Annotated in this window: 53 protein-coding genes and 9 tRNA genes; 25 read left to right on the top strand and 37 right to left on the bottom strand. The window is 46.4% G+C overall.

Annotation, left to right across the window (positions count from 1 at the left end; all coding sequences use genetic code 11):
* A partial coding sequence (tig, locus tag WC259_RS00640) for a trigger factor (RefSeq protein WP_372642774.1) occupies positions 1-914 on the top strand: 914 nt, incomplete at its 5' end.
* Positions 911-1513, top strand: coding sequence for an ATP-dependent Clp protease proteolytic subunit (locus tag WC259_RS00635; protein ID WP_011309183.1), 603 nt, complete (start codon positions 911-913; stop codon positions 1511-1513). The genes tig and WC259_RS00635, both read left to right, overlap by 4 nt.
* 80 nt (positions 1514-1593) lie before the next feature.
* Here the strand turns inward: WC259_RS00635 and WC259_RS00630 are convergent, their stop codons facing one another.
* The 10 genes from WC259_RS00630 to WC259_RS00585 form a co-directional block, all read right to left on the bottom strand.
* The gene (locus WC259_RS00630; protein WP_011309184.1) at positions 1594-2580 is read right to left on the bottom strand and encodes a carbohydrate kinase family protein; all 987 of its coding nucleotides are present in this window, start codon (positions 2578-2580) and stop codon (positions 1594-1596) included.
* A 1-nt stretch (position 2581) separates the two neighbouring features.
* Positions 2582-3403, bottom strand: coding sequence for a phosphoribosylglycinamide formyltransferase (locus tag WC259_RS00625; protein WP_078986834.1), 822 nt, complete (start codon positions 3401-3403; stop codon positions 2582-2584).
* A gap of 2 nt (positions 3404-3405) precedes the next feature.
* Positions 3406-4065 carry a PHP domain-containing protein gene (locus tag WC259_RS00620; RefSeq protein ID WP_011309186.1) on the bottom strand — a complete coding sequence of 220 codons (660 nt, stop codon included), beginning with the start codon at positions 4063-4065 and terminating at the stop codon, positions 3406-3408.
* A gap of 2 nt (positions 4066-4067) precedes the next feature.
* Positions 4068-4628: an elongation factor P gene (gene efp / locus WC259_RS00615; protein ID WP_372642770.1), complete on the bottom strand. Its 561-nt coding sequence runs from the start codon at positions 4626-4628 to the stop codon at positions 4068-4070.
* 15 nt (positions 4629-4643) lie between these two features.
* A complete protein-coding gene (locus tag WC259_RS00610; protein ID WP_011309188.1) occupies positions 4644-5735 on the bottom strand; it encodes a Xaa-Pro peptidase family protein in 1092 nt (363 codons plus the stop codon).
* The gene (gene xerC, locus WC259_RS00605; protein WP_011309189.1) at positions 5732-6655 is read right to left on the bottom strand and encodes a tyrosine recombinase XerC; all 924 of its coding nucleotides are present in this window, start codon (positions 6653-6655) and stop codon (positions 5732-5734) included. The genes WC259_RS00610 and xerC overlap by 4 nt, the downstream gene beginning before the upstream one ends.
* Positions 6656-8767 (bottom strand): type I DNA topoisomerase, encoded by a 2112-nt coding sequence (gene topA, locus WC259_RS00600; RefSeq protein ID WP_372642766.1) that lies wholly within the window; start codon positions 8765-8767, stop codon positions 6656-6658.
* Positions 8768-8773: 6 nt separating this feature from the next.
* Positions 8774-9895 (bottom strand): DNA-processing protein DprA, encoded by a 1122-nt coding sequence (gene dprA, locus WC259_RS00595; protein WP_015407026.1) that lies wholly within the window; start codon positions 9893-9895, stop codon positions 8774-8776.
* Positions 9896-10023: 128 nt separating this feature from the next.
* A tRNA-Ser gene (locus WC259_RS00590) sits at positions 10024-10113 on the bottom strand.
* Between the two features lie 36 nt (positions 10114-10149).
* A tRNA-Ser gene (locus WC259_RS00585) sits at positions 10150-10239 on the bottom strand.
* A 435-nt stretch (positions 10240-10674) separates the two neighbouring features.
* On the opposite strand from WC259_RS00585, the gene WC259_RS00580 reads away from it, so the two are divergent.
* From WC259_RS00580 to WC259_RS00525, 12 genes are all read left to right on the top strand, one after another.
* On the top strand, positions 10675-11949 hold the full coding sequence (locus tag WC259_RS00580) for a cation:proton antiporter (RefSeq protein ID WP_011928999.1): 1275 nt from the start codon (positions 10675-10677) through the stop codon (positions 11947-11949).
* Between the two features lie 35 nt (positions 11950-11984).
* A tRNA-Arg gene (locus WC259_RS00575) sits at positions 11985-12056 on the top strand.
* Between the two features lie 34 nt (positions 12057-12090).
* Positions 12091-12663, top strand: coding sequence for a 2-oxoacid:acceptor oxidoreductase family protein (locus WC259_RS00570; RefSeq protein ID WP_011309194.1), 573 nt, complete (start codon positions 12091-12093; stop codon positions 12661-12663).
* Positions 12656-12952, top strand: a complete 297-nt coding sequence (locus WC259_RS00565) for a 4Fe-4S binding protein (RefSeq protein WP_011929000.1) — start codon at positions 12656-12658, stop codon at positions 12950-12952. The genes WC259_RS00570 and WC259_RS00565 overlap by 8 nt, the downstream gene beginning before the upstream one ends.
* Positions 12952-14124, top strand: coding sequence for a transketolase C-terminal domain-containing protein (locus WC259_RS00560; RefSeq protein WP_015407028.1), 1173 nt, complete (start codon positions 12952-12954; stop codon positions 14122-14124). Before WC259_RS00565 ends, WC259_RS00560 begins: the two co-directional genes overlap by 1 nt.
* Positions 14124-15065 (top strand): pyruvate synthase subunit PorB, encoded by a 942-nt coding sequence (gene porB / locus WC259_RS00555; protein WP_015407029.1) that lies wholly within the window; start codon positions 14124-14126, stop codon positions 15063-15065. The genes WC259_RS00560 and porB overlap by 1 nt, the downstream gene beginning before the upstream one ends.
* A complete protein-coding gene (locus WC259_RS00550; RefSeq protein WP_015407030.1) occupies positions 15041-15514 on the top strand; it encodes an NAD(P)H-dependent oxidoreductase subunit E in 474 nt (157 codons plus the stop codon). Before porB ends, WC259_RS00550 begins: the two co-directional genes overlap by 25 nt.
* Positions 15514-17385, top strand: coding sequence for an NADH-quinone oxidoreductase subunit NuoF (locus WC259_RS00545; RefSeq protein ID WP_012984284.1), 1872 nt, complete (start codon positions 15514-15516; stop codon positions 17383-17385). The genes WC259_RS00550 and WC259_RS00545 overlap by 1 nt, the downstream gene beginning before the upstream one ends.
* Positions 17386-17397: 12 nt before the next feature.
* The gene (locus tag WC259_RS00540) at positions 17398-18120 is read left to right on the top strand and encodes a 2Fe-2S iron-sulfur cluster-binding protein (RefSeq protein WP_011309200.1); all 723 of its coding nucleotides are present in this window, start codon (positions 17398-17400) and stop codon (positions 18118-18120) included.
* A 55-nt stretch (positions 18121-18175) separates the two neighbouring features.
* Positions 18176-18253, top strand: a tRNA-Pro gene (locus WC259_RS00535).
* A gap of 90 nt (positions 18254-18343) precedes the next feature.
* Entirely contained in the window at positions 18344-19033 is a 690-nt protein-coding gene (locus WC259_RS00530; RefSeq protein ID WP_372642759.1) for a molybdopterin-dependent oxidoreductase, read from the top strand.
* 161 nt (positions 19034-19194) lie between these two features.
* Positions 19195-20664 (top strand): NAD(P)/FAD-dependent oxidoreductase, encoded by a 1470-nt coding sequence (locus tag WC259_RS00525; RefSeq protein WP_303677403.1) that lies wholly within the window; start codon positions 19195-19197, stop codon positions 20662-20664.
* 36 nt (positions 20665-20700) lie between these two features.
* Here WC259_RS00525 and WC259_RS00520 read toward each other — a convergent pair.
* Positions 20701-20775, bottom strand: a tRNA-Gly gene (locus tag WC259_RS00520).
* A 148-nt stretch (positions 20776-20923) separates the two neighbouring features.
* Here WC259_RS00520 and WC259_RS00515 point away from each other — a divergent pair.
* Together WC259_RS00515 and WC259_RS00510 are read left to right on the top strand one after the other, a co-directional pair.
* On the top strand, positions 20924-21310 hold the full coding sequence (locus WC259_RS00515) for a zinc ribbon domain-containing protein (protein WP_011309203.1): 387 nt from the start codon (positions 20924-20926) through the stop codon (positions 21308-21310).
* Positions 21311-21326: 16 nt separating this feature from the next.
* Positions 21327-21401: transfer RNA gene (locus WC259_RS00510), tRNA-Ile, on the top strand.
* A gap of 88 nt (positions 21402-21489) precedes the next feature.
* On the opposite strand, the gene WC259_RS00505 is transcribed toward WC259_RS00510, so the two are convergent.
* On the bottom strand, positions 21490-22287 hold the full coding sequence (locus WC259_RS00505; RefSeq protein WP_078983075.1) for an SDR family NAD(P)-dependent oxidoreductase: 798 nt from the start codon (positions 22285-22287) through the stop codon (positions 21490-21492).
* Positions 22288-22431: 144 nt separating this feature from the next.
* Here WC259_RS00505 and hflX point away from each other — a divergent pair, with 144 nt between their 5' ends.
* Positions 22432-23643, top strand: a complete 1212-nt coding sequence (gene hflX / locus WC259_RS00500) for a GTPase HflX (RefSeq protein ID WP_078986842.1) — start codon at positions 22432-22434, stop codon at positions 23641-23643.
* Positions 23644-23646: 3 nt separating this feature from the next.
* On the top strand, positions 23647-23859 hold the full coding sequence (locus WC259_RS00495) for a hypothetical protein (RefSeq protein ID WP_011309206.1): 213 nt from the start codon (positions 23647-23649) through the stop codon (positions 23857-23859).
* Between the two features lie 627 nt (positions 23860-24486).
* On the opposite strand, the gene WC259_RS00490 is transcribed toward WC259_RS00495, so the two are convergent.
* The 7 genes from WC259_RS00490 to dxs all read right to left on the bottom strand — a co-directional run bounded on the left by WC259_RS00490 (position 24487) and on the right by dxs (position 32693).
* Complete coding sequence (locus WC259_RS00490) at positions 24487-25653, bottom strand: LL-diaminopimelate aminotransferase (protein WP_015407033.1); 1167 nt, start codon at positions 25651-25653, stop codon at positions 24487-24489.
* The gene (gene dapF / locus WC259_RS00485; protein WP_011929008.1) at positions 25640-26494 is read right to left on the bottom strand and encodes a diaminopimelate epimerase; all 855 of its coding nucleotides are present in this window, start codon (positions 26492-26494) and stop codon (positions 25640-25642) included. The genes WC259_RS00490 and dapF overlap by 14 nt, the downstream gene beginning before the upstream one ends.
* Complete coding sequence (miaA, locus tag WC259_RS00480) at positions 26481-27467, bottom strand: tRNA (adenosine(37)-N6)-dimethylallyltransferase MiaA (RefSeq protein WP_015407681.1); 987 nt, start codon at positions 27465-27467, stop codon at positions 26481-26483. The genes dapF and miaA overlap by 14 nt, the downstream gene beginning before the upstream one ends.
* A gap of 60 nt (positions 27468-27527) precedes the next feature.
* Positions 27528-28289 carry a triose-phosphate isomerase gene (gene tpiA / locus WC259_RS00475; RefSeq protein WP_011309229.1) on the bottom strand — a complete coding sequence of 254 codons (762 nt, stop codon included), beginning with the start codon at positions 28287-28289 and terminating at the stop codon, positions 27528-27530.
* Between the two features lie 11 nt (positions 28290-28300).
* Complete coding sequence (locus WC259_RS00470) at positions 28301-29506, bottom strand: 2,3-bisphosphoglycerate-independent phosphoglycerate mutase (RefSeq protein ID WP_011309230.1); 1206 nt, start codon at positions 29504-29506, stop codon at positions 28301-28303.
* Entirely contained in the window at positions 29499-30692 is a 1194-nt protein-coding gene (gene pgk, locus WC259_RS00465; protein WP_011309231.1) for a phosphoglycerate kinase, read from the bottom strand. Before pgk ends, WC259_RS00470 begins: the two co-directional genes overlap by 8 nt.
* A gap of 99 nt (positions 30693-30791) precedes the next feature.
* A complete protein-coding gene (gene dxs, locus WC259_RS00460) occupies positions 30792-32693 on the bottom strand; it encodes a 1-deoxy-D-xylulose-5-phosphate synthase (protein WP_061977618.1) in 1902 nt (633 codons plus the stop codon).
* A gap of 163 nt (positions 32694-32856) precedes the next feature.
* Between dxs and WC259_RS00455 the strand changes: the two genes are divergently transcribed.
* A complete protein-coding gene (locus WC259_RS00455) occupies positions 32857-33408 on the top strand; it encodes a small multi-drug export protein (RefSeq protein ID WP_012984289.1) in 552 nt (183 codons plus the stop codon).
* Between the two features lie 39 nt (positions 33409-33447).
* Positions 33448-33524 (top strand) — tRNA-Arg (locus WC259_RS00450).
* Between the two features lie 393 nt (positions 33525-33917).
* Here the strand turns inward: WC259_RS00450 and hpt are convergent.
* The 8 genes from hpt to WC259_RS00410 all read right to left on the bottom strand — a co-directional run bounded on the left by hpt (position 33918) and on the right by WC259_RS00410 (position 43170).
* Positions 33918-35318, bottom strand: a complete 1401-nt coding sequence (gene hpt / locus WC259_RS00445) for a hypoxanthine phosphoribosyltransferase (protein ID WP_372642752.1) — start codon at positions 35316-35318, stop codon at positions 33918-33920.
* A gap of 112 nt (positions 35319-35430) precedes the next feature.
* Entirely contained in the window at positions 35431-35790 is a 360-nt protein-coding gene (gene rplT, locus WC259_RS00440) for a 50S ribosomal protein L20 (RefSeq protein ID WP_011309236.1), read from the bottom strand.
* Positions 35791-35808: 18 nt separating this feature from the next.
* On the bottom strand, positions 35809-36012 hold the full coding sequence (gene rpmI, locus WC259_RS00435) for a 50S ribosomal protein L35 (protein ID WP_372642748.1): 204 nt from the start codon (positions 36010-36012) through the stop codon (positions 35809-35811).
* Positions 36005-36544 (bottom strand): translation initiation factor IF-3, encoded by a 540-nt coding sequence (gene infC, locus WC259_RS00430; RefSeq protein WP_326923831.1) that lies wholly within the window; start codon positions 36542-36544, stop codon positions 36005-36007. Before infC ends, rpmI begins: the two co-directional genes overlap by 8 nt.
* An 84-nt stretch (positions 36545-36628) precedes the next feature.
* The gene (thrS, locus tag WC259_RS00425; protein WP_061977229.1) at positions 36629-38377 is read right to left on the bottom strand and encodes a threonine--tRNA ligase; all 1749 of its coding nucleotides are present in this window, start codon (positions 38375-38377) and stop codon (positions 36629-36631) included.
* Between the two features lie 126 nt (positions 38378-38503).
* Positions 38504-41035 (bottom strand): hypothetical protein, encoded by a 2532-nt coding sequence (locus WC259_RS00420; RefSeq protein ID WP_015407038.1) that lies wholly within the window; start codon positions 41033-41035, stop codon positions 38504-38506.
* A gap of 141 nt (positions 41036-41176) precedes the next feature.
* Positions 41177-42583, bottom strand: a complete 1407-nt coding sequence (locus tag WC259_RS00415; protein ID WP_015407039.1) for a hypothetical protein — start codon at positions 42581-42583, stop codon at positions 41177-41179.
* Positions 42584-43085: 502 nt separating this feature from the next.
* Positions 43086-43170: transfer RNA gene (locus WC259_RS00410), tRNA-Leu, on the bottom strand.
* A gap of 145 nt (positions 43171-43315) precedes the next feature.
* On the opposite strand from WC259_RS00410, the gene WC259_RS00405 reads away from it, so the two are divergent.
* Together WC259_RS00405 and WC259_RS00400 are read left to right on the top strand one after the other, a co-directional pair.
* The gene (locus WC259_RS00405; protein WP_226988266.1) at positions 43316-43636 is read left to right on the top strand and encodes a zinc ribbon domain-containing protein; all 321 of its coding nucleotides are present in this window, start codon (positions 43316-43318) and stop codon (positions 43634-43636) included.
* Positions 43637-43646: 10 nt separating this feature from the next.
* Positions 43647-44309, top strand: coding sequence for a YggS family pyridoxal phosphate-dependent enzyme (locus tag WC259_RS00400; protein WP_015407040.1), 663 nt, complete (start codon positions 43647-43649; stop codon positions 44307-44309).
* On the opposite strand, the gene WC259_RS00395 is transcribed toward WC259_RS00400, so the two are convergent.
* Both WC259_RS00395 and def read right to left on the bottom strand, forming a co-directional pair.
* The gene (locus WC259_RS00395) at positions 44306-44965 is read right to left on the bottom strand and encodes an MtnX-like HAD-IB family phosphatase (protein ID WP_011309244.1); all 660 of its coding nucleotides are present in this window, start codon (positions 44963-44965) and stop codon (positions 44306-44308) included. The genes WC259_RS00400 and WC259_RS00395 overlap by 4 nt on opposite strands.
* Before the next feature lie 23 nt (positions 44966-44988).
* A complete protein-coding gene (gene def, locus WC259_RS00390; protein WP_011309245.1) occupies positions 44989-45492 on the bottom strand; it encodes a peptide deformylase in 504 nt (167 codons plus the stop codon).
* Positions 45493-45617: 125 nt separating this feature from the next.
* Between def and WC259_RS00385 the strand changes: the two genes are divergently transcribed.
* A tRNA-Pro gene (locus WC259_RS00385) sits at positions 45618-45694 on the top strand.
* 83 nt (positions 45695-45777) lie between these two features.
* Here WC259_RS00385 and heR read toward each other — a convergent pair.
* The 3 genes from heR to WC259_RS00370 are packed head-to-tail and all read right to left on the bottom strand — an operon-like array spanning position 45778 to position 47709.
* Complete coding sequence (gene heR / locus WC259_RS00380) at positions 45778-46581, bottom strand: heliorhodopsin HeR (protein ID WP_011309246.1); 804 nt, start codon at positions 46579-46581, stop codon at positions 45778-45780.
* Between the two features lie 57 nt (positions 46582-46638).
* Positions 46639-47040 (bottom strand): DUF2177 family protein, encoded by a 402-nt coding sequence (locus WC259_RS00375; RefSeq protein ID WP_011309247.1) that lies wholly within the window; start codon positions 47038-47040, stop codon positions 46639-46641.
* 9 nt (positions 47041-47049) lie between these two features.
* A complete protein-coding gene (locus WC259_RS00370) occupies positions 47050-47709 on the bottom strand; it encodes a dienelactone hydrolase family protein (protein WP_011309248.1) in 660 nt (219 codons plus the stop codon).
* Between the two features lie 212 nt (positions 47710-47921).
* Here WC259_RS00370 and WC259_RS00365 point away from each other — a divergent pair, with 212 nt between their 5' ends.
* A complete protein-coding gene (locus WC259_RS00365; RefSeq protein WP_011309249.1) occupies positions 47922-48086 on the top strand; it encodes a hypothetical protein in 165 nt (54 codons plus the stop codon).
* Positions 48087-48157: 71 nt separating this feature from the next.
* Here the strand turns inward: WC259_RS00365 and WC259_RS00360 are convergent, their stop codons facing one another.
* Complete coding sequence (locus tag WC259_RS00360; RefSeq protein WP_011929022.1) at positions 48158-50284, bottom strand: sodium-translocating pyrophosphatase; 2127 nt, start codon at positions 50282-50284, stop codon at positions 48158-48160.
* A 189-nt stretch (positions 50285-50473) separates the two neighbouring features.
* Between WC259_RS00360 and WC259_RS00355 the strand changes: the two genes are divergently transcribed.
* The gene (locus WC259_RS00355) at positions 50474-50704 is read left to right on the top strand and encodes a hypothetical protein (RefSeq protein WP_011309251.1); all 231 of its coding nucleotides are present in this window, start codon (positions 50474-50476) and stop codon (positions 50702-50704) included.
* 67 nt (positions 50705-50771) lie between these two features.
* On the opposite strand, the gene WC259_RS00350 is transcribed toward WC259_RS00355, so the two are convergent.
* The 4 genes from WC259_RS00350 to WC259_RS00335 all read right to left on the bottom strand — a co-directional run.
* On the bottom strand, positions 50772-51101 hold the full coding sequence (locus WC259_RS00350; RefSeq protein ID WP_011309252.1) for a DUF4870 domain-containing protein: 330 nt from the start codon (positions 51099-51101) through the stop codon (positions 50772-50774).
* Positions 51102-51172: 71 nt separating this feature from the next.
* On the bottom strand, positions 51173-52312 hold the full coding sequence (locus WC259_RS00345) for a site-2 protease family protein (RefSeq protein WP_372642739.1): 1140 nt from the start codon (positions 52310-52312) through the stop codon (positions 51173-51175).
* A 26-nt stretch (positions 52313-52338) separates the two neighbouring features.
* Complete coding sequence (gene greA / locus WC259_RS00340; RefSeq protein ID WP_012984291.1) at positions 52339-53139, bottom strand: transcription elongation factor GreA; 801 nt, start codon at positions 53137-53139, stop codon at positions 52339-52341.
* Between the two features lie 30 nt (positions 53140-53169).
* Positions 53170-53867, bottom strand: a 698-nt coding sequence (locus WC259_RS00335) for an NAD(P)/FAD-dependent oxidoreductase (RefSeq protein ID WP_372642736.1), incomplete at its 5' end; no start/stop codon positions are given.

Here is a 53867-nt window from a genome sequence, read left to right as displayed (position 1 = left end):
ATCAGCGAGCTACTTGGGAAACAGCGGAACGTCCTGTCAAAATGGGTGACATGCTACTTATGCAGGTTGAAAGCACCCTTAATGGCGAACCCTATCTGAACCGTGAGGATATGCAGTATTCAGTTCGGGAAGAGGCCATTTATCCTGCTCCCGGTTTTGGCGACTGCCTGGTAGATATGGTTGCGGGTGAACCCAAAGAATTTTCAATAGTTTTCCCCGAAGACCATGCACGGGCTGAACTGGCCGGTAAAACAGCCGCTTTTAAGGTAACTGTCCGTGAAATTAAAGAAGAAAAACTGCCTGAACTAAATGATGCATTTGCCCACGAATTAAACCCTGAGTTTAACACTCTGTCTGAGCTTCGCCAGCGTATTCGGGAAAATATGCAGGACAGACAGGATGACAAGGCTCAGGCCAAGTTTGAAGACCAGATTGTTGAAGCCCTGATAAAAATGAGTAAAATAGATTATCCGGAAGTTATGGTGGAAGCAGAGCTGGACCAGATAATTGAACAGCAGCTGCAACGTCTGCAGAGTAATGTAAAAAGCCCCGAAGAATTCCGGGCTATGCTTTCCCAAATGACACCGGAGGATATGCAGCAGCGGTATCGCCCTCTGGCGGAACAACGGGTAGCATCTTCGCTGGCGTTGGGTAAACTGGCCACCACCGAAAATCTGGTACCCAATGATGAAGAAGTAGATGCTGAAATTGAAAAACTGATTACAGATGCCGGTGATAAAAAAGAAGAAGAAAAAGCCCTTTACAATCAATCGGAAACCAGAGACCGTCTTATTCAGCTTCTGACTGCCCGTAAAACTATGGCTTTTATAGATGAAATAGCCCTTCAGCCAGCTCTTGAGGCTGTCGAACCTAAAGCTGATGAAGATGAAAAAACAGAGGAGGCAGATAAATGATAAGCCCTGAAAACGTAGTACCTATGGTTATTGAGAGTAGTGCCAGAGGAGAACGTGCCTTTGACATTTATTCTCTATTGCTGAAGGAAAGAATTATCTTTCTGGGTTCGCAAATAAACGATCAGGTAGCCAATCTGGTTATTGCCCAGTTACTGTTTCTTGACAGGGAAGACCCGGACAAGGATATCAGTCTATATATACACAGCCCCGGCGGGGTAATATCTGCCGGTCTTGCCATGTACGATACCATGCAGCTTATACGCCCCAAGGTATCCACCATTTGCGTAGGCGTGGCTGCTTCCATGGCAACTGTACTCCTGTGTGCCGGTGCTAAAGGCAAACGCTATGCCTTGCCTAATGCTACCATTCATATGCATCAGGCTATGGGTGGTGCTCAGGGACAGGCTTCGGATATTGAAATTGCCGCCCGCGAGATTATGCGCCAGCAGGATATTTTGCGGAATATTCTGGTAAAACATACCGGCCAGACCATGGAGAAAATAGTCCATGACAGTGACCGTGACTATTATTTGAGTGCCCAGCAGGCGGTGGAATACGGTTTAATAGACGAAATTTTGCAGAAACCTGAAAACAAATAATTTAACAGTTGGTGGTTTTACATCTAAAGACAAAACGCCCTTCGCAAGAGGGGCGTTTTTATTCTTCAAGCGGTAAGAAATCAGTTAGTAAAATAGTGCATGCCGAAACGTTCTTTTAGCCCTTCCAGATTGGGCAAACCTGAACGGGCACCCAGCTTGCTTATGCAGAAACGGGCAGAAATATCCCCCAGCAAGCCGCACTCTTCAATGGGTTTATCCCCCATAAGCCCGAAAAGGAAACCGGTGGTAAAGGCATCTGCCGCACCTATTGTATCCACTACGGTACGGATATCTTTCCTGAGGCTGACGGTTGACTCCATATGGCACTCGTGGTCTTTGTCCCGTATATAGGTCTGGAGGGTTATTTTGCCTTTTCGTTGAAAACGGCGGCTCTCTCCCAGAGTAACTACCACATGTTCACATCCGCTGCGGATACACATATCCGTAGCCCGCTGATAATTCTTTTGGGTCATTTTCTCTATATCCAGTTGGTTGGTGAAAAGGGCATTTGTGCGTGAAAGAATGGGAGCAAGCCTTTTCAGCCCCTGGGCGGCAAAGAGGGCTCCGGGTGAAAAGCTGAAAAGTACATCCGGTGCCAGCCGTTCCGCTATTTCATGGCAAAGGGCAAATTCATTCTGGCTGAAGAAAGTTGACATATGAACCAGCTTGGCTTGGCTTAAGTACTCTAGATTGATATCAGAAAGGTTAAGGTAATTGTTGGCACCGGGATTTACATATGTTGAGCGGCGCCCGGAAGATTCACTTAGTGAAACCACTGAGCCCGTTTGGGCTTCGTCCGTTACCATCAGGTACTGGTTATCTATACCTGCGTTTTCAAAGTCTTTAATCAACAGGTTGCCGTCAGAGTCATTCCCCACTGCTCCTATGAAGCCGCATTTTAATCCCAGCCGGGATAACCCATGTATAGTATTTGCACCTGAACCGCCGGGGAATGAGGCAGATTCGGTGACTACACATTCGCCGTCATGGAGTATTTGCTCCACAGTATATATATGATCTACATGCACCGCCCCCAAGCCGATAGCCTCAAGACTACAAGTAGTCATGTCATTCTCTCCCTTGGATTAGGTGGTCAATCTCGGCGCTCAGGTCATAACCCGGTATAGTTTGTCCGCAGTTATCAGTTACCTGACCCTTGCGGATATTTACCCGCCCTTCGCTTATGGCCTTTATACTGCGGACTATAAGCGGCAGTTCGCGGATAGTTCCCTGGTGGCGGATAGCTTTGAAAAGGGAGTTGTCTTCACCCTCGGCGGTTTTAATATCATTTACCGTCCGCTTTGCAATACTATCCCAAAGAGGCTTTAAGGAATCTGTCTGGATTGGGAAACGGCAGTAACTTACCACTGGTCCCCTGTCCAGTTCAGGTGTTACCAGATGTATCATAGCCCCGGTTTCGGCGGCTTTTTGCTGCATAAGCTCCCAGATAACCTCTTTCCAAGTGCCTTTGGGTCCCCATGGAGTGGCTGGGTGCAGATTTATAATGTTATAACGGCTACACATTTCCGGTCCCATTATCAGCATGTAGCCAGCCAGTACGCATAACTGAGGGTTATATTCCTTGAGGCGGTTTATGACCTCGCGGTCATAGTCCAGTCTCCACTGCGGTAGGATGCTGCCGGGTATTTCATCATTACCGTTTACCCGTGTTTTATATTTCTGGTAGGAAAAGGTAACCAGCGGTATCTTGTAGTTTTTTACCAGTTCAAAAAAAGCGTCTGTCTCGGCTGATTCACCGGGTTCGCGGCTGCAAAAGACAAAACTTATCCTTGCCTTAAGCTCTCCCTTTTGGATGCTGTCCAGCACTGCAGTCAAAAGGGAGAGGGATCCTTTGCCTCTGGCAGTTGAAAACCAGCCCAGTTCAAACATGCTTATTTCTCCGGTTTGATATATTTGGAAAGTTTGCGTATGAGTGCCCGTATCCGAACCATGCGGTTCTGGCGGCCGGTTATCCGTCCCTGCCGGAGGGCGGCTATGAATTCCTTGGGGGTATTGAAATCAGGCATGGTTACGTAGGTAGTGCCTATTTCAGGCAAAGTATGGGAATCCGTGCCGGCGCTCATGGGCAAGTCATACTGTTTGGCCAGCTTGCGGGCTTTTTTAAGGCTTCCGTTAAGCAGGGTGCGGGAATTAAATACCTCCAGCACGTCTATTTTCCCCTCGGAAGCCAGTCTTTCCAGCTCCGTATCTATCAGCGCCGAACCCCTTAGCCCGTCATAAGGGTGGGGAATGCATACCAGAGCACCCTGTGCTTTTATGCGGGATACACATTCGTCTACTGATATGCCGCTGGGTATGCTTTCTTTAAGAAACATGCCCATAATCTCTCCGTGGGGGGTCAGCACTTCCTCTGAGATTATTATTTTTATGGGGCTTTCCTTGGCCAGCATCAAGGCCCCTTCGGCCGTGCCATGGTCACACAAAGAAATGCAGTTGATGCCTTTTTCAACGCATTTGCTTATCAGGTCTTTTGGTTGGGTATTTGAGTCCATAGAATAATTTGTATGGACGTGTAAATCAGCTTTTAACATTGTTAAGTGGTTGCCTTTCCCAGATATTGGCCGCTGCGGGTATCTACCCTGATTAAGTCTTCGGTATTTATAAATAACGGCACTTGTATGACAAGTCCCGTTTCCAGAGTAGCCGGTTTGGTAGTGGTGGCGGCGGTATCGCCTTTAAAACCCGGTTCGGTATGGGCTATCCTCAGATTGACGGATGCCGGTAGTTCAACACCTATAGCGTCTTCCTGAAAGGTCATTACCCTGACACTGCCGTTTTCAAGCAGGTAGTTAACGGCATCACCCAGTACGGCTTTATTCAGAGCTATCTGCTCAAAGGTTTTTTCATCCATGAAGTGGTAGACGTTTTCATCATTATATAAAAATTGCATATGGCGGTATTCCAGATTTACCAGATTGAACTTTTCATCTGATTGAAAGGTTTGTTCCATAGTGTGCCCGTCCCGTATATCTTTCAGTTTCAGACGTAGCAAGGCGGTGTGCTTCATTTTTACATGTTGGATATCTATTACTTGGAATAGACCGTTTTCCTGTTTGATGATACAACTCTTTTTTAATTCGTTTCCAGTGGCCATATAAACCTTTCTCTTCTAAATATACGGGTTTTGTTTATCTGATTTTGAAAGCAACTCTATTTTACCATTTTTAAGCATACAGGTATCTTCTATGCGGATACCGCCCCATCCCGGCAGATAAATGCCCGGCTCAATACTGAAAACCATACCGTTTTCAAGTATATCTGTACTTCTGGGACTCAGGTGCGGTTCCTCGTGGACCTCCAGCCCCACTCCATGCCCAAGGCTGTGTCCGAAATTTGCCCCGTACCCGGCTTTTTCGATAACCTCCCGGGCAATAGCATCAGCCTCTTGTCCGGTCATTCCGGAGTGGATTTGGTCTATGGCCGTTTGCTGGGCGGCCAGAACTATATCATATATTTTCTTAAATTGGCTATTCGGTTTTCCCGGCAGGACAGTTCTGGTCATGTCACTGGCGTACCAGCTGAACTTTGCCCCATAATCCATCAGCAGGGGTTGTCCGTCAGCCACCGCTTCAGGGCGGGTTTGAGCGTGAGGCAGGGCAGAGTTTGCCCCGGTTGCGGCAATCACCTCAAACGGCATGGATTGGCTGCCGTGGCTTTTCATAAATTTCTCAAGTTCCCAAGCCAGTTCCCTTTCGGTCATCCCCGGTGTCAGCAGGGAGGGTAGGGCGGAGAAAGCGGCATCTCCAATAGCGGAGGCCTGTTTGATGCAGTCTATTTCATTTTCGGATTTTATCTTTCGCAGTTTTCCTGCTAAATCTGCGGTTTCCACAAGCAAGACATTTAAACCGCTTTCGCTGAGTGTGTTTTTTAGTTTGCTGTATTGTTCAAAAGTAATAAAGGAAGATTCAAAACCCAGACGGCGGATACTTTCGGAGCTTAACAGTTCGGGCAACCAGAGTGACCTTCCGTTTATAACTTTACATAAAGTATAATCAGGAGACTCATTTTCAGCCTGCTCATAATAGCGGAAATCTACCGCAATAAAAGATTGGGTCGGGGTAATAAACAGGTGGCCTTCGCCGCCGGAAAAACCGGACAGGTAACACTGGTTTTCGGGTTTGGATACAAGCAATCCATCCAGTTCATTTTCGGCCATAAGTTTTCTTAGGAGTGCAAGTCTTTGTCCGTTTGACTGGCTCATTCGTCTTCCCTCCCGGCGATATTATTCTGTGGTCTGGCCAGCGGATGACTGGACATGTAGACTTTACGGGCTTGGCTTTTGGTAACATGGGTATATATCTGGGTAGTGGAAAGATTAGAGTGCCCCAGAAGTTCCTGTACCACCCGAAGGTCTGCTCCTCCGTCCAGCAGGTGAGTAGCAAAAGTGTGGCGCAGCATATGGGGATGGACGTGTTTTTCAATGCCTGCCTGTTTGGCCAGTTTATCCAGCCTTTCCTGAAAACTGCGGGCGCTCAGTCTGCCGCCGGTTGGGTTCAGGAATAAGGCCGGGGTATTCCGCTTGCCTTTTAGCAAAGGTCTGCCTAGATTGAGATAGTTTTGAATGGACTGGATGGCAGGTAAGCCCGCTAGAACTACGCGTTCTTTAGACCCTTTACCCCAAACACGTATCTGGTGGCTGTGCAGGTCCATATTTTCTATATCCAGTTTAACCAGCTCGCTGACACGCAGGCCGCTGGCGTAAAGGAGTTCCATAAAAGCTTTGTCACGTAGTCCTTGGGGGGTGGAGGAATCTGGCACCCGCAGAAGTTTGTTAACCTCGGTTACGGTCAGAAACTCCGGCAGGCGTTTGTCCAGACGGGGGCTGGAGGCATTTAAGGTGGGGTTTTTTTGAATAAGGCCTTCCCGCATAAGATAACGGTAAAATGAACGTACTGCCGAAAGTTTACGGGCAATACTGCCCTTTACAATTCCTTTGGCTATCAGGCTTGACATGTAATCCCTCAGGATATAGCGGTCAACCCTGTCAAAAGAGCTTACTTTTTTTTCAATCAGGTAATTAACAAAACCAATTAAATCTGTGCGGTAGTTTCTAAGGGTATAAGGTGAAACGTTTTTTTCTACCGATAGATATTCAAGGTATTTGTTAAAATTCTCCTGCATTTAGCTTTCATCTTCAAGTTTTTTGCGTTTACCGCACTTGGTGCATTTTGCCCAGTTCTGGCCGCTCTTGGTCATAAGCGCGCCGCATTCCGGGCAAGGTTTGGTCAAGGGCTTGTAGAAAGATACAAATTTGCAGTTCGGGTAACCGGCACAGCCGTAAAATATCTTGCCCTTTTTGCTGTATTTCTCAACTATATCCGAATTGCAGTCGGGGCATTTGGCACCTGTTTTTATCTGGTATGAGCGGGTGTAACGGCAGCCGTCATCTTCCTTGGAATAACGTGAGCAGGCAATAAATTTGCCGAAGCGTCCCCGTTTGATGACCAGTTTGGCATTACATTCAGGGCAAAGTTCGTCCAGTTCTTCTTCAGGTGGCTTAATTTTCTCAATTTTTTCACTGGCGGCTTCTATTTCTTTTATAAATGGTTCGTAGAAACGCCGTATAATGGGCACCCAATCCAGTTTTTCGGTAGCTATTTTATCCAGTTCGGCTTCCATGGCGGCGGTAAAATCTATGCCGATAATATCAGGGAAATGCTCTACCAGCAGGTCATTTACCAGCATCCCCAGTTCACTGGGCTTCAGGCTGCCTTTAAGCTTGGTAATATATTCCCGTTCCTGTATGGTGGAAATAGTGGGAGCATAAGTGCTGGGGCGTCCGATACCGTTCTGTTCCAGCGCCTTGATTAGTGTAGCTTCGGTATAACGGGGAGGCGGTTGGGTAAAGTGCTGGGTAGCATCCAGACTTTTCAGCTTCAGTTCTTCGCCTTCTTCCATGGGGGGCAGGCTGGATTGTTCTTTTTCCTCGTCCTCGTCCTTGCCCTCTATATACACAATAGTAAAACCCGGGAAAGTATTTACCGAGCTGGTAGTCCTAAGCAGATAGCGGGTTTTTGATGGCTGGTGCTTGGCCTCTATATCTATAGTTGTATTGTCAAAGACGGCAGGGCTCATCTGGCTGGCTATCATGCGTTGCCAGATAAGCTGGTAAAGCTTGAACTGGTCTGCCGACAAACTCTTCTTGATAAAATCAGGTGTGCGATTTATACGGGTAGGGCGGATAGCTTCATGGGCTTCCTGTGCTCCCTTAACTTTGCTTGAGAATACTCTGGCCTGTTTGGGCAGGTAGGCAGGGCCGTATTTTTCAGTTATATAATCACGGGTTTCGGCTACAGCAGTTCGTGCCACATTGGTAGAGTCAGTACGCATATAGGTGATAAGACCCACTTCTCCTTCACCCTCTACGTTCAGGCCTTCATACAGTTGCTGGGCTATGACCATGGTTTGCTTGGCTGAAAAACGGAGTTTCCGCCAGGCTTCCTGCTGGAGAGTGCTGGTAATAAAGGGTGCAGGAGATTGTCTGAGGTTTGATTTTCTTTTTATTTTTAGTACCTGATAGTCAGATACCTCAAGCTCTTTTTTGATTTGGTCAGCTTCAGATTCGTTATGTATTTCCAGTTTGCCTTTGGTTACATAACCGGCCAGAGTGGCTTTGAAGGCGGCTGATTTTACTTTTTTACTCAGCAAGGCCTCTATGTTCCAGTATTCAGTAGATACAAACTTCTCTATTTCCCGTTCACGGTCAACTATTATTTTCAGGGAGACAGATTGTACCCGTCCGGCTGAAAGTCCCCTTTGAACCTTTCGCCAGAGCAGGGGGCTTAGTTTGTAACCCACCAGCCGGTCAAGCACCCGGCGGGCTTGCTGGGCATTTACCAGATCCATATCCAGTTCACGGGTATTTTTGAAAGCCTTGTCTATGGCTTCTTTGGTAATTTCGTGAAACACCACCCGTTTAGGGTTGGATAGATTGGCTTTGGTGACTTCGGATATATGCCAGGCAATGGCCTCACCTTCGCGGTCAGGGTCGGTAGCCAGATATATTGCCTTGGAATTCTTGACTGCTTCCTTAAGTTCCTTTATAATCTTGGCCTTAGCCTTCAGGGAAACATATTTGGGGGTAAAATTGTTTTCAACATCTACGCCCAGCGTACTTTTAGGCAAATCCCGTATATGCCCCATGGTGGCCATAATATTAAAGTCCTTACCCAGCATTTTGCTGATAGTACGGGCTTTGGCAGGTGACTCAACTATAACAAGTTTTTCTTTCATGACAGCTTAATTCGTCTCCAGCTGGTAGATTTCCTTTTTTCCCCGGGTTCGCACATAATTCATGCCTCCGGTAGAACGGACCTGACCTTTCAGTTCCATTATGGCCAGGGTGCCACTGACCAAGGCTACACCCAGAGCGCACTCACGGCAAATCTGGTCAATATGTACAGGCTCATAGCCAAGTTTACCCAATATCAAGCTTTCAGTCTGGTTTTCAGGTATAATTTCAACGGTAGTATTCTCCTCTGAAAACAGGCTGATATTCAGTTCTTCAAGTACGTCTTTGACAGAGCTAACCAGCTTTGCCCCTTCCTGAATAAGGCGGTTAGTCCCCAATGAAGACGGTGATAGTATACTCCCCGGAACGGCAAAAATCTCGCGGTTTTGTTCAAGTGCGTAATTTGCGGTTATAACTGCCCCGCTGTTTTCTCCAGCCTCGGTTACCAGTATGCCGCGGCATAAACCCGAGAGTATACGGTTGCGGCGGGGGAAAAATTCGGGGCGGGGACGGATTCCGGGCGGATGTTCGCTTATAAGCGCTCCGTTTTCAGCTATCTGGCGGGCAAGTGAATGGTTTTCTGAGGGGTAAATAATATCCAGCCCGCAACCAAAAACTGCAATGCTTCTGCCGCCGGCCTTTAGGGCTGTGGTATGGGCAACAGTATCTATGCCTCTAGCCAGACCTGAGACTATGGTTAGGCCGGCTCGTGCCAGAGACTCCGCCAGTTCTTCGGTTACCAGTTTTCCGTATACCGTGGGCTGGCGGGTACCTACTATACCCAAACACAGTTCGTCTGCTGGTAAAAGCTTTCCTTTTACAAAAATAAGAGGCGGATAATCATGTATTTGCTTTAAGCTGGCAGGATAATCTTTATCCGTGTGGGCATATGTCTGTATATCATGCCGTTTCAGGGTTTCAAGGGTTTTAGAGAGGTCTATTTTAGGACGGTGAGCCACAATATTTTCGGCCAGAGTGTTATCAAGTCCGGCTGATATCAGAGCTTCTTTGCCGGCATGCCAGGCATTTTCCAGATTGCCGAAATAGTTATCCAGCAGGTTCAGGCGTACCCGGCCGACCCCGTTTATATAACTGAAACCTATGGCGTAGTTGTTATCTTGGTTTTGCATCTTGTTCTTTTGGAATTCTAGCACAGGCACAATATGCAGACAACCAAAACCTTATATGGAAGGGATATTCTGGCTGAATGGCAAAAAAATAGCCCTCATAATTTGAGGGCTTTAGCGTTCAAATTTAATGGCGGAGAAGGTGGGATTCGAACCCACGGTCACCTTGCGGCGACACACGCTTTCCAGGCGTGCCTGATAGACCACTCCAGCACCTCTCCGTATCTTATCTGTAAGTATTCTTTTATTAAGCCCTATGGCGGAGAGGGTGGGATTCGAACCCACGCTCCGCTTTCACGGAGACCGCTTTTCGAGAGCAGCACCATCAACCACTCGGACACCTCTCCAGAGGCTATATTTTACTTGAATACAAGCAAAATTAAAAGCCAATCAAGAGTGTATCCAAGCCTGCAGGAGTAATAATATAATGAAACCTGCCCTGAATTCAAATTTGTCTGGCAGTATCTTTGGAAGGTACGGCATATTGTACAAATACCAATGGCTTTGCCCAGTCTAAAAAGGCAGTTTCATCTGGTAAATATCTGCATGTATGCGGAGGTTTATTCCTTAAAATTCAGATAGGTTTACATAACTATGCATATTTTCGGCAGGGGAAAGAATTTATCCCGGCAGGGCAGAATTAAAGTTTGTAGATGTATATACAGGATAATTTATTGTGTCAAAATATATTTTCCCGCGGGTAGCTTGCCGTACCAATTAGCAAATTAGATTATCGGCAGTTTTTTTGCTAGAATAGGTCAAATTATTCTTAAGTGGCGGGTATGGAAACAGAAATATATTTTAAATTCATACTTTCTTTCGGTCTTATTTTGCTTGTTGCCCGTTTGGGCGGAGCTATTGCCGAGCGTTTTCTTAAGCAACCGGCGGTTATTGGCGAACTCTTAGCCGGTATTATTATTTCGCCCTTTCTGCTGGGTCAATTCCTCTTTGCCAATGACCCGGTTATTATGAACTTTGCCCTTATTGATGGTGTGTTTAGCCAGAATGGTGAACATCTGAGCGGATTTGCTCCCATGGAAATTATTTCGCAGATAGCGGTAGTAGTGCTGCTGTTTGTGGCAGGGTTAGAAACCAACGTTACTTCGTTTATAAAAAACAGCTTTACCGGTGCTATGGTGGCCATAGGCGGGGTGGTTGTTCCATTTGCTTTGGGTGTGTTTAGCGCCATGTACTTTTTCCCTGACTTGCATATGGCCGGCTGGCTCTTTATCGGTGCCATATTGACTGCTACCAGCATTGGCATTACGGTGCGTATCCTGATGGATATGGGCAAACTCAGTTCCCGTGAAGGCACTATCATTCTGGTAGCTGCGGTGGTAGATGATATTATCGGTCTGGTTATCCTGTCTGTGGTTATTTCCATGGCTCAAAGTGGCAGTGTAAATGCACTTAGTGCCGTAACCACCGGTGTTATTGGTTTTGCCGTCTGGCTGGGTATACTTTTGCTGGGCGTATATGGTCACAAATATATATCCAAATATATACTTACCCCGTTCAAATCTTCCGGCACTATGCCGGTTATGGCTTTGATTGTGGGTTTGATAGTTTCCTATCTGGTCACTCTGGTAGATTTGCACCCGGTGGTTGGTGCCTATGTAGCCGGGCTTATGTTTGCTTCCACAATGGAAAAAGAGGAAATACTCCACCAGACCCGCCCTATAATGCTTTTTATCGCCCCGTTCTTCTTCGCTTACCTTGGTATGCAGGTAGACTTGAGGGAAGTCTGGGCTGTTATTGTACCGGCACTGGTTATAGTGGTACTGGCCATTATCGGCAAGATTGTAGGCTGTTACTTCCCTGCCCGGTTCGTGGGCAAGACCAGCCATAACGGTGCCATGATAGTAGGCGTAGGTATGGTACCCAGAGGTGAGGTGGGACTTATCGTAGCCGGGGCGGGGCTTATTGCCGGGGCTATCACCCGTGACCTTTTCGGCATTGCGGTAGCTGTCAGTATTTTGACTACTCTTGTTATGCCTGTCATGATAAAACCTTTCTTTAAACCAAAAGCTGAAGCTAACGCCAAACGGCTTCCTTGAGGAAAAACATAGCTTAAGGTAAAATTGGGTATTATGCCTCTGTAGCTCAGTGGATAGAGCACCAGCCTCCGAAGCTGGTGGCGAGAGTTCGAGTCTCTCCAGGGGCACTTTTATAAAGCGGGGAGGACTACCACCATAGACATGAAACATTTTATTGAAATCAGATGGCATGGGCGTGGCGGTCAGGGTGCGGTAACCTCAGCTGAGCTTATCGCCCAGGCAGCAATCGGTAAGGGAAAGTATGCTCAGGCATTCCCCAGTTTCGGGCCTGAACGCAGAGGTGCCCCGGTTCAATCTTTCAATCGTATCAGTGACAACAATCCCATCCGTGAACGTTCAGGTATCAACCAGCCGGATATTGTGGTGGTGCTTGACCCCAGTTTGGTTATCATCGGGAATGTAATCTCAGGTCTTAAAGATGGCGGCACTCTTATTATCAACACCACAAAGCCTCTGGAACATTTTGCTTCTCAATACGGTGATCGCTGGAAAGTAGCCACAGTTGATGCAACTGCTATTGCCAAAGAAGTCTTAGGTGTCAATATTGTTAATACAACCATGCTTGGCGCCCTTATAAAGGCTACCGGTCTGGCGGATATGGAAGCCTTCGAAGAACCTTTAAAACACCGCTTTGGAAAGCTGGCTGCCAAAAATATGGCTGCTATGAAAAAGGCCTTTGAAGAGACTGTTGTAAAGGAGCTTAAAGTTGGCTAAACAGGAAAACCAGATTACCTGGCAGGAAGTGACACCCGGCTGTATAGTCAGTGAACCCGGCAATGCCAGCCAGTACAAGACCGGTGATTGGCGTTCCCAACTACCTATTCACAATTTTAAAAAATGTATAAAATGCGGCGTATGCTATATATTTTGCCCCGAAGGTTGCATAAATGAGACCAAAGAGGGCTTTTTCGAAGCAGACCTTTTCTATTGCAAGGGTTGCGGCATCTGCGCTCATGAATGTCCCACCGGAGCTATTGTTATGAAGGATGAGGAGGAGAAATAATGCCCAGAGTAGGCTTAGAAGTTTCTATTGCCCTGAGTGAGGCAGTTGGGCTTTGCAATGCTGATGTTATTGCTGCTTATCCCATTACTCCTCAAACTCATATTGTTGAACATTTGGCCGAGATGGTGGCTGAAGGCGAGCTGGATGCTGAATATATACCGGTGGAATCTGAACATTCAGCCCTGAGTGCCTGTTTGGGCTCGGCGGCAGCCGGTGCCCGCACTTTTACCGCAACTGCCGGGCAAGGGCTTGAGCTTATGCACGAGGTGCTTTATGTGGCTTCCTCTATGCGGCTGCCTATTATGATGGCAGTTGCCAATAGGGCTCTTTCCGGTCCGCTTTCAGTTTGGGGTGACCACTCTGACGTAATGTCCTGCCGTGATATCGGCTGGATACAAATATTTACTGAAAACGGGCAGGAAGTGGTTGATAACACTATCTGTTCATTTAAAATAGGCGAAGACAAACGGGTGCTCTTACCTGTTATGGTTCACTTGGACGGTTTTCATCTTTCTCATGTTATTGAGCCTATTGAGATGCCTGAGAGAAAGCAGGTAGATGCTTTCCTTAGTGTTAACGACTATCCGTATGCACTAAACCCTGATAATCCCCGTGCTATGGGTGATTTTGCCCCCCCGGTGATTTTCACCGAAGCCAAGTGGGCACAGGAACAGGATTTTCAAAAATCCAAAGCTGTTATTTTGGAAGTCTGGCAGGACTTTGAGAAGCAGTTTGGCCGTTCTTACAAACCGGTGGAAACCTATCGCACCGAAGGTGCTGAAAACCTGCTGTTCACTATGGGCAGTTTTTCAGAGACTGCCATGTCCGCCATTGATAAAATGCGTGATGACGGTATGAGTGTGGGGCTGGTTCGGCTTCGGCTTTGGCGCCCCTTCCCCTTTGAGGAGTTGCGCACTGCTGTCAAAGATGCCAAAAACCTCATCGTGCTTGATCGTGCCTTGTCAATAGGTGGTCCGGGTGGTCCGGTCTGTTCCGAAATCAAGGCCGCTCTATATCCTCTGGAGAAAAAACCCAAGATTGTCAGCATTATCGGCGGTTTGGGTGGACGGGATATAACCGTTGCCAATTTTGAGGATATCATGAAGAAAGGTCTGGCGATTGCTGAAAAAGGCAGTCCTAACGAATACGAAATATATGGAGTGAGGGCATAATGCAGAACTATTCAGTATTTGTTCCCAAGCTACTGCCCAAACGTGAGTTATTTGCCCCCGGACATCGCGGGTGCATAGGTTGCGGCGAGGCTCTGGCAGTCCGTCTGGCTACCAAGGCTATGGATGAAAATACCATAATAGTAAATGCCACCGGCTGTATGGAAATTATCGCCTCCCAGTACCCCTATACCTCATGGCGTTTACCCTGGATACATACGCTGTTTGAAAATACAGCAGCAGTTGCCTCCGGTGTGGAGTCGGCGCTCAAGGTGCTTAAACGTAAAAAACGGATAGAAGACAAGGATATAAAGATTGTAGCCATCGGGGGTGATGGAGCAACCGTAGATATCGGGCTTCAGGCACTTTCGGGTGCTATGGAGCGCGGCCATAATTTTACTTATATCTGTTTTGACAATGAAGCCTATATGAACACCGGTATCCAGCGTTCTTCAGCTACCCCCTTCGGGGCAGCCACCACAACCTCGCCGGCCGGCAAGGTAGGCAAAGGCCAGTTTTCATGGAAAAAGGATATGCCGGCTATTGCAGTTGCCCATAATATCCCGTATGTGGCCACCTGTTGCCCCAGCTATCCCTTTGACATGATTGAAAAAGTCAGCAAAGCTTTGGCGGCTGACGGGCCGGCCTATATACATTGTTTGTCTGTTTGTCCTACCGGCTGGCGCTGTGCGACCGAAGATACCATAAAGATTGGACGGTTGGCAGTTGAAACCGGTGTTTTCCCCCTGTACGAGGTTGTTAATGGTGAGTACAAGATGAGCATGGAAACTCCCGCACTTAAGCCATTAAAGGAATACGCTAGTCTTCAGCGGCGGTTCCGCCACCTGACAGAAGAATCTCTGGACCTTATTCAGGAAAGAGTTCAGCTGGAATACAATAAGATTGCAGAGAGGGCGGCATGTGCACTGAAACTAGAGAAATAGTAGCGCCAAAAGTTAAAGACATTCTGGATAAATATGCCAAAGACAAAGGTATGCTGGTAGCCATACTGCAGGATATCCAGACAGAGTTCAATTATCTGCCCCGTCCTGCTCTGGAAGCTGTAAGCCAGGGACTGGGTGTTCCTATGAGTCAGGTTTATAGTGTGGCCACTTTTTTCAAGGCCTTTAGCCTGAAACCCAAGGGCAAGCATTCCGTTCATGTGTGTATGGGGACTGCCTGCCACGTACGCGGTGCCAGCAAGATACTGGATAAACTGGTTGAAAAACTGGGTTGCTGTGCAGGTGAAAATACCGAAGACATGAAATTCAGCCTTGATGCTGTAAACTGTGTCGGTGCTTGTGCTTTGGGGCCTGTAGTTGTAGTAGATGGCCAGTACGTGGGCAATATGACTACCGAAAAGGTAAAACCTTTGATTGAGGGATGCCAGTAATGAGTAATATAGCGATTAAAAAGTTTAGCAGTGCAACCGAACTTGAAGCCAAAAGGCAGGAAATTCTTAAAAGCAGGAATTCGGGGCAGGCGGTTATTGCTATTTGTTGCGGTACCGGTTGTCAGGCTTACGGGGCTAAAAAAGTTGCAGATGCCTTTGAAGAAGAACTGGCTAAAGCCGGTTTGGGAGATAAGGTTGAGGTAAGGACTACCGGTTGCCATGGTTTTTGTGAACGCGGTCCGCTGGTAGTTATCCGCCCCCAGAATATTTTCTACCAACGTCTAAAAATTTCAGATATACCTGAAATCATTGAAAAAACCATAAAGAATAACGAAGTAATAGAACGATTGTTGTATGTTGATCCCATGACCAAAGAGAAAAAGGTGCATGAACATGATGTGCCTTTTTACAAAAAACAGATGCGTCTGGTTTTTGGCAACAACGGCAATATAGACCCTACCTCTATAGAGGACTATCTAGCGGTAGGCGGCTATAAATCTCTGGCCAAGGCTATATCCAGCCTGAAGCCTGATGAAATTGTGGAAGAAATTATTAAATCCGGTCTGCGCGGTCGGGGTGGCGGCGGTTTTCCCACCGGCTGGAAATGGAAGTCCTGCAGGGAAGCCCATGACCCGGTAAAGTATGTAATCTGTAACTGTGACGAAGGTGATCCGGGTGCATTTATGGATCGTTCCCTTATGGAGGGCAATCCCCATAGTGTTATAGAAGGCATGATTATCGGTGCTTATGCTATTGGCTCGCACGAGGCGTATATTTACATTCGTGATGAATATCCTATGGCGGTTAAGCACGCCCTTCTGGCCATAAAACAGGCCGAAGATTATGGTTTGCTGGGTGAAAATATACTGGGCAGCGGGTTTAGCCTGAAAATCCATATAAACAGAGGCGGCGGAGCTTTTGTTTGCGGTGAATCTACCGCCCTTATGGCCTCCCTTGAGGGTAAGGTTGGCGAACCCCGTGCCAAGTATGTTCATACCTCTGAAAAGGGTCTATACGACAAGCCTACCACTCTTAATAACGTAGAGACTTGGGCGAATATACCCCTGATTATAGAAAAAGGGGCAGACTGGTTTAACAAAATAGGCACTGCTGGCAGTAAGGGTACCAAGATATTCTCACTGGTAGGCAAGGTCAACAACACTGGTCTTATTGAAGTTCCCATGGGGATTACCCTTAGGGAAATTGTGTATGATATTGGCGGTGGTATCCCCAAAGGCAAGAAATTCAAAGCTATTCAGACTGGCGGCCCTTCCGGCGGCTGTTTGCCCGAAAGTATGCTGGATCTGCCGGTGGACTTTGATGAGCTTACCAAGGCCGGCTCTATGATGGGTTCAGGTGCCATGATTGTTATGGATGAAGATAACTGCATGGTGGAGATTGCCCGTTACTTCCTGAGCTTCCTTGAGGGTGAATCCTGCGGCAAATGTGTACCTTGCCGTGAGGGTGTCAAACGTATGCGCCAGATTCTAGAAAAGATAACTAAAGGTGAGGGCGAAGAGGGAGACATAGAGCATCTGGAACAGCTTTCACAGGCTATACAAGACGCTTCTTTGTGCGCTCTGGGCGGCAGTGCTCCCAATCCGGTTATGTCCACCATAAAATACTTCCGTGAGGAGTATGAAGCCCATATCCGGCAAAAGACTTGCCCGGCCAAGGAATGCAAGGCTCTTATTACCTATAACATTATTGATGCCAACTGTCCCGGCTGCGGTTTGTGCTATAAAGCCTGTGCAACAGGGGCTATCATTTCGCAGGGCAAAAAGATGCCGGTCATACTTGACCAAAGCAAATGTACTAAATGCGGTGCGTGTTTTGACGCTTGTAAGCTACACGCCGTAGAAATCAGATAAGGTAGGGTGGCTATGATAAATTTAACCATAGACGGCAAGAAGTATCAGGCAGAAGAAGGTCAAACAGTACTGGAAGTAGCCCACCGGCATGGTATTTTTATTCCTACCTTATGTGTAGATGAAGCGGTTTCAGCCTATGGAGCTTGCCGCTTGTGCATGGTGGAGATTGATAGAAAAGGGCGGAAAAAACTGGTTGCTTCCTGCCTGTATCAGGTTGAAGAGGGTTTGGTAGTTACCACCCAGAATGACCGGATTACAAATATCCGCAAAACGGTGATAGAACTCCTGCTGGCACGTTGCCCTCAGTCAGAGGGTGTTCAGACCATGGCAAAAAAACTGGGTGTAAATGGGACACGGTTTGAAAGCGAAAAACCTGAAAATTTATGTACCCTATGCGCCCTTTGTACCAGAGTTTGTTCCGAGGTAGTGGGCAAGAGTGCCATAAGTCTGGTAAGCAGGGGTACCGGCCGTGAAGTCGCCTTGCCGTATTACGAGGATAAGACAGATTGCATAGCCTGCGGCTCTTGCGCTTATATATGTCCCACCGGGGCCATAAAAATGAAAGATGGGAATGGTGTGCGTACTATCACTTGGCCTAACTGCGAGGTCAGTTTCAAGCTTAGGCGTTGTGCCAAGTGTGGCGCTGAATGGATTCCTGAAAAACAGATAAAGCATATTCTAAATACCACCGAAGTTCCTGAAGATTTCTTTAATATCTGTCCTGATTGCCGTTAATTCGGGTATAAGGCTTCCTTGACCCTGTAACATAGCTTTGTTATACTGGCGCCTGCGGGGTGTAGCGCAGTCTGGTTAGCGCGCAGCGTTTGGGACGCTGAAGTCGGAGGTTCGAATCCTCTCACCCCGACCAGGCCATTTCCAAAAGCCAGTCCGATGCGTTTGTGTTATTATTAAGTGTGTAGTAATGCAAACGGTTTTCTGCCATGAAGGGGAGAAAACAATGGATTTAAAACGCGGGTTTGGGGTCTTGGTAGTCCTGCTTCTTGCCGTCTCCATGTTTCTAAATTCCCAAAACATATCTTTTGGCGACATATTTTCTAATGATACCCCGGTTACCTTGGATGGGGTACAGATACTGGAATATGAAGGCAAAGATCTTACCTCTATCCTAAACCTCAGAGATAATTCCATTTCCGGCCCACCCGAAATTGATACCGTGTCTTATACCTTGAATATTAACGGGCTGGTCGGCCAGGAACTTTCGTTTACTTACGATGAACTAAGAACCCGTTTCAACCCTTATACAAAAGTAGTCACCCTGCATTGCGTAGAAGGCTGGGATGCTACTATGCTTTGGGAAGGTGTTCTTTTTAAAGACATTGCAGGTATGGTGGGTATTAAGGGTGAAGCTGATACGGTCATTTTTCACGCTCTGGATGGATATACCACCGCTCTCAGCCTTGATTACCTGATCTCAAATAATATCATGCTGGCCTATAAACTGAACGGTGTAACTCTGCCTGCCAAGTATGGTTTTCCTCTTCAACTGGTTGCTGAAAGCAAGTGGGGCTATAAATGGATAAAATGGGTTAGCCAGATTGAATTTTCTGATGATGAAAATTATCTGGGTACTTGGGAACGGCAGGGATATTCCAATGATGCAGACTTGAACAAAGGGTTCTTTGACTAAAACCATTGACTTGCCGCAAACGCCTGATAGAATAAAACTAACTGCCTGCCTAAGTCTAAAATTACATAATATTATCAGGTGGGTTGCCGAATAGACGGGGTAGGGGAGAGGTTTAATCCCGCCGGGCTTCAGCAGGTTTGTCAGACGGAAAGAGAACAGGTATGAAATTTCAATATGATCTGGTGGTTATTGGCAGCGGATTGGCCGGGTTTACTTCGACTGTTTTTGCTAACGGACTGGGTAAGAAAGTAGCTATGGTGGAAAAGGGCAAATTGGGTGGTGCCTGTACATGGAATGCGTGTGTGCCATCCAAGACTTTGCTTCAAATAGGACGCCGTGTCGGTCAAATAAAAAAATACAACCAGAATGGGTTGAAACTGGTCAGTGTAAACTTGCAAACGGAAAATATTATGCCATACCTGCATTCCGTTCTGGAAGATATTTCCGGGGTTGATGATTTTGATAATTTGGAAAAGACAGGCATAAATATACTAAAAGGTGAAGCCGTATTTACCGATAGGCATCATATCAGTTTGAACGGACAGGTTGTTTCAGCAAAACATTTTATTATTGCCACTGGCTCAAGTCCGGCAATTCCTCCTGTAGAAGGATTGGCAGATATACCTTATTATACAAACGAAACAGTATTTGACATAAAATCCATACCATCCTCGATGATTGTACTGGGAGGAGGGCCAGCCGGTATCGAACTGGGGCTGGCCTTTGCCTGGTTGGGATGCAAAGTGGATATTATTGAAATGGCAGAACGTATACTGCCGAAAGATGACACCGAACTAAGCGGGTTATTACTAGATTATCTGAATGCTGAAGAAAACCTGCAAATTCATGTTTCTACCAAGGCAATTCGTTTTCAAAAACAGGATAATGGCCAGTTGAAGCTTGAAATGCAAACCCGTGAAGGAAAAATTAGTGAAATCACGGCCGAAACAGTGCTGGTTGCGGTGGGCAGGCGGGCAAATGTGGCGGGGCTTGCACTGGAAAAAGCCGGGGTGAAATATACAGCACGGGGCATCAGTGTTAACAGCAAACTCCAAACCAGCTCTTTAAATATATTTGCAGCCGGTGATGTGGCAGGTCCTATCCAGTTGGGCATGATGGCCGAAAAACAGGCTATTTTGGCAGCAAGCAACGCCTGCTTGCCATTCAAACAGAGCATTAGGTATGACGATGTGGCTTGGGTAACATATTCCGAACCTCAAATGGCCCATATTGGTCTGACTGAAGATGAGGCCAGACGTAAGTACGGCAATAACATTCGGATTATCCGCTACCCGCTAACCAAAGTACGCAGGGCGGTTATGGATCATGATATTCGCGGTATGTGTAAATTTGTACTGGACAAAAATGACAGGTTGATAGGGGCACACCTGCTGTGTTCACAGGCCGAAAACCTTATCCATGAACTGCAAATAGTAAAATGCCTGCATAAACCACTTTCAAGACTTCATACTATTCCCCATATTTATCCCACTTATGAAGAAGGGATAATAAAACGGGCAGCAGATATCAGCTATACAATGAAAATGCGTCGCAATCCGTTTGTCAGGCTGGTACTGCGCTACTGGCATGGTTACAAAGACAAGCTGGATACAGTGATAAACCGCCTCTGACCTTGGTTTGGCGATTATATCTCAGGGGAAGAAAGATGGAGCGGGAGACGGGGCTCGAACCCGCGACAGCCTGCTTGGAAGGCAGGAACTCTACCACTGAGTTACTCCCGCTAATTAGCAGGGTTATTCTAACCTGAACAATCAAACATGTCAAAGGTATTTTATGAGTAAAGGCCACTATCTTTTTGCTTGAACGAAGATATAAAACATGTTAGAATTCTCTGCAGATTAAAGATAACAAGTTCATCGGAGGTAACTCATGCCAATCTACGAATATTCATGTTCAAAGTGTAATAAAGTCTTTGAAATTATGAGACCCCGGAGTGAGTCCAGCTTGTCAGCCACTTGCCCTGTTTGCAGTGCCGAATCTACACGCATTATTTCGGATTTTACTCATGGCGTAGCTTTTTCAAAAGATGCACCTGAAATGCGCAAGGATTCTGCCAACGAAAAAATGTGGATTTCTGAACAAAAAGTTGCTGAAAACAAAATTAAAGATCCTGATCCGCTGAAGAAATGGCGTGAAGAACGCGAAAAATCCTGCGGCAAGGGGCCTGAGGCTTGGGTGGAATATGCCAAACAGGAAGAGGCCAAAGAACAAAAAGTTAAAGATTACGGTACCGGATTTACCGGCCGCGAAGTATAAAGTAGTTTTATCCTGAGGGCTCGTAGCTCAGGGGCAGAGCGGGCGGCTCATAACCGCTTGGTCGTAGGTTCGAAACCTACCGAGCCCACCATATATAGAAAGTAAAGGGGGGAGAGTTAAATACTCTCCCCCCCTGTTTATTTAAGGATTTACCACTGGTGTTAAACCAATAGATGGTGTTAAACCAACAGAGCACCGCCGTCAGCCACAATCACACTTCCCACCATATAATCTGCAGCTGCACTTGCCAGGAAGAGGACTACCTTGCCGATATCATCCGGTTCACCCATCCTCTTGAGCGGCAATTTTGCCACAAATGATTTAGATAACTCCATCAACTGTTCGGCTGACATACTGCCGCTTGGCATTAGGGCAGATGCACCGGGAGTGTTTATCCCACCCGGGGCCACAGCATTTACCAGTATGCCATGGGGTGCCCATTCCTGAGCCATAGCTTTGGTAAGCATAATTACCCCACCTTTGGATGCGTCATAATGAGCCAGATTGCCGGTAGGGCGGAAGCCATCTATAGAAGCTATATTTATTATCTTTCCGCCATGTTTTGCCGCCATCATAGCTTTAGCGGCTGCCTGCGAGAAGAACATAAGCCCCTTAAGATTTATACCAAGAGTCTTATCCCACATGGCTTCGGTCATATCAATAGCAGGCATAAAACGGTAAATGCCGGCATTATTCACCATAATATCCAGATCTCCAAATGCCTTCAGGGTGGCATCTATAACTTTTTGAGCATCGTTTATATTGCTTACATCAGCCTGGATTGCAGTAGCTTTGCCTCCCAAGGCTTTAATCTCGGCTGCTGTTTTTTGGGCAACCTCCAGATTCAAGTCAGGAATCATTATGCTGGCACCCGCTTCGGCTAAACGCATGGAAATCCCTTTTCCAATACCCATTGCGCCGCCGGTCACGATAGCCACTTTGCCCCTCAGGTCAAACAACTCGGCTATGGTCATCATTATTGCTTCCTCCTATATAGTATTAGTCCATTGGTACTAGCTCTTATTTTGAATTATCAGGTGGAGGTGTGTCAATACGTGTTTTAACTTAATTATGGAGGCAATATGGTATATAATAGATGAATATGTATATACTTTACATAAATGGAGGATACCATCAATAAAACAGTTGGGAATAATGTAGTAATACAGCCGGAAAGAGCTGTTTTGGCAGCGGTGGATACCAACCGTAATTCAAACTGGGCTATAGAAGACTCACTGGACGAATTATGCCAGCTGGTGGCTACCGCCGGTGCAACTGTAGTAGGGCGTATAATCCAGAAGCTTCATGCACCTGCCCGAAACTCATACTTGGGAAAAGGCAAGCTGGACGAACTGATAGAGATGAAAAAGGAACTTGACTACAATCTGGTCATTTTTGATGATGAACTTTCGCCTATTCAACAAAGGTCACTTGAGGAAGCATTGGGTGTAAAGGTAATTGATCGGGTGGCCCTTATTTTGGATATATTTGCCAAACATGCCAATACCCGTGAGGGCCAGCTTCAGGTAGAGCTTGCACAAATGCAGTATTTACTGCCAAGGTTGGCAGGCCAATGGAGTCATCTTGAAAGACTTGGTGGCGGTATAGGTACCAGAGGACCGGGTGAATCCCAGCTTGAAACTGATAAGCGTATTGTTCGTACCAAAATACGTAATCTAAAAGAACACCTGGATGAAGTAATCATTCACAGGGAACTGTACCGTGAGAGAAGGCGCATGCGTGGCGTACCGGTGGTTTCATTGGTTGGCTATACCAATAGCGGTAAAAGTAGCCTGCTGAATGCCGTTGCCAGAACAGATGTACTGGCTGAAAACAAACTTTTTGCTACTCTTGATCCAACCACCAGAAGGTTGTATATAAACGGATTGGGCAATGTATTGTTGACAGATACAGTGGGCTTCATTCGCAAGTTGCCCCCCGCCATTGTAAAGGCTTTTCGGGCTACGCTGGAAGAAATAAACCAAGCTGATTTGCTGGTACATGTAGTTGACATAACCGCTAAGAATGCTTTTGAGCAGTGTCAAACAGTGGAAAAAATACTTACAGATATGGGTGTAGCTGATAAACCGCGTTTGACTGCTATGAATAAAATAGACCTGAAATTGGATACTAACCGCAGCTGGACTGAAGATGAGGCCTTGAGTTTATTAAAAACAGAATGTCCGGTGGCGGAAAATACAGTGCTTATTTCTGCTGTGAAGCGTTGGGGGTTGACCGAATTGAACCTCATGCTCAAAGAAAAGTTGATTAGTATGGGTTTTAACCCCGGGTATGCGGTTTATGATGAAATTGGGGAAAAGAAAGAGCAGTAACAAATGGAAAATGAATTGGCCGGCAATATTATGTCCTGTTTTGATGAATTAGCCCTAGGGCTTAGCCGCCGGCGGGAATTATTAGCTAGAAAAGGTGCCTGTGAAAACTATTATTTTTATTATGATTTAGCGGCTATTGATGAAGAGGAAAGCAAGGCTTTAAACAGGCTGAATAACCTGGTCAAGCAGGATATAGAGAGAAATACCGCTATTTAAACGTAGAAAAAGACAGCCCGTAGAATCCAAATCTAGGGCTTTTTATGGGGCAAGCAATGCAATCCCTTTAGTATATTGTACCCTTTGTTACCCCTTAATTAATTAAAATCATCAAACATGACTAGATTGTAGGTCATGTTTGTTTAAGCGGGATTTAGGATAGGGGGCTAAGGGTTTTATCACAGCATATACATTTATCTAATTGGTCGCATATATTTTGTTGATAAAAGTCTAAAATATATTACACTCTTATAAATCAAAATTACCAGTGATTGTAGTAGCCGTAGCAGTATCCGTAAAATAAGCTTTATAGTGGTTCGCACTATATATGTTATGTAATATATACGAATGAAACATGGACTTAACATAATAAACGGAGTAAAGAATATATTACAGATATTTAATAAATAGTTGGATTTGCCGCAGTTGCGGTTCGGGATTTACACAGCCGAAAATGTTTTAATTTAAAATTTAGGGGACCTTAGGCTGGCTATTCCCACGAAGCTATTGAAATAACCCCCTACCTGATATTGGCTGATTGTCGAAGCGATATATCAAAAGGGTTCACGCCGTGAAATCTTTGAACTCCTTACGTGAACCCCCTAAAACTAGCTAAAGAAGACTTGTCTAAGACGATTTTTTATAGCCAGCCAGTTTGGCAATACCCTTTTCAATCTGTTCATCAGGTACAGTCAATGATAACCTTATATAGCCTTCGCCGGCAGTCCCATAGCCTGTACCGGGGGTGACGACTACGCCGGTTTTATCCAGCAGTTCTGTAGCAAAGCTGGCTGAGGTATAGCTTTCAGGTACAGGTGCCCAGATGTATAAACTGGCTTTGGGGGCTGTAACCTCCATGCCTATATTGCGTAGTGCTTCTACCAGGCGGTCACGACGGCGCTGATATATGGCACAATTCTGGTTTATAATTTCTTGTGAACCGTTCAAAGCCGCAATAGCCATCAGCTGGATAGCTTGAGGTATGCCTGAATCAAGGTTGGATTTGAAACGTCTCAAGGCATCTATCATTTTGGCATTGCCAACGGCCATGCCTATCCGCCAGCCAGTCATATTATAACTCTTGGAGAGGGAATGAAACTCAATCCCTACATCTTTGGCACCGTCAGCCTCAAGGAAACTGACAGGTTTGTAGCCGTCAAAAGCTATTTCAGAGTAAGGTCCGTCATGGCAAACTGCCAAGTTGTGTTTGGCGGCAAAATTAGCTACTTCTTGAAAAAAACTTAGGCCAGCTACGGCTCCGGTCGGATTGTTGGGATAGTTTATCCAGAGAACTTTGGCCTTTGAAAGGATATTTTGCGGTATGGCTTCCAGGTTAGGCAGGAAGTTATTCCCCTTGTTTAGCGGCAGGTTAAATACCTCTGCGCCTGCCAGCTGACTGCTGATGGCATAAACCGGATAGGCAGGGTTTGGCACCAGCGCAATATCCCCGGGGTCAAGGAAACACCAGGCGGCGTGCCCTATACCCTCTTTAGAACCTATCAAGGGTAAAACCTCGGTGTCCGGGTTTAGTTTTACTCCGAAACGTTTTTGATACCATTCCGCCATAGCTTTACGTAGTACTGGCAGCCCCTCGGTTTCAGGGTAACGGTGGTTAGATGGATCTTCGGCCGCTTTGCAAAGTTCCGCCAAGATGTGTTTCGGGGTGGGTAAATCAGGATCGCCAATGGCAAAACTGATTATTTCCTCTCCTTTGGCGCGTTTTTCAGCTATCTTTTTGCTTATCTGGACAAAAAGATACGGCGGCAGATTCTCAATTCGTTTAGATAATTTCATCTTTCAACCATTCTCCCGTATATATAATTTCAGCTTTTCCGGTCAGATAGACATCATCATGGCCGTCCCATTCAACGCCAAGTGTTCCGCCCGGTAACTTTATGTAAACGAATTTACCGACATATCCCAGTATCTGGGCGGCAACCGCCACTGCAGATGCACCGCTACCGCAACCCAGCGTCTCCCCTACCCCTCGTTCCCAAACCCGCACTTTTATATGCTCGGTATCAAGAATATTTGCAACTTCAAAATTGGTACGTTTTGGGAAAGCTTTATGGATTTCCACCTGTGAGCCCACTTCACCCAGAGGGAATTCTTCAACCGGTTTGGTGCAAAAATGGATAGCATGCGGATTACCCATAGATACCAGTGAAACAAGCACCCGTCGGTTATTTATATTTAAAGGAAAATCAGAAATAAGCTGTCCGTTATAGTGCTTTGGATCTGGTTCGGCGGCAACAGGTATCTGGTGGGCTTCAAACATGGGTTTGCCCATGGTGGTGCGTATCCGTCCGTCTTTAAATATCTGGGCGTGCCGCATACCCGCCAGAGTTTCAATACTCAGTTCGTCTAGGTTGCCAAGTAGTTTGTTTACAGCTATATAATGAATAAGGCAACGCAAGCCATTGCCGCAGATTTCGGCTTCAGAGCCGTCTGCGTTGAAAATGCGCATCCGGAAATCTGCTTTCTCGGAAGGCAAAATCAGCATCAGCCCGTCAGCACCGGCACCAAAGTGGCGGTGGCACATATGGAGTGCCAGTTTTGGCCAATCCTGCTCTTCACCTTGCGGGTCCAAGAGAACAAAGTCATTGCCTACGCTTTGCAATTTAGTGAATTTCATTTTTATTCTCCGCAGCCAGGAAATCACAGACTAGTTGGATAATTCCGTTACTCCTGCTTTCTTCAAGTGTTATCCAGTGTATATTAGTATCTGTCAGACGGAAATAGGTATTTTGCTGGCGGATAAGGCGGTGGGTTTCAAACTTCATCTGTTCCACTGCCTCCGTCAGGCTGATACTGCCCTCAATGTATTTGGCTATCTGGCGGTAGCCTATGCCTGACATAGATGGCAAACTGGCTTTATAGCCTTGTTCCAGCAGAGAGCGAACTTCCGCCTCCAGACCTTGTTCTAACATTTTTTCTACCCGCAAGTCAACGGTGCGGTAAAGTTCTTCACGGGGTATATGTATACCTATCTTAAATACCCTGTACGGCGGTGGATTTTTGATTTGAAGTCCTGAAAATTTCCCTCCGGTTTTGTGGATAACCTCCAGTGCCCGTACAACCCGGCGAATATTGCGGGGGTCTATCTGGGTAGCGGCCTGCGGGTCCTTTTTTTCAAGTTCTGTAAAAATGACATTTCCCCCTTCTTTTTCCGCTTTTTCGAATAGAGCGGCACGAAAGGTTTCATCAGGGGCTACCGGGGGAATACTCCAACCCTCAAGCACGGCTTTCAGGTATTGCCCGCTCCCACCTACCAATACAGGTAAACGGTTTTGGGTATGGAGACTATCTATAGCCTGATAGGCCAGTGACTGGTATTCTGCCAGACTGAAAGGCTGGTCAGGTTGAATAAAACTGTAAAGATAGTGAGGTATTTCTAACATTTCTGACAGGGTGGGTTTGGCGGTGGCAATATCCATCCGGGAATATATCTGGCGGCTATCCGCATTTATTATGCCGGCAGGGATAACTTTTGCTAAATTTATAGCCAGAGCGCTTTTACCTGAGCCGGTGTTGCCCAGAATGACCAGTAAAGGCGACAGGGGCGAATTTGAGGCGTTTGCACCGGTGGTGCTATCAATTATACTCATTGGTCTCCCTGTAAGGCTTAAAAAGGATTTAGGAACGCTGAAGAATTTGCTGAGTTCTTTTTAGTGCTTATTTTGAATAACGGCGGCTTGGCGGCAAATGCTTACAAAAGATTCAGCCTTTAGAGAAGCGCCACCCACCAAAGCCCCGTCAATATTCGTCTGAGAAAGAATTTCGGTAATATTTTTTTCATTTACACTGCCGCCATATAGTATAGGAGAAGTTTGGGCTGCGGCATTGCCCAGAGTATCACCAAGCACCCGGCGGATATAACCAATGGCAGAGTTGGCTTCTGAAGCGGTAGCGGCCTTGCCGGTGCCGATTGCCCAGATGGGTTCGTAGGCTATTATGATACAGCTGAGGTTAAGCCCGTCCAGAGCCTCTTTTAGCTGGGTTTCCAGCACTTGGCGGGTTTGGCCGTTTTCATTCTCTTCAGGCTTTTCGCCCACGCATACTATCGGGAGTAGGCCTGCCTGAAGAGCGGCCTTTATCTTTTGATTGACCACCTGTCCTGTTTCACCGAAATATGCCCGTCTTTCAGAGTGGCCTATAATAACGTATTGGCAGAGTTCTTTCAGCATCAGAGGGGATATTTCACCTGTATAAGCCCCTTTTTCCTGGTAGAAAAGGTTTTGAGCACCCAGTTTGATGCTGCTATTTTCCAGTATGGTTTTTATGGGATACAGCGATATAAAGGGCGGGCAGATTATTTTCTCAATGCCTTCTATCCGCTCAAGTTCGCATTTCATGCTCTGAACAAGTGTACAAGCTTCGGAAAGAGTGGTATTCATTTTCCAGTTTCCGGCAATAATAATCTGCCTCATAAAGCTTGCTCCTAGGCTCCGAATTTGCCAAGTTTAAGGGCATTAGCCATGGCTAGCGGCATAATATCACTGGCTGGTATATGCCCTAGTCCGCCCTGCAGGCAGTCTGTTTCCGAAAACCGGCAGACCTTGTCCGGACGGCAATATTTCGAATAAATAAGCACCGGTACTTCATGCCAGCTGTGACCCTGAATAACAGCCGGGGTGGAATGGTCACCGCTTATGGCTACCACATCCGGTTTTAAACTCAATATTTCAGGTAGTATCTGGTCCAGTTCTTCCAGTGCCTTGACCTTGCGTTCAAAGTCACCGTCTTCACCGGCGGCATCTGTGGCTTTGACGTGAAGAAAGAAAAAGTCGTATTTTTCAAAGTTAGCCTTATAAGTGGCTATTTCATCACTTAGCATTGAACCGGTAGGCAATACGTCCATGCCTACCACTTTTGAAAGTCCCCGGTACATGGGGTAACTGGCAATCGCGGCCGTCTTAAGTTTATAAATTTCGTTCATAGTGGCAAAGCAGGGTTTTTCTGAAAATCCCCGCAGCAGTATCATGTTGGCCGGGGCATGGTCTTTAAGGGTTTTAGCTGCGAATTGCAAAAACCGGTTTGCTACTTTTGCCATAAGCCGGGCATTTTCAGCTAAGGGTTTAACCTCTTCGGGAGCAGCGCCAAGTTTTTGGGGGTCTGAATCAGTAACCTTTTCAGATAAACCGCTACCCCTGAATATAACTACCAGACGGTGGTCTTTTACCGGTTTTACGATTACCCTGATACCATCAAACTCCTGTCCGTCCAGAAGGGTACAAAGTTTGGCACTGACTAAGCTTGAAACCCGTCCGGCTCGGCGGTCACAAATAAGCCCCTGCTTATCTACTGTACAGAAGTTTCCCCTAGTGGCCACATCTCCCGGTTTTAGGTCAAAATCTATTCCCAGTGCTTCCAATACACCACGCCCTATTAGGCAGTCAACCGGGTCATAACCGAACAGTCCCAGATGGCCGGGGGCACTGCCGGGGGTTATACCGGCCGCAACCGGACTCGCCATACCGCAGATGCTTTTGCGGGCTAATTCATCCAGATTGGGGGTACGGGCGGTCTCAAGTTCGGTCTGCCCGCTTTCGGGGTGTGGCAAACCGCCCAATCCGTCTATTACTAGAAGTACAATCTTGCTGGGAGTAGTTTGTGAAAGCTGGCTGACAAGATTTAATTTATTCATTTTTCTTTGCAAGCACCTCTACGCCAGGTAATTTCTCACCGCTGAGAAACTTGAGTGAAGCTCCGCCACCGGTGGAGACGAAGCTCATCTTGCTGGCAATATTCAGTTCAGTTACAATCTCGGCGGTAGAACCTCCGCCGATAATGGTAGTGGCATGAAGACGGGTCATAGTATTTACCATTGCCCGTGTACCCTCTGAAAATTGGGGTATTTCATAAATGCCCATAGGACCGTTCCAGAAGACTGTCTTGCATTTCTCAAGATGCTTGGTAAAATGGGTAATCGTAAGAAGACCAATATCTACAATCTTGGCTGTGTGAGGTATATTTTCAACACTCACATTTTCTGCTCTGGCCTCAGGGCCTATTTTATCAAATGTAACCAGCACGTCATCCGGCAAAATAATTTTAACATTTTTTGACTTTGCTTTGTCCATAAGCATTTTGGCGGTATCCAGACTATCATCAATAAGCGAATCACCTATCTCAAGTCCCTGAGCCTTTAGGAAAGTGGCTGCCATGCCTCCGCCAATAAGAATGGTATCCACCTTATCCATTACGTTTTCCAGCATGCCTACCTTGTCACTTACCTTGGCACCGCCCAGCAATATCATAAACGGTCTGGGAGGATGTTCAAGTACTTTCCCCAGAGCATTAAGTTCTTTTTCAAGGAGCAAGCCTGCCACAGCCGGCAGGTATTTGGCAACCCCTACAATAGATGCATGTTTGCGGTGGGCAGTACCAAAAGCATCATCTACATATATATCAGCCAGATCTGCCAGTTTTTTAGCAAATATAGGGTCATTGGCTTCTTCCTCAGGGTGGAAACGCAGATTTTCCAGCAATAGAACCTGGCTGTCTTCCAGCGCATCTACCTTGGCTGCTACCTCATCTCCGATGCAATCAGAGGCTGTAAATACTTCCTGTCTGAGTATTTCAGATAGGCGTTTCGCCACCGGGGCAAGGCGCATGCTTTCAACTATCATACCATCTGGCCTTCCCAAGTGGCTGCATAAAATAACTTTGGCCTGGTGGTCCAGCAGATAATCAATGGTAGGAATTGCCGCCCGTATGCGGCTATCATCATTGATAGTACCGGTTTCTTCATTTATGGGGACGTTAAAGTCCACTCTCACCAGAGCTTTTTTACCAGAGAAATTTAAATCTCTGATTGTTAAGTTTTCCATGAACGCTCCTGAAAAGGTCTTATTATTCATAACCGACACCAACCTTCCTTAAGATGGTTTCGGGTTATAGCGGTTAATAATTTTCAGTAGTTGGTTTTCCTATGGGCAAATTATTTGAGGGTGTTTCATTTCATTGGGATTGCCTACCAGAGATAATACTCTTTGGGCTATACCTTTTCCGTCTAATCCGTATTTGGCACGAAGCAGGCTTTGGTTACCGTGTTCAACAAATTTATCCGGTATGCCAATATTGGCAATCTTGATTTTATTCACCAATCCGGCTTCAGCAAGGAGAGTGTTTATTCGGCTCCCCAAGCCTCCGGAGATTACGTTTTCCTCAACTGTAACGAGGTACTTATGGCTTTGGGCTATTTTTAAAACAAGTTCGCTGTCCAGTGGGCTGATATAGCGGTTATTTACTAAAGTGGGTTTAATACCGCTTTCGGTCAGTATTTCCAGGGCGTCTTTGGCAAAAGCTACGCTTTTACCGGTGGCTAAAATAGCTACGTCACTGCCATTGACCAGGATTTCATTTTGACCTATTGGTATATTATGTAAACTACTTTCTATTTCAACCCCTTCGCCAAATCCTCTGGGATAGCGAAGAGCAAAAGGTTTACCCGAATTGACAGCGGTATATATCAGATGTTGCAGGTCATTTTCATCAGATGGTGCGGATACAACCATATCAGGTATCAAAGACATGAAGGATAGGTCAAAAATACCCTGATGGGTTTTACCGTCATCTCCTACAATGCCGCCCCTATCAATCGCAAATACTACCGGCAGTTTTTGCAAACAGACGTCATGGATTATCTGGTCAAAACCGCGCTGGAGGAAAGTAGAATAAATAACTACTACGGGTATATAACCCTGGGTAGCCATTCCGGCTGCAAAAGTGACGGCATGCTGTTCGCAAATGCCCACATCAAATACCCTGTCAGGGAAAGCTGCGGCAATTTCACCCAGCCCGCAGCCATCTGTCATGGCGGCAGTTATGGCTACTACCTGCGGGTTTTGGGACATAATTTTATGTAAAGTTTGACCGAATACCTGGCTATAGGAAAGCCCATGACTACTCTTCAACCCGCCGGATTTGGGCGAGATTCCGTGATATTTTACAGCGTCAGCTTCAGCATCATCATAGCCTTTGCCCTTTTTTGTAATCATATGGATAAGTACCGGCTTGGATTCAAAGTCTTTGGCGCGTTTAAGTGCCGCCTCAAGTTCGCGTATATTATGCCCATCCACCGGCCCCAGGTAAATAAAGCCCAATTCTTCCCAGAGACTGCCAGGTAGCATGGATTTTTCAAATTTGCGTTTAATGCTTTTAGTAAAAGCCCAAACAGCTTTGCCGAAAGGCATATTAGTTATGGTTTGCTTGGCATTCCGTTTGGCAAATTCAAAACGCGGATCAAAGCGGACATTATTTAAAAACTTGGATAAAGCCCCGGTAGAAGGAGATATGGCCATGCCGTTGTCATTAAGAATAACTATAAACTTGGTGTGTAAATGTCCGGCATTATTGATAGCCTCAAAAGACATGCCGCCGGAAATGGCTCCGTCTCCGATTACTGAAATAACGCTGTAATCTTCTTTGGCCAAATCACGGGCTACAGCCATGCCCAGTCCGGCTGAGATGGAGGTGCTGGCGTGGCCTGCCCCGAACGGGTCGTGCGGGCTTTCATCACGGCAGGTAAAACCAGATAATCCGCCATGCTGGCGAAGCGTGGCAAATTGTTCGCGGCGGCCGGTTAAAAGCTTGTGGGCATAAGACTGATGGCCCACATCCCAGATTATTTTATCTTTGGGGCTTTCAAAAACGCGATGCAACGCAATCGTAAGCTCAACGACGCCTAAGCTTGAGGCTAAATGTCCCCCGTTTAAAGTCACTCGGTTAACGAGCTCTTCGCGGATTTGGACAGCCAGCTCTCTTAGTTCGTCCAGAGAAAGCTTTTTCAGGTCTGAGGGACTATTTATTGTGTCTAGCAGTTTTGACATTTCCAAGTTGTGCAGAATAGAAATTTCCAATCCTGTATTCAAATTATAGTAACAGTTGTGTTCATACTAGTCAAGCTAGAAAATGTTGACTATCCTAGCAGTATTTGCTAGAGTTTTGGGGACAATAGGCATATAAAATGCCAAAAGAGGTTATAAAAAGGACTTGTCATCAGAATTTTGGCTTGGCTTGGGGTTACCACCGGAGTTGCTGGTTTTCCTGGCAGCAGTTCTGCCTGTTTCTGAGTTACGCGGGGCTTTGCCGCTGGCTATAAATGTGCTTGGTATACCATGGTATTGGGCGTACTTGATTGCACTGGCAGGTAATCTATTGCCAATACCAGTTATATTAGTTTTGCTGGAAAAAGTATTAAACCTGCTTGAGCGTTTCAGTTTTATGCGTGGTTTTACCCGGTGGATTTATGCTTTGGGTCAAAGAAGAAGCACTCCGGTTGAAAAGTATAAACGCATCGGGCTTATGATGTTGGTGGCTGTACCACTGCCCGTTACCGGTGCTTGGACAGGCTCATTGGTGGCAGTAGTACTGGGTCTTAACTACAAAGAGGCTTTGATTTATATCAGTCTGGGGGTGGCTATTGCAGGGGTAATAGTGACCTCTTTGTGTTTGCTGGGCTGGTTCGGAGCTATACTTGCGGGAGGAGTGCTGGGTGGTATCGGGGTTTACCGCATAATACACTCAAAAAACCGACCTCTTTAACTTGACCTTAAAAGCTGTAAAATGGTAGCATTTTGTCGTGTCCCCGTAGCTCAGCTGGATAGAGCAACTGCCTTCTAAGTAGTGGGCCGAGAGTTCGAATCTCTCCGGGGACGCCACTTGGTTTTTCCTCCTGCTGCTATAAAAATATTTCCCCTGTTCCAAGCGTCATATATGTCAAATATTTAATAGATTTGCGAATACTAAACTAATTAAGGGTGTATGAGAGCGCCCTTTTCATTTACACAGGTGTGGATAGTTTTAAATACGGTTGCTGGTGTATCAGCGGGTGTGGCATATTAAAACTGTCCCAAGTGACCGAAGCAATGGCGACGGAAACTGACCCAGATAACCTTAGTAAGTTCTACCAAAATACGGAGCTAGGTAATCTAAAGAGCCCTCTCTGAAGATTGTCCAGGAACTGGGTAGGTAGAAACCGAAAGGGAGCTCCAAGGTTAAAACGTCCCGAATGCATAGGCTACTTGGGGCAACTATTTTATCAGGGTTTAAAATCAGGGGTTCTGTTTTATACCGGGTATGCCTATAAACGGAAGATTCCTGTATTCCTCATGGTAATCCAGCCCATACCCTACCACAAATTCATCCGGCAGTTCAAAACCTACATAGTCAATATTTATGTCAATAAGTCGTCTTACCTTGCGGTCAAGAAGGGTGCAAACCTTGAGGCTGGCAGGATTTTTAGACCTGAGATGGTTTAACAGATAGTTCAGGGTTATGCCTGTATCCACAATGTCTTCAACAAGCAGCACATCTCTGCCAGCTACCTCCAGATCCATGTCCTTGGTGATGCGTACCATAGATGCATTGCTGCCGCTGTAATAGGATATGGTCATGAAATCTATATCCAGCGGAATAGCTATCTGGCGTATTAGGTCTGCCATAAAGCAGATAAATCCCCTTTGCACCCCGATAAGTATGGGGCGGTTATCCGGGTAATCATCAGATATTTGGCGTGCCAAGCTGGCCACTCTCTCGGCGATATCCCCGGCGGTATAAAGCACCCTGTCTATGCCGTGAGCTCTGGTCTGAGCCAATGGGCCGCACCCGTACTTGGATAACAGACGTGCATAATCATTTTTATATAACAGGCTTATTTTTATATCAGGGTAAAGCTCTCTTAGCATTTTGAGTTTATGGTTTTTGGTAGTAACCAGACTTTGCTTCAAAGTGGTCAGCTCTATATACATGTCCAACCCCGGCAGATAAAAATCAGGGGTAAACATTTCAGTAACCAGTTCACCTTCCCAATCCAGCGGGAAAGAACGGGGTTCATATATCCACTCTATATTATAGAAATCCAGTAAACGGGCAAATTCAGTCTCGCTCTGGTGGGCAAAGGTGATATTTTGGGCGGTTTTCAGGTTTGAAGCTGGCATTGAGGCAGTGTTATCCACAGGTGCTGTGGTTGTCGGCAATGTACAAAAAGCCAAAGAGATTATACGTGCCATATTTTCAGCAAAAGTTATATCCTGCTGGCTGAATTCGTAAAAATCTTTGCAGTAAAACCTTATACTGCCGATAACTTTTTCCCGATAAATAATAGGACTACCCAAGATAGAAGAAAATCCGGCTTTTAAAGCCATCTGCGGGAACTGGATACGGTGGTCATTTTGGACATCGGTTATGGCTGTAGTTTGAATGTTTACCGTTTCTCCTATGCTGTCTGCGGCTGAAAGAACGCCTTTGTGGATATAAAACTGGGGCAGACCGAAGGAGATATTGTGGGAAAGTTTTTGTCCTGCCGTATCTATAAGCAGTAGTGATACGGCACAATGACTGGCCCGTGCCGCCAGACGGATAATCCCTTCCAGCTTTGCCTTAAGTTCAGCCGGGGTGTTTAGACTTTGGATTGACCGGCTAACGGCTTTGTAAAAAGCCCGCTCTTTGTTCAAGGCACACTCCCTTAATGCAATTGTAAAATGGCAGATGGGGTATGTCAATTTAATAAATGGAAAAACCGCTGTTTTTCGACAGCGGTCAATTATCCATTTGGGTGGTTTAGGCTTAGTTAGCTTTAGCAGCAGCGGCTTTGGCAGCCACAGCGGCGAAAGCAACAGTGTCTGATATGGCCATATCGGCTAAAACTTTACGGTTTATATCAATACCGGCAACCTTAAGCCCTGATATAAGCTCACCATAAGTAAGCCCTTCAGCCCTGGCAGCCGCATTGATACGGGTAATCCAAAGCCTGCGCATATCACCTTTGCGTGCTCGTCTGTGGGCAAAAGCATAGCTCATGGCATGAACCATGGACTCATGTGCCCGCTTGAACAGCGAATGTCTGGTTGAAGCGTGGCCCTTTGTTAAGGCCAGTACCTTCTTATGTCTTTTATGTGTGGCTAAGCCACCTTTAATACGTGCCAATGTAATACCCCTCCCTAGTTAGCTTACACCATACGGAATTAATTTCTGAATACGAGCCCTGTCCACTCCGGCTACCTGAGACATTTCGTCAAACTGACGGAGTACTCTGGCTGATTTATTACGGCGCAGGTGGCTTTTCATGCCCTTGCTGCGCATAATTTTGCCGGTACCGGTTACATGAAAGCGCTTTGCAGCGGTCTTTCTGGGTTTCATTTTAGGCATTCGCGGTTTCCTGTCCTTCCTTTACCTTAGACACTTTGATAGCTGCCTTAGGCAAAAGTGTTAAATGCATTCTGGATCCGAGTAACGAAGGTTGTCCTTCTATAGTTGCAATATCAGTTAACGAATCAGCCATTTTCTTAAGTAACCTCAGCCCCAGTTCAGCGTGGGTTATTTCCCGTCCCCGGAACATAACAGTTAGCTTTACTTTATCTCCGCTTTCAAGTTGTTTGCGGGCGGATCGGGCTTTAGCATCAAAATCATGCTCACCAATTTTGGGACGCACACGTATCTCTTTTAACAGGGATACCTTCTGCGTTCTCTTAGCCTCACGGTCCTTCTTGGTTTGTTCAAAGCGGTATTTACCGTAATCCATCAAACGGCACACGGGGGGTACCGCTGTAGGAGCAACTTCAACCAAATCAAGATTGATTTTCCTGGCCTGTTCCCGGGCCTGTAAAATTGGCAAAATTCCTAACTGTTCACCTTTGTCACCTACAAGGCGACATTCCCGGGCAGTTATTTGATTATTGATGCGAAGTTCCTTAAATATTCCTGGCTACCTCCTTAACGGACAAGTGTCTATTCTGGCAAAATATACCATAGTTCAGCTAGGTAATCAAATCTCAGTTGACTTGGTTTTTATTTTAGCAAGGAGCATAGATTTAAACTCTGCAAATGGCATTACCTGTTGGCTGCCGGTGCGGGTTCTTACGGCTACACTTTGGGTTTCAATCTCTTTGTCTCCAACTACCAGCATATATGGTATCTTGGCAAGCTGGGCCTGACGGATTTTCTGGTTCATGGTCTCAGAGCGGCTGTCTACCTCTACCCTTACTTCTTCTTCCCTCAGTTCGCAAGCCAGCTTTTCGGCAAATTCGGTATGGCGATCTGCAATTGGTATTACCATAACCTGCTTTGGTGATAACCATGCAGGGAAAGCCCCGCCATATTGTTCAGTCAAACAGGACATGAACCGTTCCATACTGCCTAGTACTGTGCGGTGCACCATGGCAACCGGTTGGTCTTTGCCATCTTCGCCTACTACGCTTACATCAAAACGTTCGGGTAGCTGGAAATCCACCTGAATAGTTGGGCCTTGCCATGCACGTCCTAGTGCATCTTCAAACTTTATGTCAATCTTTGGGCCATAGAAGACACCCTCTCCGGGGTCTACCTGATAAGGAATCTGGTTGGCTTCCAGCGCTTTTGCCAAAATATCAGTGGCATATTCCCATTTATCCAGCTCGCCTACGTATTTTTCGGGGCGGGTGGAAAGCATAACCTTGTATTTGGTAAAACCAAATGTATCAATCATGAATTTAGCCAGATCCAGCACTTTTACAACTTCTTTTTCCAGTTGATCATACAAACAGAAAATATGGGCATCATCCTGAGTAAATCCGCGTACTCTTGAAAGTCCGTGCAGCACACCGGAACGTTCATAGCGGTAAACAGTACCCAGTTCAGCCATGCGGATAGGCAGTTCTTTATATGAGCGGGTGCGGTTTTTGAACATGAGTATATGATAAACGCAGTTCATCGGTTTAAGTACATACTCTTCGCCGTCAATATCCATCGGGCTGTACATATTCTCACGGTAAAAACCCCAGTGGCCGCTTGTCTTCCAGAGGTCTACTTTGGCTATATGGGGTGTATAGACCAGGTCATAACCCCGTTTCAGGTGTTCTTTCTTCCAGAACTCTTCAATGAGATGGCGCACTATGGCACCGTTTGGCAGCCAGTTTACCAAACCTCCACCTATCTCCTGGTGAAGTGAAAACAGTTCCAGTTCTTTGCCCAATTTGCGGTGGTCGCGTTTAGCGGCTTCTTCAAGCATATTCAAATATTCGGCCAGAGAGGCCTTGTCCAGAAAGGCTGCCCCGTATATACGCTGCAACATGGGGCGTTTTTCGTCACCTCTCCAATATGCACCGGCAATAGACAAAAGCTTAAAGGCCTTGACCTTGCTGGTGTAGTTGACGTGAGGCCCGCGGCAAAGGTCGCAAAAATTACCCTGTCGGTAAATACTTACGGTCTCATCAGTTATATCATTTAGCAGTTCCAGTTTATACGGCTGGTTGGCAAAGAGTTTTCGGGCTTCGTCCTTGGACATTTCTTCACGTCTGAAAGGGAGATTAGATTTAACCAGCTGGTTCATTCGGGTTTCTATTTCCGGCAGGTCTTCGGGAGTGAGGGTGCGTGGCAGGTCAAAATCATAGTAGAAACCGGTATCAATAGCCGGCCCTATGCCAAGCTTGGCCTCAGGAAACATGGACAAGACCGCTTCAGCCATAATATGGGCGGCGGAGTGACGCATGATTTCAAGGTCGCTTATGGGTTTTGATTCGTCTATTTGGTTGGCCATAAGATTCACCTCTAATCTAAATAAAAGCCTCTCACCCACCGTTTCCGGTTAATGAGAGGCTTTTTTCTCTCTGGGTTAGCTTTTGTAACTAATTATACATGGGCTAAGCTAAATTAGGCAATATTATTAGATAAGTGCGCCAAATGCGGTAGCCAGGAGTACGGCTGCAAAAACTATACTTAAGTTTATGATAACCAAGATTGAAATCCACTCCCAGCTGGTAAGGCGTTTGATAACGGCCTTGACCAAAGCTTCTTGGGCTTTGCTCATAGCTTCTTCGGCAGCCAGTTTGGCCGCATTGGCAATGCTTTCTGCTTTGGCACCGGCATCTTCAGCTGCACGGCGGGCTTTTTCAACCTCGGCGGCGGCTTTCATCTGGGCATCACGCATCATAGCTTCTGCCTGAGAGCGGGATATTTTGGCAAAGTCTTCGGCTGAACGTTTGGCATCAATACCCACCTGTTCAGCTCTGTTTATAAGGTCCTGAATAATACTCATTGAAGCATGGATAGCGGCATCCCCTGCTTCATCAGCCAAAGTAGCCTTTTTGCGGGTTTCCTCAGCTACCTTAAACCCTGACTTGGCGGATTCCTTAGCAGCATATCCGGCATCCTCAGCCCGTTTGGCAATGTCACCGCTGACTCTGGTTGCGGCTTCAAGGGCTTCATCTCCGGCCATCTCAGCCAGGGAAGCTTTGCGGGCAGTTTCTTCGGCCAGTTGAAGGGCAGCAGTAGCCGCCATTTTAGCCTTGCGGCCGGCTTCGTCTGCCTTACGGGCACTGTTAGCATCTTTCCGTGTATTGGCTTCAGTAGTTGCCGTATTGGCAGCAGCAGTTGCCTCAGTAGCATTATTTCCAGCCTTATTAGCGGCCAGAATGGTTTTATCAAGCTCTGCCTTTGCAGTCAAAGCTATCTGGCTGGCCCGGATAGCAGATGCCTCAGCAGCTTTTTTATTGGCCAAAGCAGTTTCTTTGGCAGTGAGAGCTACTTCGTCTGCCCGGTTGGTAGCTTCTTCAGCTGCCAGTTTGGCGGCTTTGGCGGTATCTTCAGCCTTATAGGCAGCTTCTTCTGCCCTCGAAGCAGCAGCGGCGGCAGCAGCAGCGGCGGCGGCAGAAGCCTGTTCAGCTCTGCGGGTAGCTTCCTCTGCGGCTAGTTGAGCTTTCTTGGCGGCATCTTCAGCGGCTTTGGTGGCAGCCTTTACAGCATCATCAACAGCTAGTTTGGCAGCTGCTATAGCTTCTTCAGCCTTTTTAGTAGCAGCGGCAGCGGCAGCTTCAGCTCTTTTAGCTGCTTCGTTGGCAGCATTTGTGGCATTGGCAGCAGCCAGTTTGGCGGCTTCGCCAGCAATTTTAACGGCCTCATCGGCTTTTTGTGTAGCAGCCAAAGCAGCCGCTTCGGCCCGTTTGGCTGCCAGATCAGCAGCTTTTATGGCATCTTCAGCCTTTTGAGTGGAAAGCAGGCTGGCATTCTCGGCTTTTTTAGATGCCTCAGCAGCAGCAGCTTCAGCTTTTCGGGCGGCATCTTCAGCTACCAAAATAGCTTTTTCAGCCGAAGACTTGGCAGCGGCAACCGCCGCTTCAGATTTCATAGCCGCAGACATAGCAGCTTCACTGGCTGAAGCTATAGCCTCAGCGGCAGCTTTTTTTGAAGCCAAAAGGGCTTCCTCTGCTTTTAAGGTGGCGGCTTTGGCCGCAGCTTCGGCTCTAAATGCAGCATCATTGGCTGCTTTTATAGCTTGTTCGGCTGCAGATTTCGCAATAGCACTGGCTTCCTCTGCTTTTTTAGCAGCAGCCATAGCGGCGGCAGTAGCCATAGCGGCAGCTTCTTTGGCAGCCAGACTGGCGGCTTCGGCCCTTTTAGCTGCTTCACTGGCAGATTTGGTAGCATTTTCAGCTGCATTGGTAGCAGCTAAACTAGCCGCTTCGGCTTTACGAGCAGCTTCTTCAGCTTTTAACACTGCTTCACGAGAAGCATTAGTAGCATCTTCAGCGGTTTTTCTGGCTAAGGCAGAAGCCTGTTCGGCTCTATGGGCAGCGTCTTCAGCAGCGTTGGTCGCCAGTTCAGAAGCCTGAATAGCCGCAATCGTGGCATCTTGGGCTTCGCGAATGGCTTTTTCAGCTGCCTGACGGGCATTTTCACCGGCATCTTCAGCCCTTTGGGCGGCGGATTCAGCCACAAGTATGGCATTATCTGCTGCATCACGGGCGGCTTGACTGGCGGCCTCTGCACGTCTAGCAGCTTCTTCCGCTACTCTTTTAAAATCATCAGCAGCCTTAGCTGCCCCTCTTTCAGCATCTTCAGCTTTACGGGAAGCTAATTCTGCGGCTTTCAGGGCTTCATTGGCAGCGTTAGTAGCTAATTTAGCAGTTTTTTCAGCAGCAGCAGCAGCTTCAGCAGCGGCTCTGGTAGCGGTTTCAGCTGCTTTTTCACCTGCCAAACGGGCATCTTCTGCTCGTTTTTCAGCTAAATTGGCAGCATGGGTAGCACTTTCAGCAGCTTTGCCGGCAGTGACAGCCGCTTCTTGTGCCCGGCGGGCGGCTTCGGCAGCCGCACGTATATTAGCATCCATTTCATCAAGGATCTGGGGTAAGGGCTTAGTTAAAATCTTGGGTTGGGCAACAGGCTCATTATTTGAAGAAATATTTTTCTTTCCTTCCATTTTTTAGATTCCTCTCACCATTATTAACCAAAAAACCTAAAGCCTCCCAGCCGAGTTAAACGGTTGAGAGGCTTTTGTATCAGGTTTGACCACCACGAAGTGATTATATCACCCGTAATAGACCATCAACAAGATATATTATTAAATCAAGGCGCCAAGAGCAGTAGCAATAAGTACTGCTGCGAATACTATACTAAGGTTAATTACTACCAGAATTACAATCCATTCCCAGCTGGTAAGGCGTTTGATGACGGCTTTGACCAGAGCCTCCTCGGCCTTGGCAAGTGCCTCTTCAGCAGCTCTACGCGCACTTTGGGCAACTTCTTCGGCTGTCTGCCTGACCCGTGATACCTCTGCTACGGCTCTATCTGCAGCAGCTCTGGCGGTAGTTTCAGCGCCGGTGGCCCGTTCAGCAGCAGCTTTGGCGGTAGCTTCAGCACCGGTGGCTCGCTCAGCGGCAGATTTGGCGGTGCTTTCAGCCCGGCTAGCTAGCTCTTGCAAGATGGACATAGCAGTCCGGATAGCATCATCGCCGGCTTTGTCTGCAGATACAGCTTGCTGAGCCATGTTTTCGGCAATTTTAAAACCATTGGCAGCAGATTCTTTGGCCATTCGGCCAGCTTCATCAACTGCTGTTGCCAATTTGCCGCTAACCTTGGTGGCAGCTTCAATGGCTTCATCTCCGGCCACATCGGCCATTTCAGCCTTGTGGGACAATTGTTCAGATAAGTGTAAAGCAGATATCGCCATTTCCTTGGCTTTGCGCCCGGCATCATCAGCGGTTTTACCTGCTTCGGTAGTTAGTTTGATAGTGGCATCTTTGCCGGCAGATTTGGCGGCAGCTATAGCGGCTGCAACTTCAACACTGTTTTTTTCAGCCTGTTTAATAAGCCTCTCAAGGGCTTCTTTGGCGGCTTTTGCAATTTCTTCAGCCCTGATTGCAGCTTGTTCAGCGGCTCTTTGGGCAGCTAAGGCAGCTTCTTTTGAGGAACGGGCAACTTCATCAGCTTTAGCAGTTGCTTCCTCAGCAGCATATATGGCGGCTCTAGCCGTTTCTTCGGCACGCATGGCGGCTTCTTCAGCCCGTCTGGCGGCTTCTTCGGCAGATAAACTAGCTTGAGCAGCTGCCTCAGCGGCAGAGGCTCTAGCTTTTTCGCTGGCTTCTTCAGCCGCTTTCTTGAAAGTTTCAGCTGCTTTTACTGCGGCCCTATCAGCTTCTACTGAACGTAAAATAGCTTCCTGAGCTTTTGCAGTAGCTTCGGCAGCTTTAGCAACTGCTTCGGCAGCAGCTTTTTTGGCTACCGCTGCAGCGTTTTCGCCTGCAAGCCGGGCATCTTCAGCCCGTTTTTCCGCCACCTCAGCGGCACGCATAGAAGTACCGGCAGATGCACTTGCTTGTTTGGCTGCTTCCTCTGCACGTCTGGCAGCTTCCGCGGCAGCGCGGATATTGGCTTCCATTTCGTCCAGAATGATAGGCAGAGGCTTGGTCATAATCTTGGGACCGGGTTGGTCTACATGCTGACCCAGAGCGGGGCTTTTATTCTCCATTTCATCCTCTTTCCTTGGCCGGCTAGTAGTACCAATGCCACAAATAGCCGTTGCCAAAAACTATATATAGCTCTGACAATTAAAACGCACTATTAAACAAGCAAGTACTTATATATCACTCACGTGTAGTCTAATCTATGCTCAAGGCAGAGTCAATACGAAATCATGAGTGATCAAGAATAAATTCTATTATGTAAAGAAGTCTTAATGGGTTACATTGTAGAAATTTTAGTAGAAATGGGTAAATATATCTGTGCTAAATTACCCGAAGAAAAAATACTGCTTAGTAACATATAGATAATGCTGCCAAATTGGATTGGCAATATTTTATATAATTTGTAAACCTTCGTTTCTGTGGATGTGAAGAACGCCTGCTGATATAGTACTTGAAGGTAATCAATTGTTGTCCTAGAAGACCTTTTGCCGGGTGATCAATAATATACTGGCATAGCGAAAGATAATTGGGGGTTATGTTGAGCTATGATTTCAGGTTTGAATTTAGTGGTGGGGAAGCGGGGACTCGAACCCCGACGCCTTTCGACACATGATCCTAAGTCATGCCCGTCTGCCAATTCCGGCACTCCCCCACTTTGAAAGTACATATTAACATTTTGTGATGTGCCTCTCAAGCTAAAGACAGATAATCAGTTTGACAAGCGGGCCTTTCCATTATAACATCACTCTATGATTGTTCTGTTTGGAAACAAAGCTTACTTTGATATTTTAGGATATATGGTCACTACCTGTCCGGGATGCAAGACCACCTCCGTAATGACTGTCGAGCAGCAACGCAAAAAACTTACGGTTTATTTTATTCCCACCTTTGATTTTTCCCGTAAGCAATACATGTATTGCGGCCATTGCCATGAGCGGTTTGAAATTGATAAAAGTCTCCAATCCACGGTGAAAGCTCGCCTGCTTAGCAAAAAACAGATGGAAAAACTGATGGTGGAACTGGAGATGGAAAAACCCCGGTACGAATGTGCAAATTGCGAATCAAGAATAGAAGCCGGTATGAAGTTCTGTCCTCAATGCGGAAATAATTTGGGTTGACGGTGAATGCATGTACGAAAATATTGCCCAAAACGTAAGAGATATTCTGGCGGAGCTACCGCCTGACGTAGTGCTTGTGGCAGCTGTCAAAAAACGCCAACCGGCTGAAATATTAGCTGCTATAGCCGCTGGGGTAAAAATTATCGGGCATAACTATCTCTCCGAGGCTGAAGAAACCTATCCTTTTATCGGTGATAAGGCCGAGTGGCACTTTATCGGAAAACTCCAATCAAATAAATGCAAAAAGATAGCCCGACTGTTCTCAGTTGTGGAAACAGTGGATAGCTTTGAAATAGCATCTGAGCTAAATCGCAGAGCCGCCGAAATTGATAAAGTTATGTCGGTTTTTATAGAAATAAACAGCGGCAGGGAAAAACAGAAATCAGGGGTATTGCCTGAAGAAACTGTAGAACTGGCAAAGCGGATATCCGGCTTGTCTAATCTTAAACTGGCCGGTTTGATGACTATGGGGCCGGCACTGGAAGATCCTGAGGAACTCCGCACCATATTCCGTCTTACCAAGATAAAATTTGACGAAATAGCTGTTATGGGTTTGCCGAACACCGAGCTTAAGTTTCTTTCCATGGGCATGTCAGTCTCTTACAAAGTGGCCGTTCAGGAAGGGACCAATCTGGTTAGGTTGGGCACGCGTATCTTTGGCAACCGCCCCTAGCGGGGTATTGTTTTCAGACGGGATACAACGTCATGCAGGTCTTGAAACGGATAACAGGGTAAATTGCTCTGTTTAAAGCGGTCTAGAAGCATATCCGTAGCAAAAGTATATTCACAAAGTTTGGCGGGTGGGAAATCCGAAGGGCCGTTGCCTGCATAAATGACCTGATAGTTCTGTGAGATAAAATGATTGGTATAGCTTTCCTTAAAACCATTCTCCACCATTTTGCCGTCGGGGCCGTAATAGCGGGCATCCAGCCCGTTACTGGTGAAAAGTGTACGGGCAGCGTTTATCTCAATATCCTTAAATCCCAGTTCTTCCAACATGGTATGAATATAAAAGTCTAATCCATTGCTTACCACCGAAAAGCGGATATTTTCCTGGCGGCAGTAATTGATAAGTTCATATATGCCTTTCTTGGGTACGGCATTCTTGCGGATAAATTCAACCAGTGTTTCCCTGTCTTCCTTTACCAGTGCAAAAGCCCTGTAGTTAAAATCACCCACACTTATTTTGCCTTGTTGATACTCGCGTAAAATGGCACACCAATCACCTTGAGCATATTTCTCAAGTATTAAAAAGCTTACATCCCCTTCGGTAAGGGTGCCGTCAAAATCACTCTGAAACATTAGTTTCGGGTTATGAGAAAAAGGCATATATAACAGTCCTATTCGTTTGGCTATTCACGGATTTCTTCGGGCATTTCATCATCCGGCCCTATCTCGTGCAATTGGTCTTCACTCTCAAGGTGGTCTATATAAAGGATACCGTCCAGATGTTCGGTTTCATGTTCCAGCAGCTGGGCTACAATACCGGTTCCTTTTATACGGCAGGCCTTGCCATGTCGGTCAAGACCTTTGGCAGTTACTGTTTCGGCTCTGGTAAGTTCACCAAAATAACCCGGAATGGAGAGACAACCTTCGGTAACCTGTCTCTGACCTTCTTTTTTGACAATCTCCGGGTTGATAAGCACGGTGGCTTCTTTGGTATCTGGTTCACGGAAAACCACTAACCTTAAAGATACGCCTACTTGAGGGGCGGCTAACCCCGCTCCGTCAGCGCTATTCATAGTTTCTATCATGTCATCAATGAGAGTTTGGATAGAACCATCAATAGAAGGCACTTTTTTGGCTTTTTTCCTTAAAACTGGCTCAGGCAACTCACAGATGCGGCGGATAGCCATGAAACATTTCTCCGTTTACGAATTAGTTTATAAAATTACACTATAACTATAACATATTTAGCTTTACCGGACAAAAATTCAGACTTGCTCAAAGTTAATCTCTGTGCTACCATATCTTGCACAGTCGGGGTGTAGCGCAGCCTGGTAGCGCACCTGAATGGGGTTCAGGTGGTCGGAGGTTCAAATCCTCTCACCCCGACCATTTTCTCTAAACTAAAGCCCTCTTTCAAAAGAGGGCTTTTTTATTAGGTAAATAATTAATCTTATGTAGCTATATGATTTAGCTTAAGAACCACCCGCCAGTGCTCCGCCAAATACCTGCCAGGCAAGAGCTGTCTTGGCTGTAAGGCTCAGGAATATATAAACCCTCTCACCGAATAGATAATCCCGCCACTTGCCTACTTTTTTGTACTGCAGCCACATATTTAAAGCGAAGCTGAAGAAGAAAATGAACAGAGTAGGCAAAATGAAGTAAACAAAGGTTGGAATATTATCGCTGGCTTGTGATATTGCTCCGAAGAAATAAATACTGATAGCTACCCATGGCATAAATCCGGCAAAACACCCGAAAGTATAAGAAAGCCAGTTGGTTTTGGGAGTAGTCTGGTTGTGAAGCTCCATCATCAGCCCGAACAGGTTCATGGCGGCATTTGCCCCGAAAATAGCAATCAAAGTAGCCACGTCATATATGCCGCTAAGCATGGCAATCAGGACAATCATAATGGAGGAACTCAAGGCATATTCATACCAGCGGGCGTAGTTAATGCCTTTGCTAAGGTTTGTCTTGTACCATTCAAATACGCCCGGTGAAGACAGCAGGAAGTGGGCTATGGCCGAAAGCAACAGGAATATAGCTACCATAGGGCCTATGGGCAGGTCAAATAGCATTTCCGGTGGTTTAAAAGTAATGCCGCCGGGGCCGCCGCCAATAAAGTTGGTAGTGACCGGGAGCGAAAAATTGTTGCTAAGGAACAGAATAAGTATTGACTGGGCCAAATGGAAACTACCCATAACGAGGTTGTAAACCCGCAGTTTCTTAAAGGTTTGCAACTGGTTTGATTCAGACTGTTTAGCTTTCTTGTTAGCCATGTTGCCTCCTATTACCCTTTCTTTGTTGGCAGAAAAACAGGCAAACTCCTAGAAAGGTTACAGACTATACAAAATACCGCCTGTTAAACCGGCGGCAGCACCCAAAAAAGTCCCCCAGCCTATATCTACCAGAGCCATTTTCAGGCTGAAGCTATTAAGGGTGGAATAATTAGTCAAGTCGTGAATGCCATAAGTAATAAACCCGAAAAGGCCGCCATACGCCAGAGCAGCAAAAATATTATCTTCCGCTAAAGGCAGTGCCATGGCTACGATACCCAAACTGATAAGCAGATAAACCAGTATGGCCGAAGGCCAGTCAGGTGACATCCCTCCTCCGCTCCAGCGGGCAATAGGAGAAAGTTCGGTTACATAAAATTTTTTGGCAATCAATCCAATCCAGATAAGATCCAGAACAAAGACAAGCACCAACACTATCAAGTAGACCAGTAGACCGCTCATCTTTCCTCCTTAAACTTGCTTTTCCATGTATTCTATAAACCAGCCACCTGCCAGTTCGGCTACTTTTTCCAGTGCACCCGGTTCTTCAAAGAGGTGACCGGCTCCCGGTAATATGCAGAGATGGTTGGGGGCGCGCATTTGCTTTTGAGACTGGGTATTCAGCTTTAATACCTGAGAGTCATTTTCGCCAACTATAAATAAAGTGGGAGATTCCACCATGGGCAGCAGTTCTCTGGCAAGGTCAGGCCTTCCCCCCCTTGAGACAACGGCTTTAATTTGTCTGGGCAGTAATGCGGATGCATAAAGTGCAACTGCGGCCCCGGTGCTTGCCCCGAAATAACCTAACGGCAGGTCTTGGGTTTCTTCTCTGGCCTTCAGCATTTCGGTTACTTTTATAACCCTGTCTGCCAGAAAACGGAAATTGTAGCGGGTATTGGCAATAAGGATATCCACCATATCCTCTTTGGGTGTCAACAAATCAAATAGAAAGGTAGCCAGCCCGTAGCTGTTTAATTGATGAGCAACCTGACGGTTACGCGGACTCTGGTGGTTAGAACCTGAACCATGTACAAATATCACCAGCCCTATCGGTTCTGGTGGTATAGCCAAATCACCGGGCAAATTGGTAGTGCCTATCACAACATTTATGGTTTTTTCGTATATCTGCATAAAAATTCCTAGCTATAGTATAGGATATTACTGTGCCAAAGTCATTATAAATAAAGCAAAGTTGTTAATTTTTATTTAAAAATAGGTGTTTTCCCATAGGTCAAATAAGTACTAATACGCATTATCTTTGATGGTCAACTATTGTAACCTTCTAACACATACAGACTCTCTACCCCACTGTGTTTGAGTCAATTAAAGTGGAGGAGGCCGCCATGAAAGTTACAATAAACGCCTGCCCCAAATGTAAAAAGGAAAGGGTCATTCGGATAGAGGACGAAAATAACCTCTATGAATATCGGGAAAAATATGTGCATCAGGACTGCACTAAGTGTGTAGCAAAAGAAATGGAATCTAAAGCAGTGGGTGCTTCAGCCTGACCGTTAATATGTTATAAAATCAAAGCCCCCGGTCTTGCAACCGGAGGCTTTGATTTTAACTAACTATTTTACTAGATAAAGAGAGGTGCCAATACCAGAGTAATGGTGGAGAGCAACTTTATCAGTACGTGGATTGACGGTCCGGCAGTATCCTTGAAGGGGTCACCTACTGTATCACCTACCACGGTTGCGGCGTGGGTGACTGTATGTTTAAGAACAGGACTGCCATCTTTTTCCAGCATTTCGCCGGTCTCAATGTACTTTTTGGCATTGTCCCAAGCACCGCCTGAGTTATTCAGATATGCAGCCATCATAATGCCGCCTATGGTGCCAACCATCAGGAATCCGGCAATGGCCATAGCTGAATCATAGCCAGTCAGTTTCAGGAAAACACCCAGCACTATGGGAGAAAGTACGGGTAGCAGGCCGGGGAAAATCATTTCGCGCAGACCGGCGGCAGCGGTGATATCCACTGCACGGGCATAATCCGGGCGTGAAGTCCCCGCCAGAATACCGGGGTCAGCTTTGAACTGACGGCGTACTTCTTCAATAATCTTGGAAGCAGTTCTGCCTACAGCCTTGATGGCTACAGCAGAGAAGAAGAATACCAAAGCAACAGCCAGCAAACCACCTACGAATACTTCTATACGTGAAAGGTCGACTGCCATCATCTCTGTTTCACCGCGAAGGAAGGCAACCCGCTCCAGATAGGCTTCAAAGAGCAGGAAGGCGGCCAGACCGGCAGAGGCCAAAGCATAACCTTTGGTCAGAGCCTTGGTGGTATTACCAACGGCATCCAGACGGTCAGTAATTTTTCTTACCTTGCCGCCTACTCCGGCCATTTCAATAACACCGTTTGCGTTATCGGTAATGGGGCCGAAGGTATCCATGGCCAGAATGAAGGGGCAGGTCATAAGCATACCCATGGTAGCAGCGGCAGTACCAAATACTGCGCCACCTGCGATACCGGTTTGTCCGCCCATCCAGTAAGAAAGAAGCAGAGCGGCACCAATAGTAATAGCGGTGGGCATGGCGGTCTCAAGACCGACAGCCGTACCGGAAACGATATTGGTAGCAGCACCGGTGCGTGAAGCGTTAGCAATTTCTTGTACCGGTTTGTATCGGAATTCAGTGTAGTACTGGGTTATGAAAACCATGGCTACACTGGTCAGGATACCGATAACGCCTGCGCCAAACAGCCACAGGTCACCACCAATGGTTTGGTTAGCTATAAAGATACCGATTATAGATAAACCTACGGCAGTAAAATAGCCGCGGTTGAGGGCATTCATGGGGCTTTCGTTATCTTTACCGCGTACAAACATAATACCCACTATTGAGGCCAAGATGCCGAAGGCACGGACAACCAACGGGAAGAGTACCCATGCGGCGTTTCCGGTAGCCAGATACAGGGTAATACCCAATATCATAGCACCTATATTTTCGGCGGCAGTAGATTCAAATAAATCAGCACCGCGGCCGGCGCAGTCACCTACATTATCGCCCACCAAGTCTGCGATAACTGCGGCATTGCGGGGGTCGTCTTCGGGGATACCGGCTTCAACTTTACCAACCAGGTCAGCACCCATGTCAGCGGCCTTGGTATAAATACCTCCACCCAGCTGGGCAAACAGGGCTACAAAGCTGGCACCGAAACCAAAACCGATGATAAGATGGGGAGTTACTTCGGGGTTTCCGCCGTACATGTAGTAGATGCCGGCAACACCCAGTAAACTTAAGGCTACAATAAGGAAACCGGAAACAGCGCCACCTCTGATAGCTACAGTAACAGCTTCAGAGAGGCCACCTTTTGCGGCGGCGGCAGCACATCTAAGGTTTGATTTCACCGAGATGTACATACCGATAACGCCGGAGATACCAGAGCACAGAGCACCTGCCAGGAAGGCAAGGGCAGTTCGCCATGCAATACCGATTCCGGTTATGCCATAGGCTTCCAACCCGCGTTCGCCACCTAGCAAACCAACCACTGCACCCACAGCTACCGCAGCCACAACGGCCAGAATAGCAATGGTGCGATATTGTCGCCGCAAGAAGGCAACAGCGCCTTCAAGAATACGGCCGGCAATATCCTGCATAGCCGGGGTACCGGAATCACGACGCATAACATCGCGAATCAGGTAGAGGGCAAATAGCACGGCAATCAGCCCTGCTGTCCACACCAACCAGGAAAGATCCACAGTCTTCTCCTTTTCTTTTTTTGATCTTCTATTTTTAAACGCCGTAAGTATAAGTTATAAGTGCATTTTCGTCAAACATGCAGACACCATGTAAGTAAGTGGCATATACGTATAGGCACATTAAGGCTGGATGTTGTTTTGCAAAGCCGGTTATATTCTGATATAAATACCCTCTAGGAGATAGGGTGTATGGGTATTGCCAGTTTTGTAATAGGGCTTTTTAGTCTGGTCAGTATGGGAGTGGGCTTAATTCCTCTGCTGGGGACGATTAATTTTTTCAATTTATTCTTTGCACTTATCGGTTTGGGATTAGGGGTAGGCGGTATGCTGCGTTCTCCCCGTCACCGCCTTAGTCTGACAGGGATTGTACTGTGCGGACTATCTTTGGTGCTGGGTTTTGTAAAATATATTCTGGGTTAATAAAAAATCTGTCTAATATAAAAAAGCCAGACTTCGCGTCTGGCTTAATGTTATCCCCGGGTTTAGGTTATTTGTTTGCCCAGCGTTCGGCAATATCACCCGCAATGGGCAGTTTGTATTTAAGCCCCTGTGAAGCCTTTACTATCAGGACTATCCACAGTATAAATGAGAGTACGCTTATTGCCCAGCTGATAAATACGCCAAGCACAGGTATTATGTTAAGAACCAGACAGATTATCTGCAGAGAACCGAAAACCACCAGTGACTGATACGCATGGAAGCGGACAAATTTATTGTCTTTCTCAAGGATAAGGAAAATGATAGCGGAAACCCAGGCGAGTACGTAACACAGTAATCCGGCAACATTTTCTTGCAAACCGGTAGAGGTTTTGGTCATTAATATCTCCTTTGATGATGTAATTTAAGACTATATTATTTTAATTCACCCGTCAATACATTTGTTATATTTTAATGTTTGGAATTCAGCTGTCCTGTTTCTATTTCCTGCCGCATCTGAAGGTATTCTATCAGATTGGTGCGGGAAATCAGTCCTATCAGTTTACCTTCAGACAAGACTGGCAACTGGTTGATATCTTCGGATTGCAGCAAGTTCAGTACATTACCAAGGTGTTCTTCAGGACCTACCGTCCGCAGTTTTTCAAAAGGGGTCATCGCTTGCCGTACAGATGTTTGATTGAGTTGGTTTGTTGGTATTTTTTTAATATCACTCAGGCTTATCAGGCCGGCTAGTTTTCCGTTTTCAAATACTGGTAGTGCTCTCTGGTTAAGGGGCAATATATATTCATGCAGTGCCTGATAAAGTGTGTTGTCAGGTTCAATGGTTTTAAATTCCCGTTTCATCACCCTGCTTACATTTACTTCTCGGAGTATTTCGGAGATAACCGTCTGCTGGAATGACCCTTGGGCAGCGGAAGCCAGAAACCAGCCGATAAGCGCCAGCCAGAGGCCGCTTATGCCTATACCAAGGAAAGCAGCGGCAATCCCCCCAAATATAAGCAGATAGGCGAAGCCCAGTCCCACCCCGGCAGAAATTCTGGTTGCCCGTCTGATGTCATTTGAGGCATTCCAGATAATAGCTCTGAGTACCCGCCCGCCATCCAGAGGGAAACCGGGGATAAGGTTAAAAATAGCCAGCATGGCATTTATCTGAGCCAGATATAAAAATACTCCGGCCAAAGTGGCATTTTGTGAGGAAAAGACTATCTGGAATACCCAGAATACCAGTGCCAGTACAATGCTGACTGCCGGGCCGGAGATAGCCATACGGAATTCGGCTGCAGGATTATCCGGTTCTTTTGTGAGGTTTGAAACCCCGCCGAAAATGAAAAGGTCTATGCTTTTAACGGGTATTCCCTGGCGTATGGCTATAAAAGAGTGCCCCAGTTCGTGGGCTAAAACCGAGCCGAAAAGGAGCAGGCTACTTAGAATACCCAGTGTCCAGCCGGTAAAGGGGCTTATATTTTCATCTATTGAAGGGTAATAAGCCACAGACAGAGACCAGCTGAGCAGGGCGAAGATAATAAACCATGAGGCATGAATGCCTATTTCTATGTCCAGAATTCGTCCAAGCTTGAAAGAGGATTTCATGGTCTCCCTCCAGTAACTGTAAGGAGTTATTTAAAGCTTATATCTTCTATTACGTATTGTAAAGTACCGGAAGGGACTTCTATTTCTATATTGTCTCCCTTGCTTCGGTTGAAGAGAGCTTTGCCAATGGGTGATGAGGCTGATATTCTGCCCTTCAAGGGTTCTATTTCTTTAGGGCTTACCAAAGTATAAATGCACTGTTCCCCGTTTTTCAGGTCACGGAGTTTTACAGTGTTGCCCATATTCACTTTTGAGGTGTTGTTATCGGTATATTCGCTGACTTCGGCATGTTTCAGCTCATGTTCTATTTCTTTTATGCGTCCTTCTATTTGGCCGCGTTGTTCCTTGGCGGCATGGTAAGGGGCATTTTCACGCATATCCTTATCCAGGGCAGCCAGTCGCATTTCTTCGATAACTGCAATCCGTTTTACCTTCAAGATACCCAGTTCGTCTTCCAGTTTTTTGTAACCACTGGCGGTCATGGGTATCTTTTCAACCGCATTCTGGCTTGTGCGGGTGGCGGATTTACGCGAAGCCAGTTTTTTTATCTTGATGTGTGAAGAAAGGTTGTAATCTACCCAACCCTGTTCATTCAGGTACGTAAGAAAAGCCCGTATTGACTGGAGTTTGACAGATACTTCTTTGTCGGAAGATGATATGCATTCAGGGTAGCGGGATACCTCAATGGCAGTCATGCGGCAGACAAGCTTGTCTTTTCCGCACCAACGGGTAAAATGAACCAGCGAATTCTGATGGATTTTCTTGTTACTGTTATCGTTAAGGTATTGATTTAATGCTTCGTCAAGGTTAATGCCGCTGTTTTGCATAAAAATTCTGATTGACTCCGATTTTCTTTTTTAACTGCGAACAAGGTCAAACGGATTCTTTAGCAAGTGGCCAAATGCTTTGCCATGCCAGTCAAATCCCAGGTGACTCTTTGCAGCCATCTTCTCAATCATACCACTTGTAGCACATTTTTTAAAAATTTGTTCAAGCAGCCGGTCATCAATCCCCGCGTATGCCCTGCTGAGAAGTCTGCCAATGTATAGCTCAGACCCGATAAGGGATTTCCAGTTTTTTTCATATTCAGCCAGATTGGCTTTGGAAAGTTTATTGGTTTTTATATTTTTGTCCAAACAGGACACAGCCAAATCAGCACACAGCAAACCAAAATATATTCCCCCTCCGGTAGTCGGTTTTAACTGGCCGGCAAAATCACCTACTGCCAGTACTCTGTCCCCAAAGCTGGCAGAAAGATTGCCTATAGGAACCGGTCGGCAGACATAGTTAATATGCTTAGCGGTTATCAACCCTTGCTCGTATAAAGTATTATGTAAAGCGCTCCAGCATTCAAATGGATTTTTGCGGGTAAGCAGTCCCATTTTGGCGGTGCAGTCATTTATGGGGCTAAGCCAACCGAAATATCCCTGAGATATGGCTTTGCCGGTAAAAAGTGACAAATTGGACGGAATAGAAGTATCAACTTCGGCCTGAAGTCCGTAAGCGAAGTTATTTATTTCCCCCAGTCCGGTTGCCCGGCAGATCGGAAGAGCGG

It is taken from the genome of Dehalococcoides sp., from assembly GCF_041654235.1.
Classification (GTDB): domain Bacteria; phylum Chloroflexota; class Dehalococcoidia; order Dehalococcoidales; family Dehalococcoidaceae; genus Dehalococcoides; species Dehalococcoides mccartyi_B.
This window is presented reverse-complemented; position numbering and strand designations above follow the sequence as displayed.

Coding starts and splice junctions, on each gene's coding strand:
- WC259_RS00515 (WP_011309203.1), top strand. CDS start 20,924: ATGCCAATCTACGAATATTCATGTTCAAAGTGTAATAAAGTCTTTGAA.
- WC259_RS00405 (WP_226988266.1), top strand. CDS start 43,316: ATGGTCACTACCTGTCCGGGATGCAAGACCACCTCCGTAATGACTGTC.
- WC259_RS00505 (WP_078983075.1), bottom strand. CDS start 22,287: ATGATGACCATAGCCGAGTTGTTTGACCTGAGGGGCAAAGTGGCTATC.
- WC259_RS00610 (WP_011309188.1), bottom strand. CDS start 5,735: ATGAGCCAGTCAAACGGACAAAGACTTGCACTCCTAAGAAAACTTATG.
- WC259_RS00415 (WP_015407039.1), bottom strand. CDS start 42,583: ATGGAGAATAAAAGCCCCGCTCTGGGTCAGCATGTAGACCAACCCGGT.
- tpiA (WP_011309229.1), bottom strand. CDS start 28,289: ATGAGGCAGATTATTATTGCCGGAAACTGGAAAATGAATACCACTCTT.
- WC259_RS00560 (WP_015407028.1), top strand. CDS start 12,952: ATGCCCAGAGTAGGCTTAGAAGTTTCTATTGCCCTGAGTGAGGCAGTT.
- porB (WP_015407029.1), top strand. CDS start 14,124: ATGCAGAACTATTCAGTATTTGTTCCCAAGCTACTGCCCAAACGTGAG.
- def (WP_011309245.1), bottom strand. CDS start 45,492: ATGGCTATCCGCCGCATCTGTGAGTTGCCTGAGCCAGTTTTAAGGAAA.
- dxs (WP_061977618.1), bottom strand. CDS start 32,693: ATGTCAAAACTGCTAGACACAATAAATAGTCCCTCAGACCTGAAAAAG.
- xerC (WP_011309189.1), bottom strand. CDS start 6,655: ATGCAGGAGAATTTTAACAAATACCTTGAATATCTATCGGTAGAAAAA.
- WC259_RS00545 (WP_012984284.1), top strand. CDS start 15,514: ATGAGTAATATAGCGATTAAAAAGTTTAGCAGTGCAACCGAACTTGAA.
- greA (WP_012984291.1), bottom strand. CDS start 53,139: ATGCAAAACAGCGGCATTAACCTTGACGAAGCATTAAATCAATACCTT.
- WC259_RS00635 (WP_011309183.1), top strand. CDS start 911: ATGATAAGCCCTGAAAACGTAGTACCTATGGTTATTGAGAGTAGTGCC.
- WC259_RS00570 (WP_011309194.1), top strand. CDS start 12,091: ATGAAACATTTTATTGAAATCAGATGGCATGGGCGTGGCGGTCAGGGT.
- rpmI (WP_372642748.1), bottom strand. CDS start 36,012: ATGCCTAAAATGAAACCCAGAAAGACCGCTGCAAAGCGCTTTCATGTA.
- WC259_RS00490 (WP_015407033.1), bottom strand. CDS start 25,653: ATGAAATTATCTAAACGAATTGAGAATCTGCCGCCGTATCTTTTTGTC.
- dprA (WP_015407026.1), bottom strand. CDS start 9,895: ATGCAAAACCAAGATAACAACTACGCCATAGGTTTCAGTTATATAAAC.
- WC259_RS00370 (WP_011309248.1), bottom strand. CDS start 47,709: ATGCAGATATACGAAAAAACCATAAATGTTGTGATAGGCACTACCAAT.
- WC259_RS00350 (WP_011309252.1), bottom strand. CDS start 51,101: ATGACCAAAACCTCTACCGGTTTGCAAGAAAATGTTGCCGGATTACTG.
- WC259_RS00495 (WP_011309206.1), top strand. CDS start 23,647: ATGGAAAATGAATTGGCCGGCAATATTATGTCCTGTTTTGATGAATTA.
- WC259_RS00525 (WP_303677403.1), top strand. CDS start 19,195: ATGAAATTTCAATATGATCTGGTGGTTATTGGCAGCGGATTGGCCGGG.
- WC259_RS00620 (WP_011309186.1), bottom strand. CDS start 4,065: ATGTTAAAAGCTGATTTACACGTCCATACAAATTATTCTATGGACTCA.
- dapF (WP_011929008.1), bottom strand. CDS start 26,494: ATGAAATTCACTAAATTGCAAAGCGTAGGCAATGACTTTGTTCTCTTG.
- WC259_RS00530 (WP_372642759.1), top strand. CDS start 18,344: ATGGATTTAAAACGCGGGTTTGGGGTCTTGGTAGTCCTGCTTCTTGCC.
- WC259_RS00625 (WP_078986834.1), bottom strand. CDS start 3,403: ATGTTTGAACTGGGCTGGTTTTCAACTGCCAGAGGCAAAGGATCCCTC.
- WC259_RS00420 (WP_015407038.1), bottom strand. CDS start 41,035: ATGGAAGGAAAGAAAAATATTTCTTCAAATAATGAGCCTGTTGCCCAA.
- WC259_RS00395 (WP_011309244.1), bottom strand. CDS start 44,965: ATGCCTTTTTCTCATAACCCGAAACTAATGTTTCAGAGTGATTTTGAC.
- heR (WP_011309246.1), bottom strand. CDS start 46,581: ATGGCTAACAAGAAAGCTAAACAGTCTGAATCAAACCAGTTGCAAACC.
- WC259_RS00355 (WP_011309251.1), top strand. CDS start 50,474: ATGGGTATTGCCAGTTTTGTAATAGGGCTTTTTAGTCTGGTCAGTATG.
- topA (WP_372642766.1), bottom strand. CDS start 8,767: ATGAAAGAAAAACTTGTTATAGTTGAGTCACCTGCCAAAGCCCGTACT.
- WC259_RS00470 (WP_011309230.1), bottom strand. CDS start 29,506: ATGAATAAATTAAATCTTGTCAGCCAGCTTTCACAAACTACTCCCAGC.
- hflX (WP_078986842.1), top strand. CDS start 22,432: ATGGAGGATACCATCAATAAAACAGTTGGGAATAATGTAGTAATACAG.
- WC259_RS00540 (WP_011309200.1), top strand. CDS start 17,398: ATGATAAATTTAACCATAGACGGCAAGAAGTATCAGGCAGAAGAAGGT.
- pgk (WP_011309231.1), bottom strand. CDS start 30,692: ATGGAAAACTTAACAATCAGAGATTTAAATTTCTCTGGTAAAAAAGCT.
- efp (WP_372642770.1), bottom strand. CDS start 4,628: ATGGCCACTGGAAACGAATTAAAAAAGAGTTGTATCATCAAACAGGAA.
- thrS (WP_061977229.1), bottom strand. CDS start 38,377: ATGGCCAACCAAATAGACGAATCAAAACCCATAAGCGACCTTGAAATC.
- WC259_RS00375 (WP_011309247.1), bottom strand. CDS start 47,040: ATGAGCGGTCTACTGGTCTACTTGATAGTGTTGGTGCTTGTCTTTGTT.
- WC259_RS00365 (WP_011309249.1), top strand. CDS start 47,922: ATGAAAGTTACAATAAACGCCTGCCCCAAATGTAAAAAGGAAAGGGTC.
- WC259_RS00400 (WP_015407040.1), top strand. CDS start 43,647: ATGTACGAAAATATTGCCCAAAACGTAAGAGATATTCTGGCGGAGCTA.
- WC259_RS00550 (WP_015407030.1), top strand. CDS start 15,041: ATGTGCACTGAAACTAGAGAAATAGTAGCGCCAAAAGTTAAAGACATT.
- miaA (WP_015407681.1), bottom strand. CDS start 27,467: ATGAGTATAATTGATAGCACCACCGGTGCAAACGCCTCAAATTCGCCC.
- WC259_RS00580 (WP_011928999.1), top strand. CDS start 10,675: ATGGAAACAGAAATATATTTTAAATTCATACTTTCTTTCGGTCTTATT.
- WC259_RS00630 (WP_011309184.1), bottom strand. CDS start 2,580: ATGACTACTTGTAGTCTTGAGGCTATCGGCTTGGGGGCGGTGCATGTA.
- WC259_RS00345 (WP_372642739.1), bottom strand. CDS start 52,312: ATGAAATCCTCTTTCAAGCTTGGACGAATTCTGGACATAGAAATAGGC.